25 protein-coding genes and 1 tRNA gene (2 of these 26 running past the window's edge) are annotated in these 57,671 nt (G+C 69.7%); 15 read left to right on the top strand and 11 right to left on the bottom strand.

Features of this window, described 5'->3' with window-relative positions; genetic code table 11:
* Positions 1–437 carry the 5' portion of an ABC transporter ATP-binding protein gene (locus D7X99_RS03370; protein WP_171805306.1) on the bottom strand. The gene continues 307 nt to the left of window position 1, outside the view, so only the first 437 of its 744 coding nucleotides appear in the window; its start codon is at positions 435–437; the stop codon falls past the left edge of the window.
* Between the two features lie 42 nt (positions 438–479).
* Here D7X99_RS03370 and D7X99_RS03365 point away from each other — a divergent pair, with 42 nt between their 5' ends.
* On the top strand, positions 480–1,673 hold the full coding sequence (locus tag D7X99_RS03365; RefSeq protein ID WP_120576008.1) for an aspartate kinase: 1,194 nt from the start codon (positions 480–482) through the stop codon (positions 1,671–1,673).
* Positions 1,674–1,838: 165 nt separating this feature from the next.
* Positions 1,839–4,424 carry a N,N-dimethylformamidase beta subunit family domain-containing protein gene (locus D7X99_RS03360; RefSeq protein WP_120576007.1) on the top strand — a complete coding sequence of 862 codons (2,586 nt, stop codon included), beginning with the start codon at positions 1,839–1,841 and terminating at the stop codon, positions 4,422–4,424.
* Here the strand turns inward: D7X99_RS03360 and D7X99_RS03355 are convergent, their stop codons facing one another.
* Together D7X99_RS03355 and D7X99_RS03350 are read right to left on the bottom strand one after the other, a co-directional pair.
* On the bottom strand, positions 4,425–5,366 hold the full coding sequence (locus D7X99_RS03355; RefSeq protein WP_121776454.1) for an ATP-binding protein: 942 nt from the start codon (positions 5,364–5,366) through the stop codon (positions 4,425–4,427). It abuts the gene before it with no gap.
* An 80-nt stretch (positions 5,367–5,446) separates the two neighbouring features.
* On the bottom strand, positions 5,447–6,100 hold the full coding sequence (locus tag D7X99_RS03350; protein WP_121776453.1) for a hypothetical protein: 654 nt from the start codon (positions 6,098–6,100) through the stop codon (positions 5,447–5,449).
* Between the two features lie 294 nt (positions 6,101–6,394).
* On the opposite strand from D7X99_RS03350, the gene D7X99_RS03345 reads away from it, so the two are divergent.
* The 12 genes from D7X99_RS03345 to D7X99_RS03295 all read left to right on the top strand — a co-directional run bounded on the left by D7X99_RS03345 (position 6,395) and on the right by D7X99_RS03295 (position 34,273).
* Positions 6,395–9,988: a tetratricopeptide repeat protein gene (locus D7X99_RS03345; protein WP_169824883.1), complete on the top strand. Its 3,594-nt coding sequence runs from the start codon at positions 6,395–6,397 to the stop codon at positions 9,986–9,988.
* Positions 9,988–11,424: an adventurous gliding motility TPR repeat lipoprotein GltE gene (gene gltE, locus D7X99_RS03340; protein ID WP_121776451.1), complete on the top strand. Its 1,437-nt coding sequence runs from the start codon at positions 9,988–9,990 to the stop codon at positions 11,422–11,424. The genes D7X99_RS03345 and gltE overlap by 1 nt, the downstream gene beginning before the upstream one ends.
* Before the next feature lie 142 nt (positions 11,425–11,566).
* Positions 11,567–11,833: an adventurous gliding motility protein CglF gene (cglF, locus tag D7X99_RS03335; protein ID WP_120576002.1), complete on the top strand. Its 267-nt coding sequence runs from the start codon at positions 11,567–11,569 to the stop codon at positions 11,831–11,833.
* An 85-nt stretch (positions 11,834–11,918) separates the two neighbouring features.
* Complete coding sequence (gene gltG / locus D7X99_RS03330; RefSeq protein ID WP_121776458.1) at positions 11,919–13,892, top strand: adventurous gliding motility protein GltG; 1,974 nt, start codon at positions 11,919–11,921, stop codon at positions 13,890–13,892.
* A gap of 115 nt (positions 13,893–14,007) precedes the next feature.
* A complete protein-coding gene (gene cglE / locus D7X99_RS03325) occupies positions 14,008–14,646 on the top strand; it encodes an adventurous gliding motility protein CglE (protein WP_120581664.1) in 639 nt (212 codons plus the stop codon).
* 25 nt (positions 14,647–14,671) lie between these two features.
* A complete protein-coding gene (locus D7X99_RS44395; RefSeq protein ID WP_249346533.1) occupies positions 14,672–14,878 on the top strand; it encodes a hypothetical protein in 207 nt (68 codons plus the stop codon).
* Complete coding sequence (locus D7X99_RS03320; protein WP_169848637.1) at positions 14,845–16,578, top strand: DEAD/DEAH box helicase; 1,734 nt, start codon at positions 14,845–14,847, stop codon at positions 16,576–16,578. The genes D7X99_RS44395 and D7X99_RS03320 overlap by 34 nt, the downstream gene beginning before the upstream one ends.
* Positions 16,579–16,684: 106 nt before the next feature.
* A complete protein-coding gene (locus D7X99_RS03315; RefSeq protein ID WP_121776449.1) occupies positions 16,685–28,960 on the top strand; it encodes a tetratricopeptide repeat protein in 12,276 nt (4,091 codons plus the stop codon).
* A 136-nt stretch (positions 28,961–29,096) separates the two neighbouring features.
* Positions 29,097–31,235 (top strand): adventurous gliding motility protein GltJ, encoded by a 2,139-nt coding sequence (gene gltJ, locus D7X99_RS03310; protein WP_121776448.1) that lies wholly within the window; start codon positions 29,097–29,099, stop codon positions 31,233–31,235.
* Between the two features lie 236 nt (positions 31,236–31,471).
* Positions 31,472–32,356, top strand: coding sequence for a hypothetical protein (locus D7X99_RS03305; protein ID WP_121776447.1), 885 nt, complete (start codon positions 31,472–31,474; stop codon positions 32,354–32,356).
* Positions 32,357–32,587: 231 nt separating this feature from the next.
* Positions 32,588–33,070 (top strand): toxin-antitoxin system YwqK family antitoxin, encoded by a 483-nt coding sequence (locus tag D7X99_RS03300; protein WP_121776446.1) that lies wholly within the window; start codon positions 32,588–32,590, stop codon positions 33,068–33,070.
* Positions 33,071–33,172: 102 nt separating this feature from the next.
* Complete coding sequence (locus tag D7X99_RS03295; protein WP_171805326.1) at positions 33,173–34,273, top strand: TIGR04552 family protein; 1,101 nt, start codon at positions 33,173–33,175, stop codon at positions 34,271–34,273.
* Positions 34,274–34,370: 97 nt separating this feature from the next.
* Here the strand turns inward: D7X99_RS03295 and D7X99_RS42215 are convergent, their stop codons facing one another.
* The 4 genes from D7X99_RS42215 to pabB all read right to left on the bottom strand — a co-directional run bounded on the left by D7X99_RS42215 (position 34,371) and on the right by pabB (position 40,683).
* Positions 34,371–34,985, bottom strand: coding sequence for a hypothetical protein (locus D7X99_RS42215; RefSeq protein WP_147476013.1), 615 nt, complete (start codon positions 34,983–34,985; stop codon positions 34,371–34,373).
* A gap of 279 nt (positions 34,986–35,264) precedes the next feature.
* Complete coding sequence (locus tag D7X99_RS03285) at positions 35,265–36,611, bottom strand: Ig-like domain-containing protein (RefSeq protein WP_121776444.1); 1,347 nt, start codon at positions 36,609–36,611, stop codon at positions 35,265–35,267.
* A gap of 175 nt (positions 36,612–36,786) precedes the next feature.
* Positions 36,787–38,433, bottom strand: coding sequence for a signal recognition particle protein (gene ffh / locus D7X99_RS03280; protein ID WP_121776443.1), 1,647 nt, complete (start codon positions 38,431–38,433; stop codon positions 36,787–36,789).
* Positions 38,434–38,556: 123 nt separating this feature from the next.
* Positions 38,557–40,683, bottom strand: a complete 2,127-nt coding sequence (gene pabB, locus D7X99_RS03275; RefSeq protein WP_233613065.1) for an aminodeoxychorismate synthase component I — start codon at positions 40,681–40,683, stop codon at positions 38,557–38,559.
* 143 nt (positions 40,684–40,826) lie between these two features.
* Here pabB and D7X99_RS03270 point away from each other — a divergent pair.
* A tRNA-Leu gene (locus D7X99_RS03270) sits at positions 40,827–40,912 on the top strand.
* A 29-nt stretch (positions 40,913–40,941) separates the two neighbouring features.
* Here the strand turns inward: D7X99_RS03270 and D7X99_RS03265 are convergent.
* The 4 genes from D7X99_RS03265 to D7X99_RS03250 all read right to left on the bottom strand — a co-directional run.
* On the bottom strand, positions 40,942–51,528 hold the full coding sequence (locus tag D7X99_RS03265) for a non-ribosomal peptide synthetase (protein WP_158626912.1): 10,587 nt from the start codon (positions 51,526–51,528) through the stop codon (positions 40,942–40,944).
* A gap of 23 nt (positions 51,529–51,551) precedes the next feature.
* Positions 51,552–52,262, bottom strand: a complete 711-nt coding sequence (locus tag D7X99_RS03260; protein ID WP_121776440.1) for a cupin domain-containing protein — start codon at positions 52,260–52,262, stop codon at positions 51,552–51,554.
* A gap of 74 nt (positions 52,263–52,336) precedes the next feature.
* Positions 52,337–53,998, bottom strand: coding sequence for a class I adenylate-forming enzyme family protein (locus D7X99_RS03255; protein ID WP_121776439.1), 1,662 nt, complete (start codon positions 53,996–53,998; stop codon positions 52,337–52,339).
* A 34-nt stretch (positions 53,999–54,032) separates the two neighbouring features.
* Positions 54,033–57,671: the final stretch of a non-ribosomal peptide synthetase gene (locus tag D7X99_RS03250; RefSeq protein WP_158626911.1), read on the bottom strand. Its footprint extends 8,001 nt past the window's final position; the window shows 3,639 of its 11,640 coding nt (coding positions 8,002–11,640); the start codon falls outside the window, past its right edge — the gene reads right to left on this strand; its stop codon occupies positions 54,033–54,035.

The following is a 57,671-nucleotide window of genomic DNA, read 5'->3' as shown; positions in this document are numbered from 1 at the left end:
TGCTGGTAGCCCTTGGACAGGTTCTGGAGCACGCGGCCCATCACGTCGTCGATGCCCGTGAGCCCCGCCACCCGCGCCACCTCCGCCTTCACCGCGCGGCCGGGCACCTGCTTGAGCGCCGCGACGAACGCCAGGTAGCCGTGCACCGTCAGCTCCGGGTACAGCGGCGGCGTCTCCGGCAGGTAGCCGATGCGCCGTTTGACCTCCATGGGGTGCGTGGACACGTCGAAGCCCGCCACCTTCGCGCTGCCCTCGGAGGGGGGCAGGAAGCCGGTGAGGATCTTCATCGTGGTGGACTTGCCCGCGCCGTTGGGGCCCAGGAAGCCCAGCAGCTCGCCCTCACCGACCGTGAAGGACAGGTCCTCGATGGCCACGCGATCGCGGTAGCGCCGGGTGAGGTTGCGCACCTCGATGATGGGCTTCTCGGTGATTGGCATGCGCGGGGGCGAACTCTACACTGCCCCGGAAGCGAGGCGTGGATGCCAATCGTGGTGCAGAAGTACGGCGGCTCATCGGTCGCTGACGCGGAGAAGCTCGGCAAGGTCGCGCGGCGCGTGAAGCAGAAGCGGGACGCGGGCTATCAGGTCGTCGTCGTCGTGAGCGCCATGGGCGACACCACGGATGACCTGCTGTCGCTGGCCAAGAGCGTGTCCCAGGACCCGCCCCGGCGCGAACTGGACATGCTCCTCACCTGCGGCGAGCGCATCTCCATGGCGCTGTTGTCCATGGCGCTCCAGGAGCAGGGCGTCCCGGCCATCAGCTTCACCGGCAGCCAGAGCGGCATCATCACCAACGACGCGCACGCCCAGGCGCGCATCGTGGAGGTGCGGCCCTACCGCATCCAGGACGAGCTGGCGCACGGCAAGGTCGTCATCGTCGCGGGCTACCAGGGCGTCTCCTACAAGAAGGAGGTGACGACGCTGGGACGCGGCGGCTCCGACACGACCGCGGTCGCGCTGGCGGCGGCGCTGGACGCGGAGGCGTGTGAAATCTATTCGGACGTGGACGGCGTCTTCAGCGCGGATCCGCGCGTGGTGCCGGACGCACGCAAGCTGGAGTCGCTGAGCTACGACGAGATGCAGGAGCTGGCGAGCGCCGGCGCCAAGGTGCTCAACGCGCAGGCCGTGGAGTGGGCGAAAGCGCGCGGCATCACCATCCTCGCGCGCACCGCGCACGGCCAGGGCACCGGCACCCGCGTGCAGGAGCTCGCCGTGCCCACCGACAGCCGCGTCAAGGGCGTGACGGCGGACGCGGAGATGGCCGTGCTCGTCGCGCACGCCAGCGTGCCCCTCCAGGAGTTGCTGGAGTTCCTGGACGCGCGCGCCGTCCGAGGCCGCACGCTCGCCCACGACGGGCTGCCGGGCGCGCCGGGACGCACGTACCTGGCGGTTCCACTCGCGGACATTCACGGCCCGGAGGCGCTCCAGCGTGAGCTGGCCACGCGCTTTGGCGCGGGCGTGGACTGGCAGGACGGCTGGGGCACGGTCACCTGTGTGGGCGTGGGCCTCAACGCGGACTGGGTGCCGCTGCGCAAGGCCCTCTCCGCCGCGGAAGCCCTGTCCGCGCGGGTCCATGCGGTGAGCACCTCGCCCTTGCAGGTGACCCTCCTGGTGGACAAGACGCATCTGAAGACCCTCACGGCCCGGCTGCACCGCGAACTGCTCGGTAGCTGACACGCATCGCGCCCGCGCAACCTCCGTTGATCCGAGGACTTGCGGGTTGTCCCTGGGGACGAGTCGACATCGTCTGTCGAACCTCCTTTCCCATTGGGGGCAGAGCGCTTCCCTCTGAGAAGTCGATGCCTACCCTCTTCCCCGAACACCTTGGAGGGTTGGGCCATGGCTCAGGGGCGTCGCTGGATGGGACTGGGGGTGGTGCTGGCGCTCCTGGTGACGGGGACCTCGGGCTGCAAGGACTCCGGTCCGGCACCCGGCACGCCTCCCCCTGGCGACCGCCATGATGATCCGCCGCTGAGCAACGACGACGCGGGCGTCATCGGTCCGGACGGCGGCATCGTCGTTCCCGAATACGACGCGGGCACTCCAGAAGAGGAGCCGGACGCGGGCACGCTGCCCGACGGCGGCAGCTCGCTGCCCGAGCGCGACCCGGACGCCGTCCACAAGGAGAATCAGAAGAAGGGCACCACGGGCTGGCGCATCGACAAGAACGCCAACAGCCGTGAGATTGAAGGCTACCCGCTCAAGGCCACCCTGACGCAGGGCGAGTCGCTGCGCGTGGCGGTGTCCCTGTCCGAGGAGCGCAAGTTCAGCTGGTTCGTCTACCGCCTGGGCTACTACGGCGGCGTGGGTGCCCGCGAGGTCGCGCGCGGCGGCCCGGTGCAGGGCACGCGGCAGGCGGACTGCCCCGCGGATCCGACGACGGGGATCATCGCCTGTTCCTGGTCCCCCACGCTGGAGATCCCCATCGGCGAGGACTGGGTGCGCGGCGTGTACGTGGTGAAGCTCGTGCGCGACGACCGGCCATCGCGCTACGTGCCCTTCTACGTGCGGGACGCCAACCCTCGCTCGGAGGTCGCGGTGCTCATCCCCACCGCGAACTGGGCGGCGTACAACACCTGGGGCGGCACCAGCCTCTACGATGATCAGAAGGGCGTGATGAAGGCGCACGGCGTTTCGCGTGCCTTCCAGTCCTCCTACGACCGGCCCTACTACCGGGGCCAGGGCTCCGGGCACCTGATGACGGACGACCTGAGCCTGGTCACGTGGCTGGAGTCGCAAGACCTGGACGTGGGCTACTTCACCGACGAGGACATGGACGAAAGCTACGACTTCCTTCGTGGAGCGAAGGTGTTCGTGATGTCCGGCCACGACGAGTACTGGTCCTCCAAGCAGCGCGACCACGCGGACCGCGCGCTGTCCGAAGAGCGGTCCATCATCAACCTGGGCGCGAACAACGCCTACTGGCAGGTGCGCTTCGAGCCCTCCGCCGACGGCCGCCCGCGCCGCGTCGTGACTTGCTACAAGGGCGCGCCCGAGGACCCGTACAAGGACCAGCGCAGGACGGTGAAGTTCCGCGACCTGCCCGCGCCCCGTCCGGAGAACGCGCTCTTGGGCGTGCAGTTCGCCGCGCGCTGGCACCAGTGGCCCTTCCCGACCGTCATCACCCATCCGGAGCACTGGGCCTTCAACGGCACGGGCCTGAAGGCCGGTGACACCCTGTGGATGGCGAACGGCTACGAAGTGGATCAGCTGGTGTCCAACGGCCGCCAGCCCTCCGGCGTGGAGGTGCTCGCGGAGTCGCCCTCGCTGTCGCTCCAGGGCGGCTTCGGCTTCGCGCACATGGTGGTGCGCAAGCAGGGGGAGGCGTACGTCTTCTCCTCGGGAGGCATCGACTTCGTGCAGAAGCTGGCCGGGGTGGGGGACCGCGTGGCGGATCCGCGCGCGGGCCGCATCGTGGCCAACGTGCTCTACAAGGCGCTGGGCCGGAAGCTGCCGGGCGACCTGGTGAAGTTCCAGCCCCCGGCGGCGCCCACTCCGATGGGGCCGTTCGCCGCGTCCGTGACGACGGTGGCGGGACAGCCCGGCAAGCGCTGCCACTCGGGCGCGAAGGTGGGGCCGGACGAACTGGGCGCGCCGCTCGCTGTCGCCGTGCTGCCGGATGGGGGCTGGGCAGTGGCGGACTCGCTGGGCAACACCGTGAAGCGCGTGTCGCCGGACGGGAAGATCCGCACGGTGCTCACCGGCCTCTACGGCCCCATGGGCATCGCCTCGGACGCGCTGGGCAACCTCTACGTGTCCGACACGGAGAACGCGCTCATCCGCCGCATCACCCCGGACGGAAAGGCGCAGGTCTTCGCGGGCACCTCGTTCGGCTACCAGGACGGTCCCGCGCTGTCGGCGGCCTTCAACCAGCCCGCGGGCCTGTCCTTCACGCCGGACGGCACGGCGCTGCTCGTGGCGGACCTCAACAACAGCGTCATCCGCCGCATCGACATGGTGACGCCCGGCAACCCGGTGACGACGCTTCAGGGCGACTGGCTCTACCGTCCCTCCGCGGTGGCCCAGACGGCGGACGGCACCACCTACGTCGTGGAGAGTGGCATGGCGCGCGTGGTGCGCGTGCGCGACGGCGTCACCACCGTGGTGGCGGGCTCCACGCCCGGCTTCCGCGACGGGGATCCGAAGGAGGGCCAGCTGCTGCCGTACCTGGGACTGGCGCTGCTGCCGGACGGCTCGCTCGCCATCTCCGACCCCGGCAACTACCGCGTGCGCCGGCTGACCTTCAACGCGTCGGGTGAACCGGAGAAGCTGACCACGCTCGCGGGCAGTGGCCGCTATGGCGCGGATGACGGCGCGGGCAGGGAGGCCCAGCTGGTGCTGCCCGCCGGGCTCGCGGTGGGGCCGGATGGCACCCTCTACGTGGCGGACGCGGGCAACTCGCTGGTGCGCGCCATCAAGCGCTGATCACCGGCCCGGGTTGCGCATGCCACCCATGGGCGGCGGCGCGTCCATCTCCTGCCGCGTGCGCCGCCGGTCCGGGGTGTCGCGCGGCAGCTCCACGAAGGTGCACATCTCGCAGAGGCGGCTGTAGATGCGCTCACCCACGCGCTCGCGCAGGAGCTCCGCGTCCTTCATGGCGGAGCGGGCGTCGTCCGTGGTGCGGTAGCCCGAAGGCGCGCTGCTCCGCGCGCCCTTGCGCTCCGGCTCCAGCGAGTAGTTCGTGGCGAAGAGCGTCGTGCGCCCCGCGTTGTAGCGCCGGGCGATCAGCTCATCGAGCGTCTCCATCTCGAAGGGACTGCCGCGCCCCTTGCCCAGCTCGTCGATGGCGAGCACCTCCACCTCCGACAGGGGCCCGATGATCTCTCCGCCGCTCTTGCCGTCCTGGAAGCCGCGCCGGATGGTCGCGTACAGGAGCGAGATTTCGACGTAGCGGGTCTTCACGCCCATCTCCAGCACCAGGTGCCCGAGCGTCGCCGCCATGAGGTGCGTCTTGCCCGTGCCCACCGGCCCGCTCAGCACGAAGCCCTTGCTGGTGGCGCCCTTCACGTACTGATTGGCGAAGTGCATCGCCACGCCGCGGCCGCGGTCCTGTGCCTCGTTGAAGGGCCGGTAGTTGTCGAACGACGCGTGCGCCATGACGCCCGGCATCTGCACGTCGTTGTAGAGCGCCACGCGCGTGCGCCGGAGCGTGCACACGCACGGCTCCAGGACTTCATACGTCCGGGGGCCCACCTTCGCGCTGAAGGTGCCTTCCTTCTGCACCAGCCTGTGCCCGCGTCCACCGCACATCGGGCAGTCCACCGAGCACGTACACACCCGAGCGGTCGCGAGCTCTCCGCGCCGCTCGATGACGTACGTCCGCCCGCCGCACAGCCCACACGCCTCGCCGTTCGCCTTGGCAGCCATCACGCCCAGCCATAACACCGTCCCCCTTGCCCGTCAGCATGCTGAACCTTCGTTCAGTCGCGTGAAAGGGGGACAACCCTTCAGGTTTCCTTCATGTCCAGCCGCCGTCTGACGGCCGCCTGGAGCCGGAAGCGCCGGGACACACGCCGCGCGCGGGCGGTCATCAGCTGTTGTTCACCGGTGCGCGCATCTCGCCACACCGTGCGTCGCTCCGTGAAGGGCAGGGCGCGCAGCAGCACCAGCAGCGCCCACGCCTCCTGCTGATCCATGGCCGCGGGCTCGCGAGGCACGCACGCGAGCACCGTGTCCAGCAGCCGGTGCACCCGCGGCGCCATCGCGGCTTCGCGCTCCGTCAGCGCCCGCAGCGCCGCGCACAACCGCGCGTGCCGCACCTCTTCCCACGAACGGGCAGGGCGCTTCTTCGAGGAGGCCTGAGGCGCCTCTTCTCCCTGGCCCGCGGACAGGTCGCGGTACTTGCGGATCTCCGTCTCCACCTGGCGCCGGCACGCGCGCAGCGAACGCAGCACCGGCTCTCCGGGCCGCGCGTCCCACAGCGCCTTCTCCGCCGAACGCGAGATACCGCGCGCCACGACCTCGAAGGGCACGCCCTCCCGAGCCCACGCAATGACGAGCTCCGTGTCCAGCGCGGACAACATCAGGCCCGCGCCGCGCACCGCGAGGAAGTAGTCCTGCACCAGCTCTTCGAAGCTGGCGCTCTCCGGCAGAAGACTCATGATCCGACAACCACTCCAGGCAGGGCGACCAGAGGAACAGCCGCCAGCCTCCCATACCCGTTGGGGCAGCCGGTGCAACCTTCCTGTCGCTGTCTGGAGCGGTGATGGCGCACAGCGAAATTGAAGTTTTCCCGCTTGCTATCCAACGGACCGGACGTCCCGTCGTCTGGGTTGACCCGCCTTGCGCAAACCGCGCATAGTACGAGTCCCCTCATGGAAATTCCCGAAGATTCCCGGACACTTGCCAAGCAAGCAGGCATCCGTGGACACCGGTCACCCGCTCCTAGGAAGACCATGCGCCGCTCGCTACTCGTTTGCCTCGTTCTCCTGACTTCCATGGCTTCGGCCCAGGAGAAGAAAGCACTGCGCGACGCTGACCTGGGCAAGAAGTCCACCACCACCGTGGACAAGTCCCTCGCAGGCGACATCACGCGCCCGAAGGAAGCCCAGCAGGCCGCTCCCGCGCTTCAATATGATCAGTTCCGCCTGGGCGTGGAAGTGCAGGTCGCCTCCAAGCGCCGCGAACAGATCGAATCGCTGAGGAAGATCATCTCGCTGTCTCCTGATCAGAAGGAGGCCCCCAGCCTGCTGTTCCGTCTGGGCGAACTCTACTGGGAGGAGTCGAAGTTCTTCTTCTTCGAAGCCAACCGGAAGGACGACGAGCTCATCGTCGCCATGAACCGCAACGACGCCGCGGCCCAGCAGAAGGCCAAGGCGGAGAAGGCGGAGTTGATGGCGAAGGTGAAGGAGAACGGCAAGTACGCCGTCGAGCAGTACACGAAGATCGTCCAGGAGTACCCGAAGTTCGAGCGCACGGACGAGGTGCTCTTCTTCCTCGGCCAGTACCTGATGGAGGACGGCCAGGACAAGAAGGCGCTCGTCGCGTTCAAGCGCCTGATTGAGAAGCACCCCACGTCCAAGTACATCCCGGACGCGTACTTCGCCTTCGGCGAGTACTACTTCAACAACTCCAAGGGCAAGCGCCCGGAGCTGGAGAAGGCGCTCGCCGCGTACAAGAAGGCCGCCGAGTTCCCGGAGAACCAGGTCTACGCCTTCGCCCTCTACAAGCAGGGCTGGTGCTACTTCAACATGGGCGAGTACGAGTCCGCGAAGGACAAGTACAAGACCGTGGTCCTCTACGGTGAGCTGGCTGGCGCCGCCGCCGTGGAGAAGGACGGCAAGTCCAAGGCCAAGGGCTCGCTGGTGCGTGAAGCGCGCGCCGACTACGTGCGCGCCTTCGCCCGCGAGGGTGACGTGACGCAGGCCCGCGCGGACTTCGGCAAGGTCGCCACCAATCCGGAAGACCGCTTCGCGATGATGAAGCAGCTCGCGAACCTGTACTACGGCGACGGCAAGGACCGCGAAGCGGCCATCACCTACAACTCCCTGATCAAGGAGAAGCCGCTGTCGCCGGAGGCCCCTGGCTTCCAGGGCAAGATCGTCGACTGCATCCTGCGCATGGGCAACAAGGAGCGCACCGTGGCCCAGGTGCGCCGGCTCGTGAAGATCATGAAGGACGTCGAGTCCTCTGGCGTCATCAAGGACGACAAGGACAAGAAGGCGCTCGCGGAGGCGAAGGAGCTGTCCGAGCGCACGCTCTCCAACCTCGCAGTCACCTGGCACAACGAGGGCAAGAAGACGCGCAGCGAGGAGACCTTCAAGTACGCGGACGCCGTGTACAGCGACTACCTCACGCTCTTCCCGGAGAACCCCAAGGCGTACGACCTGCGCTTCTTCTGGGCGGAGCTCCTCAACGACAACCTCCAGAACTTCGACAAGGCCGCCGCCAACTACACGCTCGTCGTCCTCCAGGACGCCAAGGTGCTGGAGGCCAAGGACGACAAGGGCAAGCCCAAGCCGGGCAAGCCGGGCAAGTGGCTGACCAACGCCTCCTACAACGCCGTGCTCGCCTACGACGAAGTCGTGAAGGCCGCTGAAGCGCGTGGCGAGGCCAAGTCCGAGTCCGCCGGCACGGACATCCAGAAGAAGATCGCCATCCCCACGCTGAAGAAGTCGCTGCTGGACGCGTGCGAGCGCTACCTCAAGTACGTCCCCAAGGGCGACAAGCGCGTGGAGATCGCCTTCAAGGCGGCGAACATCTACTACCGCCACAACCACTTCGACGAAGCGGTGCTGCGCTTCTCCGAAATCGCGCTCGGCTACCCCGAGTACAAGTTCGAGGACGGGCAGCGCGCCGCTGAGATCGCCGCCAACCTCATCCTCGACTCGTACAACCTGCTGGGCGACTTCGCGAAGGTCAACGAGTGGGCCCGCCGCTTCTACTCCAACGACAAGCTGGCCACCGGCAAGTTCCGCGACGACCTGGCGAAGCTCATCGAGCAGTCGTCGTTCAAGCTGGTCAGCCAGCTGGAGGAGAAGAAGGAGTTCTCCAAGGCGGCCGAGGCGTACCTGAACTTCGTCCACGACTTCCCTCAGACGGAGATCGCGGACCTGGCGCTCTACAACGCGTCCGTCGACTACTACAAGGCGAAGAGCCTGGATAAGGCCATCGAGGTCCGCAAGCGCCTGTTCGCGGAGTACCCCCGGTCCAAGTACGTGCCGGACTCCATCTACGCGAACGCGGAGGCGCTGGAGGCCATCGGTGACTTCGAGGAGGCCGCGGGCACCTACGAACTCTACGTGCGCGGCTATGAGCGCAACCTGAATGAGAAGGGCGGCGCGCCGGCCGCGAAGGCCAAGGCGAAGAGCAAGGCCAAGGGCCGCGCGAAGCAGGCCTCCAACGACGACGGCCCCGCGAAGCCCGCGGTGGTGCAGAAGTGGGACGAGTCCAAGGCGCAGATCGCCCTGTTCAACGCGGCCACCTACCGCGAGGGCTTGGGCCAGCTGAAGGCCGCGCTCAAGAACCGCGAGCACTACATCGAGCTGTGGCCCAAGTCGAAGGACGCCGAAAGCGTGTTCCTCTCCGTCGTGGACCTGCACGTGAAGCAGGGCGCGTACATGAAGGCCATCAAGCTCCTGGAGGAGTACGAGCGCGACAACATGCGCAGCCAGAGCAAGTTCCTCATGGCCGAGGGCCGCATCACCGACATCTACGCGAAGATGCGGAAGACGAACGACGTGCGCCGCATGAACAAGCGCATCTTCGAGTACTTCGATCAGCTGCCCCGCCGTCAGCAGACCTCGCTGGAGAAGCCCGCGCTGGCCGCCGCCGCGCAGGCGAACCTGCTGGCCATCGAGCCGGACTGGAACGAGTTCAAGCGCCTGAAGCTGTACTGGGGTGTGCCGCCGTCGCCGGAGCGCTTCAAGGGCTCGCTGGCCGACAAGGGCCGCGCGCTGGAGGTCGTGCAGAAGAAGTACGTGCAGACCGTGTCCCTGGGCGCCCCGGAGCCGGCCATCTGCGCGCTGCAGCGCATTGGCCTCGCGTATGACCACATGGCGGACCTCGTCGTGAACGCGCCCATGCCGCGCGGCCTGGACGAGGAGTCGCAGCAGGCCCTGCGCGACGAGTTCAGCAACCAGGCGCAGCCGCTCAAGGACAAGGCCACGGAGGCCTTCTCCGGCGCGGTCGCCAAGAGCCGCGAGCTGGGCGTGTTCAACGACTGCGCCGCGGCGAGCCTGAAGATCCTCCGCACCACCTACGCGCCGGACCGCTACCCGGAGGTGCTGGAGGAGAAGCTCGCGCTGAAGAACAAGGAGCTGGTGCTGGGTGGCGACCTGCTGGCCGCCGTGCAGGACATCCCGCCCCCGGTCTCCAAGTCCGAGCCGGAGAAGATGGCCAAGAGCGAGGCGCTCAACGAGGACCTGTCCGCCCTGACGAACGCGCTTCGCCAGCAGACCGAGTCCGAGGTCGCCAAGCCCGCCGCCGCGTCCAAGGACGGCGCCCCCAAGAAGACCGTTGATGATCAGGAGCCGGAGGACTTCCTCTAATGAATCGCCGCATGCACCCCTTCCGCCCCCTCCTGCTGGCCACGCTGGCGCTGACCGCCGTCGGTTGTTCCACCACGCAGACCAACACCCCGCCGCCCGTCGCCAAGCCCGTCGCCCCCACGGGCCCGGTGTCCATCTCCAACCGCGCCATGCTGCTGTTCGATGACGCGGTGAAGTCCTTTGACGCGCAGAAGAAGGCGAAGGCGTTCGACTACCCGTCGCTGGAGCGCAAGTTCAAGGCCGCCCTGGAGGCGGACCAGAACCTGGCGGAGGCCGAGTACAACCTGGGCGTCATCGCCGAGCGCATGGGCAAGGGCGACGAAGCCAAGGCCCGCTACGCGGCCGCGCTCACCAAGAAGCCGTCCCTGCGCCAGGCGTCCGACAACCTGGCCATCATGAAGCAGAACGGCGGCGACGTGGCCGGCGCCGTGGCGCTCTACCAGGACGTGCTCACTCGCTACCCGGATGACGCGGGCTCGCGCGCCCGGCTCGCGGAGATCTACCGGCAGAACAACGACCACGACAAGGCGATGGAGCTGTCTCGCGCCGCGCTCATGCGCGACCCGATGAACACCAACGCCCTCAAGGTGATGATCCGCAGCTACCTGGACCGCAAGCAGCTGGCCATGGCGAAGCTCGTCGCGCTGCGCGCGGTGAAGCTGGACGGCACGGATCCGGAGCTGCACCAGGCCGTGGGCCTCATCCTCCTGAAGGAGAGCGACACCGAGGGCGCGCGCCTGCAGTTCAAGAGCGCCCTGGAGGCGAAGGCGGACTACGTGCCGGCGCACGTGGAGCTGGCCCAGCTGGCGCTCAACGCGGAGGACTTCCCCGGCGCGGAGGAGCACCTGCGCCGCATCCTGCAGTCGGACGGCAAGAACGCCGCCGCGCACGTGGACCTGGGCATCGCGCTCAAGGGACAGGGCCAGTACGACAAGGCCATGCAGGAGTACGACGAGGCGGAGAAGCTCAACCCCGACCTGGGCGCCACGTACCTCAACCGCGGCATCATCCTGCACAAGGTGAAGGACGCCCCCGAGCGCGCGGTGGAGCTCTACAAGAAGTATGTCGCGCTCGCCGGCGGCGAGGTCGCGATCAACGCGGAGGCGCCTGTCTTCGGCCTCATGCGCGAGGCGGAGAGCATCGTGCAGGCCAAGCGCGAGGCGTCCGCCGCGGAGGCCCAGGCCAAGCAACTGGAGGCGCTCCAGGCCCAGCAGCAGGCCGCGATGAAGGCCGAAGAGGCGAAGCAGAAGGGCCAGCCGCCTCCGGGTGGAGCGACGCCCGCGTCCGGCACCGGTACCGCCCCGCAGGCCACGCCGGTTTCCGGCACGGGCGCGCAGCAACCGGCCGCCACTCCGGCGGGTGGCACGCAGACGGCCCCTGCCCAGAAGAATGCAGCACCGGCGGACTCCGACGAGCCCACCGACGACCTGCTGTGATGTGGGAGACGCCCGCCAGTGGCTTCACGCTGGCGGCGCGGCTCGGGAAGATGCGAACCTTGTGAGCCCCTCGCTTTTCAAGGCGGGGGCCCACCATGCGGAAACACCAGTGGGCCTTGGGAAGGCCCCACGTGGAGGCAGGATGCGGAAGTGGCTGATGCTGTTGGTGACGCTGTCGGTGGCCCCGGCCTTCGCCCAGGACGAGGGCGGCAAGGCGGCGGGTGAGGGTGGCGGCGCCAGGATGCAGAAGACGACCAGCGTCGACTTCGAGGACGACACCATTGAAGGTGACCTCACGAAGCCGGATGGCGAGTACGTCGAGGCGCGCAAGACCGTGAAGCACTCGAACCTCATCCGCATCCGCGAAGACTTCGAGGACAAGGTGATGCAGTCCGTGGGCGAGCTGTAATCCCCCCACCACGGATTGAATCGACGGCGGGAACCTTCCGCCGGCACCGTTGTCCAAGAGCGCCAAAGCCTACCGGGAGCCCTCCATGGCCGTACCCCTGACACTCAAGGTCTTCAAGGGCGACACGTTGGTCGCCTCCAAGGACTACGAGCGCGACATCATCAAGATTGGTCGTCTTTCCTCCGCGCACCTGTGCCTGGAGGACGACAAGGTCAGCCGCATCCACTCCGTCATCGAAGTTGCCGCCGACGGCTCCATGTCCATCATCGACATGGGCAGCGTCGAAGGCACCTACGTCAACGGCAAGCGCGTCAACAAGGGGCAGGTCTCCTTCGGTGACGAGGTCCGCGTGGGTGGCACCACCATCCGCCTGGAGAACCCGGCCGCTGTCGCCGCGGTGAACCTGGCCGCCGCCGTTGCCCAGGCGGATGCGCCCACGGACAAGAACCCCACTGTCGCGCCGGTGGCCCCCGCCGCAGCCATCGCGCAGGCCGTTGCCGCGCCCGCTCCGGTGGCCGCGACGCCCGCGCTCGCCGCGGCTCCGGCTCCCGTCGCCGCGCTGGATTCATCCGTCGCGCCCACGCAGAAGAACGCCGTGGCGCCCGCGCGGGCTCCCAAGGCCCCCAAGGCTCCGGAGGCGGACGACGCGCACGAGGAGCAGGAAGCCGCGCCGCGCGTGCGCACCGTGCGCAAGACGAAGTCCAACGGCCCGCAGGGCGTGTCGCTGCGCCTGCTCTGGGGTGACCAGCGCGTGGGCGAGTTCTTCGTGCCCCCCGGCGCGAAGAAGGCCTTCACGGTCGGCAGCGCCAAGGGCGTGGACTTCGTGATGGGCGACGCCAAGCTGGGCGCCCCCACCTTCGAGGTGCTGCGCACCGACGGCCAGTCCTTCACCGTGCGCTTCGCGCGCAAGATGAAGGGCGAGCTCACCCGCAAGGGCGAGACGCTGGACCTGGAAGCGGTGATGGAGTCCGGCAAGGCCTCCCAGGACGGTGACGCCTATGGCCTCACGCTGGAAGCGGACGACTTCGTCTGGGTGGACCTGGGCGGCCTCACGCTGGAGGCGCAGTTCCAGCCGGTGCCCAAGCGCGTCGCCGTGCCGGTGGGCGAGAACATCGACTACACGGCGCTCAACATCTTCCTGGTGATGTTCTTCATCGGCACCGCGTTCGTCATCCACTCCATGAACCAGAGTGGGGAAGGGGACGAGTACGCGGATGAGCTCGCGGGCAACGACGCGCGCATCGCGAAGCTGATCATCAAGGCTCCGGAGACCCAGAAGAACAAGTTCCTGGAGAAGCTGAACCAGCAGAAGGAGAAGAAGTCGGGCGAGATGGCCCAGAAGCAGCGCAACGACGAAGGTCAGATGGGCAAGAAGGACGCGCCCAAGACCAACAACCGCGCCGCGCCCAAGGGCGACCCGAACAAGAAGGACGAGGCGCGCGCCCTCACCGCGAAGATCTTCGGCGGTGGCAAGGGCGGCATCTCCACCATCTTCGGCAAGTCGGGCCTGGGCGGTGAGCTCAAGAGCGCCATGGGCAACATGTTCGGCGCCAAGGCGGGCGACGCGGGCGGCTTCGGCGGCATGGGCCTGCGCGGCAGCGGCGGCGGTGGCGGCGGCACCGGTGACAGCATCGGCATCGGCGGCATCGGCACCAAGGGCCGTGGCGGCGGCAGCGGCAGCTACGGCACCGGCGTGGGCACGCTCGGCGGCAAGCAGAGCGTGGACGTGGGCATCACCTCGTCGGATCCGGAAGTGATGGGCTCGCTGGACAAGGAGCTCATCCGCCAGGTCATCCAGCGCAACCGCGGGCAGATCCGCTACTGCTACGAGAGCCTGCTCAACCGCTTCCCCAAGCTGGGCGGCAAGGTCTCCGTGAAGTTCGTCATCAGCGCCAACGGCTCGGTGGCCACGTCCAACGTCGCGCAGTCCACGGCGGGCAACTCGGACCTGGAGACCTGCGTGGCCGGCCGCGTGCGCACCTGGAAGTTCCCGGAGCCCAAGGGTGGAGGCTCCGTGATCGTCACCTACCCGTTCATCTTCAAGCAGGCCGGTGACTGACGTAGAATCAACACATCCGTTTCCCGCGCGGGCGGTCCTGTTCTCAGGGCTGCCCGCTTCTTCACTTCAACCTCCCGCCCCCGCGGGAGGACTGCCCCCCACCAGGCCGCCCTCCATGCAGAAAGTCCTTGCTCCTCTTGCCCTGAGCGCCGCGCTCCTCATCCCCGCGATGGCGGGCGCCCAGGACACCCCCAGCGCCGGTTCCGCGATGCAGGACCGGCCCGCGGTGACCTTCAACGAGGTCGAGCGCGGTGTGTACTTCGGCGTGTACGGCGGTCCGTCGTGGATCACGAACCCGCCCGCGGACTCCGGCCCGCGGCCCTTCTCCTCTGGCCAGATGGCCCAGGTGGAGCTGGGCGTGGACCTGGGTGAGCGCCTGTCCCTGGGCGTCTTCTTCATGGGCTCCGCCAACCGCGCGGGCGCCGAATACGTCGGCTACTCGCAGGGCGCCGCGTCCGGTGACTTCACCATGCTGGTTCCTGGCGCCGTGCTGCGCGCCCGCCTGGTGGGCTTCGCCGACAGCCAGGAGGTCAAGCGCACCTGGATTTACGCCCGTGCCGGCGTGGGCTACGCGATGTTCTCTCCCAAGAAGCTCCTCCCCGATTCCGACATTCTTGTGTTTGCCGGGCCCGGAGTGGAGTACTACACGCGGCTGCGCCACTTCTCGGTGGGGCTGGAGGTCGTGGGGAACTACCTCGCCTCCAAGGGCGCCTTCGGGTTCGCGGTGGCGCCCAACATTCGCTACGCGTTCTAGCGGGAGATTCACGTGGCTCAGGAGAATGGAAGCGGTGGATCGCGTCCGGGTGGACGCGGTCCGAACGGGGGCGCGCCGGGCCAGGGGCCCCGTCGTGACGGACCGGGAGGCTTCGGAGGTCGTGGCGGTCCTGGCGGTGGCCGGGGTGAAGGGCGCGGCCGGGGTGAAGGCCGTGGCCGTGATCGCGACGCGGGCCCGGTGGGGCCTGGACAGCGCGTCATCGCCGAGCTGAGCGTCCTGGAGAAGGCTCTCTCCAAGAACGACTTCACGGCGGAGAAGGGTCCGCTGGAGGCCATTGTCCGCTCGCTGCGGACCATGAACCTCAAGTCGTTGGAGGACCTGGACCTCAACACGCGTGGCCGCCTCATCACCACGCTCCTGCGCGTGCAGCGCCAGTCCAAGCCGGCCCTGCCGGAAGCGGGCGCGGAAGCCGCGGCACCGGAAGCGGGCGCCACCACCGAAGCAGCGCCCACGGAGGCTCCGGCCGCCGAGGCTGCTGCTCCGGCCGAGGGTGCCGAGTCGACCGAAGGTGCCGAGTCGGCCGAAGGGAGCGCGCCCGCCGAGGCCGCCCCGTCGAAGCCGGCCGTGGACCCCGCGAAGGAGAAGTTCGACGGCTGGGTGGACGTGATGTCGCTGGTGGGCCGTGTCTGGCGCGCCGCGGGCGACGCGGACCGTTCCCAGGCGGCCTTCACGCTCAGTGGCCGTGAGCCGACGGCGGAGGCCTCGGCCCCGGCCCGTGAGGAGCGCGCCGAGCGTCCTCCTCGCGGTGACCGTCCGGAGCGCGGCGAGCGCCGGGACCGGGGTGAGCGCGGTGAGCGTCCTCCCCGCGGCGAGCGTCCGGAGCGCGGCGCGGCCGGTGAGCGGCGCGAGCGTCCTCCCCGGGCCGAGCGCCCCGAGCGTGGCGAGCGTCCTCCGCGCGGTGAGCGCCCCGAGCGCGCGCCGATGCCGGAGCTGACGGGCGACTGGAAGGAGCAGGCGACCCAACTGGAAGGCATGGGCCGCACGCGCGACGCGGCGCGCCTGTACGAGCGCAACAACGGCTTCGCGGATGCCACCCGGCTGTTCGAGGCGGGCGGTGACCTGAAGAGCGCGCTGCGTACGGCGCTGTCCGGCCAGGACAACGACGCTGCCCGCCGCCTCGTGAGCACGCTGCCCGCGGATCAGATCGGCCCCACGCTGGAGAAGGCCGGCGCGTACGAGCTGCTCATGGAGCACTACGTCGCCAAGGCCGACTTCGAGAACGTCGCACGCCTCTACGAGCGCGCGCGGCAGTTCGACCAGGCGGGCCTGGCGTACGAGCGCGCGAACAAGCTGACCCTGGCGCGCAAGGCGTACGAGCGCGCCCGGGACCTGGTTGGCGCCAACCGCATCCGGGGCCTGGAGGTGAAGGCCCTGGTGGATCGCGGCGACCGTCTGGGCGCGGCGACCCTGCTGGTGGCCGTGGGCCAGCGGCGCGAGGCGGTGGAGGTGCTGAGCCCCCTGCCTCCTCCGAAGGCGTTCCACTTCATGCAGCGGCTCACCCTGGAGGATGAGGCCAAGGAGCTCGCGAAGCGCGAGCTGGCCCGCGCCGAACAGGAGCAGAAGCCCGCCGGCCGCGCCCGGTGGCTAGAGCTGCTGGGTGACATCGCCGCCGCCGCGGAGACGTGGACGCAGGCGGGCCGCAAGGACAAGGCGCTGCCCCTCTACGAGAAGCTCGGTGGGGAGCACCTGCCCCGCGCCGCGCAGCTCGCGGAGGAGCTGCAGCAGCGTGACAAGGCCATCGCCCTGTACACGCAGCTCAACGACAGCGCCGGCGTGGAGCGCGCGAAGGCCCTCCCCGAGGCCCCCGTGACGCCTCCCGCAGGCAGCCAGCCGGAAGCCGGTGACGACGCTGATTCCGCGGAGTCGCCGACGGAAAATGCTTCCTCGGCTGGCGAGCAAGAAGGCCAATAATTCCCGCCGGTTGACGGGTTTTGCATGATTGCCCGGGGGCGCCCGCGGCCGGTACACTCCGGTCGCTGGCGCCCTCGTTTCATTCCCCCTTTGGCCAACGAGCATCATGGAACAGCCTTCCACCCCTGCGCGTCCCACGCTGCGTGTGACCGATGACCGCTCCTTCGTTGAGACCGAAGCGGCCCTGGAGAAGACGGGCCGGGTCGAGGAGCTGATCCGCCTGTACGAGGGGCGCTCGCGGGACGTTCCGACGGAGGAGGCGGCGCGCCTCTTGTGCCGCGCGGCGGAGCTGGCACACGAGCGTCAGCGCAACGCTCCGCGCGCGGAGGATCTGCTCAAGCGTGCGTTGCTGGTCGCGAAGGACCCGATGCCCGCGCTGCGCGGTCTCAAGCGACTGCATGAGATCCGCCAGGACTCGTCGTCATTGGTGGACGTGCTGGAGCGGCTGGGCGCCGCGACGCAGGGCGAGGAGAGCGCGGGCCACTACCTGAAGGCCGCGGACCTCTACGAGCAGAAGCTCTTCCGGCGAGACCGCGCGGTGCTGTGCCTGCAGCGCGCGGCGCGAGTGAAGCCGGACCGCGCGACGTTCCGGCGCGTGCGCCAGCTGCTGCTGTCCGAGGAGCGCTTCCAGCCGGCGTTCGAAGCGCTGCAGCGTGAGCGCGCGGCGCTGGGCGACGCGGGCATGGCGGAGGAGTACGCCGCGCTCGCGGAGCGGCTGGTGGACGACCCCACCGAGCACGCGCTGGCGCAGCAGGTGTTGGACGTGGCGCGTGAGCTGGATCCGCAGAACGCGCGCGCGGAGAAGGCCGCTCGCGCGATGCAGCGCTTCGAGCAGGTGTGGCGCGACAAGGTCCGCATGCTGCGCGGCATGTCGCTGGAGGAGCGCGACCGCAAGAGCGCCGCGCGCCTGTCGCTGCTCGTGGCGAAGCTGTTCGCCTGGTACGACCCGGGCTCCGCCGCCAAGGTGAAGGAGGCGTTGGATCGCTGCTTCCTGCTGTGGCCGGGCATGCCGGAAGCGCTGACGCTCATCGAGCGGATGGCGGGGCGCGCGGGCGATTACGGACCGGCGCTCGCGCAGCTGGAGGCGATGGCGGGCGAGGCGCGCGACCGCACGGCGCAGGTGGACCTGTGGCTGCGCGTGGGCACGGTGAAGCTGGGCCGGATGAACGACGCGGCCGGTGCGCTGGCCGCCTTCGAGAAGGCCGTGGCGGCGGATGCGTCGCGCGCGGACGCGGCCAGCCTGGCGGCGGAGCTGATGCTGGGCCAGGAGCGCTACGCGGACGCGGTGGCCACGCTGGAGCGCTACCTGGGCACGGTGAAGGACCGCTCGCAGCAGGCCAGCCTGCGCCTGCGCCTGGCGGACCTGTGCATGCAGCAGCTGCAGGACGCGGACGCGTCGCGCGCGCACCTGGAGGCGGCGCTCAAGCTGGAGCCCACCAACGCGCTCGCGGCCTTCCAACTGTCGCGCCTGCTGGCGGAGGACGAGAAGCTGGACGACGTTCTGCCGCTCCTGGAGCTGGCCATGCTCGCCCCGCGTCCGCGCGCCGAGCGCGTGGCGTTCTGCGAAGCGCTGGCGCTGATGTTCGAAGAGCAGGAGAACGAGCGAGGCGCTTTCGAGGTGCTGGCGCGCGCGCTGGAGCTGGAGCCGGGGCGGCCGCTGCTGCTCAACACGGTGGTGGAGCACGCGGAGAAGGCCAACGCGCAGCCGGCGCTGGCGCACGCGCTCTTGCGCGCGGCGCAGGGGGCGACGCCTCCGGCCGTGGCGGTGGCGCTGTGGCGGCACCTGGCGCAGCTGCTCCAGGGCCCGTTGGCGGACCCCGTGCGGGCGGAAGCGGCGTGGCGCGAGGTGCTCTCGCGCGTGCCGGGAGACACCGCGGCGAGCGAGGCGGTGAAGTCGCTGCAGGCGGCGGCGGCGCTGGCGGATGATCCGAAGACGCGGTTGGAGACGGACATCGCCCGGCGCGAGGCGGCTGGTGCCTCGCCCGTGGAGCTGGAGCCGTTCGTGCGTCAGTGGGTGCAACTGGCGCCCGAGGACACGCAGCCGGTGCAGCGGCTCCAGACGTTGTGCGTGGCGCTGTCGAAGTTCGAGGAGGCGGCGGCGCTGGCGGGGAAGCTGGCGACGCTCTCCGAGTCGCAGCTGGAGCGCAACGAGTGGACCGCGCGGCAGGCGAAGCTGTACGCGGAGCGGCTGAACCGCCAGGAGGACGCGGCGGACCTGTTCCTCGCGCTGCTGGCGGAGAACGTGTCCACGGGCGTGGTGGTGGGCGGCCTGGAGCGGCTGGCGGCCGGAGGCGTGCGCACGGTCGCGCTGACCGAGGCCCTGGCGAACCACTACGGACGCACGGGCGACCACCAGCGGCAGGTGGCGGCGCTCCAGCAGCAGCTGGAAGCCACGACGGATGCGCCCACGCGCAAGCGGTTGCTGACGGTGCTGGCCGGCATCCACGAGAAGCAGCTCGCGGACAGCCGCGCGGCGTTCGACACGCGGCTGCGCATGGTGCGCGAGGAGCCGAAGGACGAGTCGGGACGCGCTGAGACGGCGCGCCTGGCGCGCGACCTGTCCGCGCACGCGGAGCTGGGCCGCGTGCTGCGCACGCTCGCCACCGAGTCCGAGGACCCCGTCCTCGCCGTGCAGCTGCTCTCCGAGGCGTCGGTGCTGGCGGAAGAGGGCGGTATGGCGGCGGAGGCCATCACCGCGCTGGAGGCCGCGCTGGCGCGCTCGCCCGAGTCGCCGCAGGTGCTCCAGCGCCTCGTGCGGCTGTACGGGCGCGCGGGTCGCTCCGCGGACGCGGAGACGCTGCTGCGCAAGCGCATCCACGCCACGCGTGGGCCGGAGCGTTTGGACCTGCTCCTGCGGCTCGTGGACCTGAACGTGGAGCTGGGCCGTCCGCAGCAGGCCGCCGAAGCGCTCCAGTCCGCCATCACGCATGGCGGCGAGGAGGGCCGGCACCTGCCGCGCCTGGCGGAGCTCTACGAGAAGGCCGGCATGCAGCGCGAGCTGGGGGACACCCTGGCGCGGATGATCGGCCTGGCGGAGACGGCCGGTGACGCGGACCACGTGTCGCGGCTGAAGCTGCGCCGCGCGCAGTTGCTGCAGGGCTCACAGGACGGCGGCGCGGAGGCGGTGCAGAGCTACGCGGACCTGCTGCGGCAGCGTCCGTCGGATCCGGACGCGCTCTCGGCGCTGGAGGCGATGCTGGCCTCGGGCTCTTCGCGTGAGGCGGCGGCGCGCGCGCTGATTCCTGCGTACGAGCGCACGAAGGAGCACCGCAAGCTGGTGGCGACGCTGGACGTGCTCTCGGAGGTGGCTCGCGACGACACCGGTCGGGTGCAGGCGCTGCGTCACGCGGCCCAGGTGCACCTGGCGCACCTGCGGCAGCCGGAGCTGGCGTTCGCGGCGCTCGCGCGGGCGCTGCGTCTGGCGCCGTCGGACGCGGGCCTCCGGGCCGCCGCGCGTCAGGCCGCGGAGGACGCGGACTCGCTCGACAGCTTCGCGGAGATCCTCTCCGAGCTGACGGAGGAGGGCGACGTGGGCCCCGCGCGCGCGGCGCTGCTGCGCGAGCTGGCCGAAGTGCAGGAGAAGAAGCTCGACGACCGGCCCGGCGCGGTGAAGGCGCTGCGCGCGCTGTTGGAGCTGGAGCCGGGCAACCTCGACAGCCTGCGGGCGTTGCAGCGGTTGCACCGCGCGGGCGAGGAGTGGGCGGCGCTGGCGGAGGTGCTGGAGAAGCTGGCGGCGGCCATCCAGGAGCCCGCGGATCAGCTCGTGTGTCTGCGCGAGGCCGCGCTGCTGCACGAGGCGAAGCTCACCGACAAGGAGAGCGCGGCGTCCGCGTGGCGCGCCATCGCGGAGCGCGACCCGGCGCAGCGCGAGGCCGCCACGGCGCTGGACCGCCTCTACACGGACCTCAACCGTCCCAAGGACCTGGCGTGGACGCTCACGCTGCGGCGCAACCAGGAGGGCCAGAGCCCGCAGGGGCGTGAGGTGTCCTTCCGCCTGGCGGAGCTGCTGCGCACGGTGCTGGACGACGCCAACGCGGCGCTCGGCCTCTACAAGCGCATCCTCACCGAGGACCCCGGCCACCCGGGCGCGAGGGCCGCGCTGGAGGCCTGGGTGAAGGCGGCCGTGCCCATGAGCGGCGCGGCGCTGGAGGTGCTGGACAAGGTGCTCGCGCAGGTGGGCGACCATGCCCGCCGCGTGGCGCTGCGCGAGACGCGGATGGAGTCCGCGCTCACGGTGGAGAAGATCATCCTCGCCGGAGAGGTCCGCCGCATCTACGAGCGCGACATGCAGCAGCCGTCGCTCGCGTTCATGGCGTCGGTGAAGGCGTTCGCCAACGACCTGGACCGTGAAGGCGTGCGTCCGGACCTGGAGCGCCTGGCCCGCGATACGGGCAGCCACGAGGTGCTGGCGGAGATCTACGAGACCACCGCGGTGGAGCTCACCGCGGGAGACCCGGCGATGCTGGACCTGCTGCGCCGCGCGGCGGAGCTGCGTGAGAGCCTGGATCAGCCCGAGGAGGCCACGCGCCTCTGGAAGAACTTGCTGGCGGACGCGCCGCAGGACCGTCAGGCGCTGGAGGCGCTGTCCCGGCTCTACGAGAAGGGCCAGAACGCCAAGAGCCTGTCGGAGGTCTACGCCCGTCAGGCGCAGCTCTCCACCGACCCGGAGGCGCGGCTGGGCCTGCTGCTCAAGGCCGGCGAGGCCTACGCGAGCGCGGGTGAAGACGCGAAGGCCATCGAGGTCCTGCGCTCCGCGCTGGCGAACCGCAAGGTGCCCGAGGGGCTGCTGGCGCTCGACAAGCTGTACGCGAAGACGCGCCACTTCGTGGAGCAGGCGGACGTGTTGGATCAGCTCGCGGAGCTCGCGCCGGACGAGCCCGGGCGCCGCGCGTACCTGCTGCGCCGCGCGCAGTTGCTGGAGAAGGAAGTCGGTCCCACCGAAGCGCTGCCGGTGTACCGCCGGCTGCTGGAGCTGTCGCCGGGCGACGGCCAGGTGGTGGCGGGCCTGGAGCGCCTGCTCGCGCACGACGGGCCCCGCCTGGAGGCGGCGCGTTTGCTGGAGCCTGTCTACCGCGGGCTCAACGACACGCGGAAGCTGGTGGACGTGCTGGAGGTGCTCCTGCCGGGCGTTCCGCCGGAGAAGCGCCTGGAGCGGCTGCAGGAGATCGCCGTCCTTCGCGAGGGCCTGGGACAGACGTCGCTGGCCTTCGTCGCGCGTCTGCGCGCGTTCAACGAGCAGCCCGCGGAAGCCGGCGTGCGCGACGAGCTGGAGCGGCTCGCGGCGGACTCGGGCTCCTTCGAGGAGGTGGCGGCGGCCTACGAGGATCAGCTGGAGCGAGACCCCGCGGAGCCCCTGGCGGGCGACCTGTGGCGGCGGCTGGCGGCCATCTACGACAACCGCCTGAAGCGCTACGACCTGGCGGTGCGCGCCCTGGAGCAGGTGAGCCGGCGCGACCCGATGAACAAGCCGGTGCTGGAGGCCATCGCCCGAGTGCACCGCCGCACGGGGGCGCACCGGGAGCTGGCGCTCGTCATGCGCCGGCAGGTGTCCGCGGAGGTGAGTCCGGCCTCGCAGATCAACCTGCTCTTCGAGCTGGCGCACCTGGCCGAGGAGACGCTGGCGGACAAGTCGCTGGCGGCGCAGGCGTACCGCGAAGTCCTGGAGCGCCGTCCGGAGAACGCCAACGCACTGAAGCTCCTGGGCCGCGTGCTCGCGGACATGGAGCGCTGGGCGGAGCTCGCGCAGCACGTCGAGCGTGAAATCCAGATGGCGGACGCACGCGACGCGCAGGAAGAGGCGTCCGACCTGCGCGTGCGCCTGGGCCGGTTGAAGGTTTCGCGCCTGGATGATCCGCGAGGCGCGCTGGAGCTGTACCAGGCGGTGCTCGCGCGGCGTGCGGGACACCCGGGCGCGGTGGGCGCGTTGGAGGAGCTGGCGCGTTCGGAGAGCCCGCTGCGTGGCGCGGCGGCGAGTGCCCTGGAGCCCATCTTCGCTTCGGTGGGCAACCACCTGAAGCAGGTGGAGATGCTGGAGTCGCGCGCCTCCGCGGAGCCCGTGCCGCAGGAGCGGGCCGCGCTGCTGCGCCGCATCGCGGAGATCTACGCCAACGCGCTGGAGAACGCGGAGATGGGGTTCCTCTCCGCCACGCGCGCGCTGCGCGAGCTGCCGGAGGATCCGCGTTCGCTGGAGCTGTGCATCCAGCTGGTGGACAAGGCGGAGGCGCCCGAGGAGCTGTGCGCGGTGCTGACCGAGGTGGCCCCCAAGGCCAGCGACGCGGCCCGCGCGGAGCTGTACCGCGCGCTCGCCCGCATGCAGGTGGACCTGGGTGAGCCGGCGGAGGCGCTCCAGTCGTGGAAGCGCGTGCTGGAGCTCAAGCCCACGGACACCGAGGCGCTGGACGGCACCGCGCGGCTGGTGGCCTCGACGGGCCGTCCCTCGGAGCTGCTGGAGGTGCTGCGCCGTCAGCTCGCGCTGTCGGAGGAGCCGGCGCGTCGCGCGGCGGTGCTCCACCAGATTGGCGCGTTGCAGGAGGAGCAGCTCAAGGATCCGCTGGGCGCGCTGGCCACGTTCCGGCGCCTCCTGGAGCTGCAGCCGGACGACGCGGTGGCGCTCGCGCGCATGGACAGCCTCTGCCAGAAGCAGGAGCGCTGGCCGGAGCTCGCGGACGTCCTCGCGCGGCGCATCGCGCTGATGCCGCCGGAGGAGGGCCTGGAGCTGAAGTTCCGTCTGGCGACGGTGCGCGAGTCCAAGCTGCTCGACAAGGCGGGTGCGCTGTCGCTGTACGGCGAGGTGCTGTCCATGCAGCCCAACCACCCGGGCGCGGTGGGCCGCATGGAAGCCATCGTGGCGCGCGAGCCGCAGAACCTGCTCGCGGTGGAGACGCTGCTGCGCGCCTTCCGCGCGAGCGGTGACGTCATGCGGCTGGCGCAGCTGATTGAAACGCGCGTGGGCGTGTCGCCGGATGCCATCGAGCGCAAGCAACTGCTCGGCGAGCTGGCCACGCTGCGCGAGACGCAGGGCGAGAGCGAGCTGGCCTTCCTCGCGCTCTACCGCGGCTTCAAGGAAGACCCGAACGACAGCGAGGTCCGCCGCCGCCTGGAGAACGCCACCGACGTCGCGGGCAGCTACGACGAACTGGTGGTGCTCTACGAGGAGGCCCTGCCGCGCATCGCCGAGGCCGCCGACGCGGCCCAGGTGTGCCTCAAGCTGGGCCAGGTGCTGGAGACGCGCCTGCGCGACCCGGACCGCGCGGTGTCCTACTTCGAGCGTGCGCGCACGCTGCACACGTCGGTGCAGCAGAGCTCGCTCGTCGCGCTGGACCGCCTCTATCTGCACCTGGAGGCGTGGCCGGAGCTGGCCGGCGTGCTGGAGGCGCTGGCTTCCGGCGCGACCCAGGCCGCGGACAAGATCGGCTTCCTCTTCCGCCTGGGGCAGCTCTACCAGGAGCGGATGGACAGCCCGGACCGCGCCGCGGGGGCCTACGAGGCCATCCTCGCGTTGGATCCGTCGCACCTCGCCTCGGCGCGACTGCTGGAGGGCATCTACGAGGGCGCGGGCGCGTCCGAGAAGCTCTACGCCATCCTGAAGCTGCAGTCGGAGAAGGTCTCCGGCAGCGAGCGGGACCGCGTCCTGGGCAAGATGGCGCAGGTGTCGGCAGAGGGGCTGTCGGACCTGGGCCGCTCCATCGACCTGTACCGCGAGCTGCTGGCGAAGAACCCGCGCAACGAGCAGGTGTTCACCGCGCTGGAGTCGCTGTACGAGCGCGCGGGCCGTCCGCAGGACCTGAGGGAGATGCTCGAGGGCCGCCTGGCCATCACGCTGGATCCGCGTGAGGTGGTGCGCCTCAACGAGCGGCTGGGCCGCGTGGTGTACCGCCTGCTCAAGCAGCCGGACGCGGCGGTGCCGTTCTTCAAGGCGGCGCTGGACCGCGACGCGCGCCACCGTGGCGTGCTGGACACGCTGCGCGAGCTGTACGACGAGACGGGCCAGCGCGAGGAGCTGGTGGGGATCCTGCGCCGCCTCATCCCGCTGCAGGACAGCAGCGACGGCGTGAAGGCGCTCCGCCTGCGGATGGCGGAGGTGCTCGCGGGGATGGGCCGGCGAGAGGAGTCGCTGGACGCGGCCCGCCGCGCGCTGGAGGTGGAGCCGCACACCGTCTCCGACCTGGAGCGCGTGTACGCGCTGTCCGTGTCGCTGCGCGCGTGGAACGACGCCGTGCGCGCCCTGGAGCTCAAGGTCCAGGTGCACCTGGCGACCGAAGAGCGCGACCCGGCCATCGCCGCGTACTTCACGGTCGCGGACCTGTGGGAAGGGCAGGGCGGCAAGCCGGAGCTGTCCGCTGGCGCGCTGGAGAAGGTGCTGGAGCTCGACCCCGCCAACCGCACCGCCTACGAGCGCGTGTGCACGCTGTACCGCGCGAACAACGACTGGCGCGCGTACGCCACGGTGATGGACCGCTACATGCCCAACCTCGTCACGGACGAGGAGAAGATGGCGGTGCTGCGGGAGATCGCCCGGGTGCAGGAGGAGCGCCTGGGCCAGAAGGACGTGGCCTTCCTGGCGCTCTGCCGTGCGCTGCAGCTGGACGCGGCCGAGGACGCGCTGCGCGAAGAGGTGGAGCGCCTGGCGGACGAGACGGGCAGCCACGAGGAACTGGCGGCGGTCTACGAGGAGGTCGCGGACGAACTGCCCCGTGGCCCGCTCGCGGAGCGCATCTACGCCACGCTCGCGCGCATCCACGACTCGCGGCTGGATGATCCGCAGGCGGCGGAGGCCGCGTTCCGCAAGATCCTGGAGTTCGACCCCACCAACGCCACCGCGCTGGACGGGCTGGCGGCGGTGTTCCAGCGGCGCGGCCGCGACCGCGAGTACGTCGTCGCGCTGGAGCAGAAGCTGGAGGCGGCGGGCTCCATCGAGGCGCGCAAGGGCATCCTCAAGGAGATCGCCCGCGTCTGGGACGAGACGCTGGACGACCCCACGGAGGCGGCCAGCGCCCTGTTGCGCGCGCTGGAGCTGGAGCCGGACCTGGAGACGCTCGGCGTCCTCACGAAGCTCTACCGGCGTGGAAATGCGTTCCGCGACGTGGCCACCACGCTGCTCCGGGCCCGCGACCTCGCGGCGTCCAACGAGGAGCGTGCGCGCATCCAGGTGGAGGTGGCGACCGTCTACGAGCGCGACCTCAAGGACGACGAGTCCGCGGTCTCCGCGTTCCGCATGGCGCTGGAGTTCGACCCCTACAACCGCGAGGCGCTGGAGTCGCTGGAGCGGCTGCACACGCGGTTGGACCAGCCGGCGGACCTGCTCGCCATCTACGAGCGGATGCTGGAGCTGTCCCAGGACTACCGCGAGAAGGTCCGCGTGCTCTTCCGCAGCGCGACCATCTGGGAGGACACGTACCAGAACCCGGCCAACGCCGACGCGTGCGTGGAGGGCGTGCTCTCCATCGACCCGCAGAACGTGCCGGCCATCAAGTCCCTCATCCGGCTGCGCCGCGCGCAGTCCCGCTGGGAGGACCTCCTCCTCGCGTACGAGCGGCAGCTCTCGCTCACCACCAGCCCGCAGGAGCAGGCGGAGCTGTACGTGGAGATGGGCAACGTCCAGTACCAGAACCTCAAGGCCGTGGACCGCGCGGTGAACAGCTACCACGCGGCGCTCGCCACGGACCCCGACTCCCGTCAGGCGCTGCACGCCCTGGGCAACCTCTACGAGCGCAGCGGCAACTGGCCCTTCGCGTTGGAGATGCTCCAGAAGGAAGCGCAGGTCGTGGGCAGCGACCCGGTGGCGGTGGAGCTGTGGCACCGCCTGGGGAAGATCAACGAAGACATGCTCTCGGACATGTCGAGCGCGCGGAACGCGTACCAGCAGGCGCTCGCCATCGACCCGGGCCACCTGCCCACCATCCGCGCCCTCAAGGGCATCCAGGAGCAGGAGCAGGACTGGAGCGGCTACGAGCAGACGCTGCTGCAGGAAGCGCAGCAGACGGATGATCCATCCGCCAAGGGCAAGGCCCTGTTGGACGTCGCGCGCTACCACGCGGAGACGCGCGAGGACCGCGACACGGCCACGCCCTACTGGGAGGAGACGCTCAAGCACGTCCCGGACAGCCTGGATGCGGCGCGCCCGCTGGCGGACGTCTACATCGCGCGAGAGGACTGGTCGTCCGCGGAGCGGATGCTGGACATCGTCACGCGCAAGATGGCGGAGAAGGCCATGGCGGAGAAGGACCCCGCCATCGCGCAGGACCTCTGCCGCCAGCTCTACCGGCTGGGCTACGTGACGGAGAAGCTGGGCCGCCGCGACAAGGCCCTGTCCTCGTACGAGAAGGCCTACGGCCTGGACGCCACGTACCTGCCCTCGCTCGAGGGCTACGGCAACCTGCTGGTGCAGGCGAAGCGGTACGAGGACGCGCTCAAGGTCTTCCAGACCATCCTCATCCACCACCGCGAGGAGCTGACGGACCTGGAGGTCGTGGAGGTCTACTGGCAGCTGGGTGACGTGCACGCCGCGCTCGGCCAGACGGACCGCGCGCAGAACCACTTCGAGAAGGCGCTCACCATCGACCCGCAGCACGAGCAGACGCTGCGTGCGCTGGTGACGTTGATGGACAAGGCGGGCAACTTCGACAAGTCCGCGGAGCTGCGTCAGGAGCTCGTCAACGGCCTGGAGGGCGAGGCCAAGGTCAAGGTCTACCTGGAGCTGGGCCGCATCGCGCGCGACGAGCTGCACGACCCGTACATGGCCATCGACGCGTTCACCGGCGCTCTCAAGACGCAGCCGGACTCGCCGGAGGTGATGGACGCGCTCTACCGGCTGCTGCGCGAGACGCGTCAGGGCCAGAAGGCCGCGGACGTGCTGGGCCGCATGCTGGCGCTGCCCGCGCTCGCCCTGGAGCCGCACAAGGCCAAGCGAGTGTGGTTCGCACTCGGCGAGATCCGCCGCGACGAGCTGAAGGACGTGGAGGGCGCGACACAGGCCTTCAACGCCGCGCTCGACCTGGACCACCGCTTCGTGGAGGCCTTCAGCGCGCTGGAGGCGATGCTCGGCGGCGCCCGCCAGTGGAAGGTGCTGGAGGAGAACTACACCCGCATGCTCGCGCGTCTGCCCAAGACGCCGGACACGCACCCGGCGCGCATGACGCTGTGGCGCGCGCTGGGCGACCTGTACCTCCAGGTGCTCAAGCATCCGGAAGGCGCGGTGGCCGCCTACGGCGTCGCGGCGAAGGGCCTGCCGGACGACGCCTCCATCCAGGAGACGTTCGCGGAGGTCGCGGGCCAGATGCCGGGCCGCGAGGAAGAGGCCATCGTGGCGCTGCGCCGCGCGCTGCCAAACACGCAGAATCCGCGCAAGGTGGTGGGCCACCTGGTGCGGCTGTCCGCGGTGCGCAAGGACTACGACACCGCATGGCTCGCCGCGCAGGCGGTGTCGGGCCTCCTGGGCGAGGCGGGCGAGGACGAGCAGGAGATCCTCACCAAGCTGGGGCCCTACGCGAAGAAGAAGGAACTGGCGCAGCGTCCGCTGACGGACCGGCTGTGGCAGACCGCGCTCTTCCACCCGAAGGTGCGCGGCCCGCTGTCGGAGCTGCTGGGCCTGCTCTTCGAGAAGGCGGGACACCTGTACGCGGTGCCCTTCCCGCAGTACCAACTGGTGCCCAAGCGCCACCGCATCGACGTGGCGACGGCGCAGGAGTACCACGTCAACCACTACCGCTACGTCGCGCGGCTCTTCGGCATGGAGGCGGTGGAGCTGTACTCGCCCTTCCTCGTGGCCACGCGCGAGCGGCTGGCGAAGCGCTCCAACGAACCGGCCCCCGAGCCGCTCGTGAACGTGGATCTGCTCCAGACGCATCCCGCGTGTGTGCGTGTGGGCGGCAAGTACTTCGCGGAGCAGGGGCAGAAGGAGGTGTACTACCTCCTGGGTCGTACCCTGGCCCTGGCCCGCGCGGAGCTGGCGTTCAGCCAGCGCGTCGCGCCCGAGCGGCTGGAGGCCGTGGTACAGGCCGCGCTCAGCCTGGTGGTGGGCAACGTGCGCTACACGGTGGATCCGCGACTGGTGGATGTGGAGCGGCAGCTGCTCCAGAAGAGCCTGAGCGAGCCGGACCGGGCCGCCCTGGCGAAGGTGGCGAGGGCCTACCTGCCCACGGCGACGCCGCAGGATGTGCGCACGTGGCTGGAGGGCGCGGAACTCACCGCGTCGCGCGCGGGCCTCTTCGCCGCGGGCGAGCTGGAGCCCGTTCGCCGCATGGTGCAGGGCGAGACGGGGTCTTCCTTCCGCGTCGCCCCGCGCACCAAGCTGCGGGAGTTGCTGGTGTTCGCCACCTCCGAGGACCTGCACGAGCTGCGTGTGGCCGTTGGCACACACGTCGAGGTCCAGGTGCGAAAGTAGGGCCCTCAGACCTCAACGAGGGTTCATGCGTTGAAAGCAGGCGGGCGTTCAAGGCAGGTGTCCTTGATCTCCGCCGGTGGCCACTTCTACGATTCAGACGGGATTTCGCCCGTCATTTCTGAGGCTTACGGGAACGATGCGTTTCGTCTGCGACAGCTGCCGCGCGCAGTACATGATCAGCGACGACAAGATTGGCCCCAAGGGGGTCAAGCTGCGTTGCAAGAAGTGCGGTCACACCATTCTGGTGAGGCCCGCCGGTGCATCGGCGGCGAAGGAGGGCGGAGCGGAGGCCTCCGCGTCCACCGAGACCAAGAGCAGCGCGGATGCGAACGCGCCACGCATCGTGGAGTCGTCCGGTACGGGGCTGCCCGCCTCGCTGGGCACGCCGCCGGAAGGCGGCCTCTTCACGGACGTGGAAGAGGATGAAATCGGCGCGGTCTTCGACCAGGTCCTGAGCACGGGCTCGCAGAAGCTCAAGGCCGCGGAAGCGGAAGCGGAGGCCAAGGCCGCGAAGGCGGAGGCCGTGCGCAAGCTCGCCGAGGCCGAATCCGCCGAGCCGACCGCGGAGGAGAGGGCCGCCGCCGCGTCGCACGAGTGGTACGTCGCCATCGACGAGAAGCAGGTGGGCCCCTGGACGGTGGAGAAGGTGAAGGACGCCTGGGACCGTGGCGAGGTGGGCCCGGACAACCTCTGCTGGCGCTCGGGCTTCAGCGACTGGATTCCCCTGTCGGAGACGGCGGAGCTGGCGTCGGTGCTGGCGCCGCGTCCGGCCAAGCCGGTCATCGTCGCGCCCGCGCCGGTGTCCACGTCGTCGCCCACGCTTCCCGCCGGCCCGGTGGAGTCCGCCTTCAGCGCGGGCGCCTCGCGTCCGGGTGCGGGTGGCAACTCGGCCGTCGCCGAGGAGCCGGTGGGCTGGAAGCCTTCGGCCGCGAGCGTGCTGGCCTCGCTGGTGAAGGAGGAGAACGACGCCCTCAGCAAGCCGCCGCCGCGTCCGGCGCCGTCGCTGGAGCGCGAGCCGTTGTCACAGTCGCGCCTCCTGGATGTGCCCATGCCGCCGCCGGAGCCGGTGTCCTCTCCGTCGATGCCCGGGGCCATGATGGCCGCCGCGCCGGGAATGGCCGCGCCCCAGGCCTACGCGCCGCCGCAGCCGCAGGGCTACGCGCCGCAGCAGCCGGTGCAGCAGCAGTACGCGCCGCAGCCGCAGGGCTACGCGCCGCAGCAGCCTCAGATGCCGTACGGGCAGCAGCCGCAGGGCTATCCGCCTCCCGGCTATCCGGCGGCCTATCCGCCGCCCGCGGCGGCACCGGCGGGCGGCAAGGGCCGCACGGGGATGATGGTCGCGGTGACGGCGGGCGTGCTGGTGATGGCGGGCGCCGCGGTCGTCTTCGTCGCGCGCGGCAATTCGTCCGAGCGTCCCACGGAGCAGCCGGTCCAGGTCGCGGCCGCGCCGACTCCCAAGGCGGAGATGCCGCCCATGCCGCCGCCTCCCGCGGCGGTGCAGACGCCTCCTCCGGCTGCCGTGCAGCCCGCGGCGACGCCGACCCCGCCTGCTGAAGGCACCGCGGCGACCGCTGCCGCGGGGACACCTGCTGCCGCTGGCACTCCGCCCGCGGCGGTGGCACCGCCGCCCGCCGCCGTGGCCACGGTTCCGGCCGCCACGCCGACGCCTCCTCCCGCGGCGGAGGTGAAGCCTGCCTCCGCGACGCCCAACATGGGGACGGCGGTGGCGCGCGTGGATTCGCGCAACCATCGCAAGTCGGGCTCCAACGGAAGCCGAGGCTCCTCGCGGGATGACAACGACGACGACGGCGATGCGATCACCGTGTCGAAGCCTTCCGCGGCGTCTTCGTCTTCGTCTTCGTCGTCGAACTCCGGTGGCGGGGATGACGACTTCGACGAGCTGTTCGGCACGAAGAAGACGACGACCGCGAAGCCCGCGAGCAAGCCGACGGCGACGGCGTACATCCCTCCCGAGCCGGGAGGCGGCACGCTGGATCGCCTGCAGCAGTCGGACATCATGCAGGTGGTGCTGAACAACAAGCCGGCCATCGTGAAGTGCGTGAACGAGCAGAAGCAGAAGGACCCTTCGCTCAGCGGCAAGCTGGTGATGCGCTGGACGGTCCAGACGAGCGGCAAGACGACCGCGGTGTCGTGCCGCACGGACGAGTTCCGCACGAGCTACATGGCCACGTGCATCACGGGCCTCATCAAGAGCTGGTCGTTCCCGAAGCACCAGAAGCAGGGCGAGCCCATCGACTTCCCGTTCACGTTCTGAAATCCAGCAGCGACATCGCCGTCACGTATGACGGCGATGTCGCTGTGACGTGCGTCTGGACTGTGCGCTTTCGTGAACAGTGAATTTCCCAGGGTGGAAGGCGTAGGAAGGTCGGTCGACACTCGTTGACACGTCTGGAGCGAGAGGACTAAAGCCCGCTCGACTTCAAGCCCGGTGTCTGGAGTCAGGTGGCCGGAGACGCCGGGCGACGTAACCCATCCAGGAGGATGTTCCGAATGCAGCTGCGCAAGATGATGGTGATGCTCGCCGCTTTGAGCTCGATGAGCCTGGCCCTGACGGCCTGTGGCGATGACGCGACGACGGTCGAGTCCTGTACGTCGGACACCGACTGCTCCTCCAATTTCTGCAACACGGCCGCCGGCGTGTGCATGGACACCTGCGAGAGCGGCTCGGACTGCGCCGACTCCGAGAAGAACTGCGCCGTGCTGGCCGGTTCGTCGAACACGCAGAAGGTCTGCCAGTGCCAGACCAACCAGCTGTGCAACTCGGGCGACACCACGGACCTGGTCTGCGGCACCGTGTCCAAGCGCTGCGAGGAGCCCGGCTCCACCCCCGAGGGCTGCACCAAGGACGCTGACTGCGGCGCCGGCAACACCTGCAACACCACCACGGGCGTGTGCAGCCCTGCCGCGACGACCTGCACCGGTGAGGGCAAGGCGACCTGCGCGTACGGCTCGGCCTGCTACAGCGGCACCTGCTCGGCGCCCCCGGCCCCGACCTGCGAGAACTACCAGAGCTTCGGCAACAAGGCCGCGCTGGGCACCACGGGCCCGATCATCTTCAAGGTCGCGACCGGCACCGCCACCACGGACACTGCCTTCTGCGGCAACACCTCGACCAAGCGCGTGAAGATCACCATCTCCGCGTACTCCGACACGGCCTGGCCCGCGACGTCCGCCGGCCTGAACGGGTTCCTCTACGTCCTCGTGAACGGGAACACCCAGGCTCCGTCCATCAGCTCCTCCACGGGCAACTACACGGTTTCTGGGAACCGCGCGGACATCGTCGCCAACATCTGCGTGCTGCCGTCGTCCAACACGACGTCCCTGGGCTACTACTTCACGGGTGGCAACTTCGCCTGCCACCAGGCCAACTACTAAGGCCTGCTGGATGACGGGCCCCTGACGTATCCAGGGGCCGCAATCCACCGAAGTCATTGGAGCCTCGCCCAGGAATCACGGGGCGGGGCTCTTCGTTTGTTCCGCGGTCAGGACATCCAGGGGTTGGATGGGGGCTTCAAGGCGCGAGGATGTCCCATGAATTTCAGTCGGTTTTTCTCCGTCCTGTCTGGTGCGCGCTGGGGCGTTCCGGCGACTTCAAAAGGAGACTCCATGCAGTCCAAGAAGCTGATGCGGATGTTCACCCTGGGCCTGGCTCTCGCAGCTCCCGTGGCTTTCGCGGGAGACACCACGACGCAGCTGGCGTGTCCGGGAGGAACCAAGCAGGCCGGCTCCAAGGCGGACGGGTTGTTCTGCCGTAAGCCTGAACTGGCCGGTGGAAACCTGGTTGCGCACGGCCCCTACCGCTCGTTCCACACGAATGGAAAGAAGGCGGCGGTGGGCCAGTACTTGAACGGCCACAAGACGGGGACCTGGTTCTTCTTCGACGAGGCTGGCAACGAGTACGACAAGATTGAGTTCGTCGAGAGCAACTACCACGGCACCCGGACGCTCTCCTTCGCGAGCGGCAAGCCCCACTTCATCGAGCATTACCAGCACGGCCTGAAGGACGGCGTGGTGCAGGAACTGAGCGAGGACGGCAAGGTCGTCCGCGAGAGCCACTTCGTGAAGGGCAAGGAAGTCGCCGCCAAGTAGCCAGGCGGACGTGGTCAGGAGGGCCCCAGCCTGCTTTCCAGGCCGGGGCCCTTCGCATTGCGGGGCTTTCCCTTGGGGCTCCAGCCAGATAGGAACAACGCTGTGAAGGCCCCCTCTCTCGTTCCAGTCCTCTCCGCTGTCCCTGTCCGCGCGGTGTCGCAGATGGGACTGCGTGAACTTGAGCGCATCCGGCTCATCCTGAGGGGTGGCTCGGTCATCGACTGGCGGCGCATGCACTTCCAGACGCGGGATGAGGTGGACCGGTTCCTGCGCCTCTGCCAACTGGACGTGTCACGGCCCTATGACGATGCCTGGGGCCGGACGGTGCTCGCCGATGCCGTGGAGTACCTGCGCAAGACCTTCGACTACCGGGTCGCGGACGCGGTGGCCCAGCCGGAAGAGCTCCATGACCTCTTCCTCTTTGCCTCGGGGGCGAAGGGCCTTGCTCGCTACCGGCGGATCGCCTGCATCGTTCTGAAGGTGATGCACGTCATCCAGCACATCGAAGGGCGTGACCTTCTCTTCCGGCTGGCCGCCTCCGAGGCTGAACTGGGGGAGATGGTCACGGAGAAGGTGCTGGGCGTTGCTCGTGAGATGAAGGAGATGGGCTTGCCCATCGTGGAGTTCGCCCACTCCATCAAGACGCGGGACTCGCTGGTCACGAAGCTGATCGCGAAGAAGGAGACCGTTGCGGCGCAGGTCTATGACCGCACGCGGTTTCGCGTCATCACCCGCAAGCGGGAGGACCTGTTGCCGGTCCTCTACTTCCTGACGCAGCGTCTGTTCCCCTTCAACTTCGTCGTCCCGGGGCAGACGGAGAACTCGCTTCTGCCGTTCAAGGGGCTCCTGGAGGAGAACCCTCACTTCGAGCAGTTCATCCCGCAGCTCCACCTGGACCGGGACTTCGAGGACCGCGAGGACCGGACGGGGAACACCTTCTCTGGGGATTCCTACCGGGTCCTCAACTTCGTCGTGGACCTTCCCCTTCGGATGGACCCCTACCTGCCTCCGCCCGAAAGTGACACGCGCCCCCGAAAGGGGCGGGTCACCTTCGCGCTCGTCGAGTTTCAAATGGCGGATGAGGAGACGGCACGTCGCAATGAGCTCGGTGACAACGCTCATGAGAGCTACAAGCGCCGGCAGAAGCGCCGTGTGCTCAACCGCCTGAGCCGCGGACTGGTTGTGCCCAAGCGTCAAGGCTGACGTGTGGCAGGTGAAGGCTTCGGCCGCAAGCTTGCAGCGCATTGCTGAACCCGTCACCTGCGAAGCGTTGGTTTATCCGTCCCGCTTCACTCACCCTTCATGAAGCAGTGACGCAAATCTCGCTACCCCCAGTGAAGAAGTATCCAGCGGTATAACTCGTCGTCCCGCTGGGGAGGCAAAGGTTCACGTCAAATGTGATGTTTCTATTGTTGTTGGTTGTGGTGATGTTCTGGATGGCCGTCGCGTTGATCGCGGTTCCCGATGAATTGACGCAATAGAAACGATTGTAGAATCCGGCGATTGTGGTCGGAAGGTCAGCCGCTGGCGCATACGCCTTGAGTCGGAAGACTGCCCGAATCGGTGCAGTGGTACCGCAGAATGTGAAGTCAGGCTCGAATTTCAACGCCACCGCCTCATGAATTACCGGCCCAGTCGACGTGCTGGCGTCCCAGTTGCTTCCGTGGATTATGAAGTTGTTGCAAGTCGGGACTGGGGCCGCTGCGCAGTAGCCGGAATCAGTCTGACAGTAGTCGCCATAGGTGCATCCTCCTGGCTGGTAGGCGTTCTTGTGACACAGCCTCTCAAGCGCCGCTGTCTGAGAGCCTTCGTCTGTTTTGCTTGTTGTCTCGTCTGTGTAGGGATCGGGGCTGCAGGCGGAGAGTGCAAGGGCTACTGCGAAGACGCTTGTCGGAGTCATTCGTTTGTTGGTCATTGGGCTTCCGGAACTTGTGATTGCTTCCAGGGTGATGTCAGGTGGGGCCAACATGGGGGCATAGCTAAAGGAGACAGCACGTTGCGCTGAATTCGGTGACAACGCGCATGAGAGCTACAATCGCCGGCAGAACCGCCGTGTGCTCAACCGCCTGAGCTGCGGATTGGCCGTGCCCAAGCGTCAGGGATGAGTACCAACACGGGCCCCTGGCGGCGCATCGCTGGCGAGTGCCCCGCGTCCGATGGGCGCTGTTGCGACATTTTGAGCCTGCGGCTCCAGTTACGGATATTCGTAGGTAACCCATAGTGTTGCCAGAGTTGGGTTGTCTATTGAGTCTGAGTAGACCTGATCCTTGACCTGGTCTGAATTGTTGGGTGCTTCGAACCGCAGCCGGTACTGGGTCCTCTTGTTGCGAAGGTTGCGGTTTCCCCAATCCTGGGCGGTCCATGATGTGACGTCGAACTCACCTCTCAGTGGCTTATCGGATAGGGAGACGGCGACCGCAGAAGAGAGCGCGGGCGCTTGGTAGTCAGCCACCGTCTCTGGATTCGCGGGGGTGACCGACAGTTCGATGCTGTCTCCAACATCGACTGGTTCGAGCAGAAGAGCACCAAACTTCGAGAAGGGATCCCCGATGATCATGCTGACGGGCCACTTCAGTCGGGAGGAAACCAGCCGGGTCAGATTCTCGGGAAGACTGTTGAGTTGGAACCCGAGGAAGAGCCTCTCGATATTGGCTCCGCTGTCGTCTCCCACCCATGCGACGTTGTAGAAGAACGTTTGCCGGAAGTAGCTTGGAGCGCCCAGTGAACCGCTGGTTTCGGGGTCGCAATCGATGATGGCTGTGTAGATGCGAATTGTCCTGAAGTTCTTTGTTGCCTCTGCGAGAAGCGTGTTGCCTGCTGCGTCCTGCGCTGAATTGGCGATGCGCCATGCGACGCTGGTGCCATGGGCAAACTCGCCGGTGGAGGTGAAGCTCACTTCCGTACTGGAGGCGTTCCAGGAAAACCCTCCTGGCGTGAAGCCGGCAGGGGTTGTGAAGGAAATGGCAGCCTCGGTTGATGCCCTGTTCATGGGCTCCGAGAAGGTCACCTTGATGGTGGGTTTTCGCTCAAGCCCGATGGCACCACTGGCTGGAGTTGTCGAAAGAACCGATGGTGCGACTGTGTCCGGCTGGGAGCCTGCGGTAGTGAAGTCGAAGGCGTTGGCACCATCAAGTGCATTCCCGGCCTGATCCGTTCCCTGAACTGTCACCGTGTACTTCGTGTCCCCAGAGAAAGGGGACTGCATCTGGAATGTGACCTGCGTATGGTTTTCTGCCCAGGCCATGGTTCCCGGTGTTGCAGGCGGAGAAAAGGAAACCTGCAACGAAGTTGGCTGCATCGACTTGGAGAAGGTGAGCCCGAGCGTTGAATCAATGGGAACCCGGGTACTCCCATTTGCTGGCATGGTGGTCAGTAGCCGGGGGGCTTGCTGATGGGTAGTTCCCCCATCCTGGAGCGTCCCTGCATCCGAGTTCGTGTTCGGTATGGGGTCCTCAAGGGGGGGAATCTCCATGCAGGCCGAGAGAAGCGCGAGGAGGAGCAGCAGCAGATTGCGAGGGTGAGGTACTCGGGGATTGGGCATGGGGGCGCGTTCTGCAAGGTCAGGACCGGTCGGTCCCGAGCGAGAACACTGCCATGCCCGTCCGGGGAACAGGACAGGCGTCCGGAGTCGGAGGCGCCGGAAACACGCCTGCCCGCCGCCCCCGGTTTTCGGTGGGGGACGCGCGGGCAGGGGAGGGACTCCAGAAGGCCGCGGACTACTTCTTCTTGCGGTTCTTCTTCTTGTTCTCCTTCTCCTTCTTGCGCCGCTCCTTGATGGCGTCGCGGTCGTCCGGCTTGCTCGCGGCCGGGGGCGCGTAGCCCATCAGGCGGGCCTTGGCCATCGCGGCCTGTCCCATGGGCGGCGTGTAGCCCGGGGCGATCTGCGGCAACTGCATGGGCATGCCACCCATGCCTCCGCCCATCGCCGACATGGCCTTCTCCAGCGCCTTCGGGTCCTTCCCGAACATGCTGCCCAGGTCCATGTTCTTCATCTGGCCCAGCTGCCCCAGCTGCTTGAAGCCGGGGATGCGGCCCAGGAGGCCCGGGTTCTGGCCGATGGTTCCCATCACCTGCTGCATCATCCCGAACTTCTGCAGCAGCTCACGCACCTCCTCCGGCTTGCGGCCACTGCCCTTGGAGATGCGGTTGATGCGGCTGCCGTTGATGATGTCCGGACGCAGGCGCTCCTTCTGCGTCATCGAGTCGTACATCGCCTCGATCTTCGTGAGCTCCTTCTCGTCCGGGTTCAGGTGCTCGGTGAGGTCGCCGAAGAGGGGGAACTTCTCCAGCAGGTCCTTCAGCGGGCCCATCTTGCGGACCATGCGGATCTGCTCGACGAAGTCCTTCATCGAGAACTGGCCGGAGAGCAGCTTGCGCGCGTCGTCCTCGGCCTTCTTCTCGTCGACGACCTTCTCGAAGTCCTTCATCAGGCCGACGATGTCGCCGAAGCCCAGGATGCGGCCCGCGAGGCCCTCCGGACGGAACTCCTCCAGCTTGTCCATCGACTCGCCCATGCCGAGGAACTTGATGGGCTTGCCCGTTACTTCCTTGATGGACAGCGCCGCGCCGCCGCGCGCGTCACCGTCCAGCTTCGTCAGGATGAAGCCGTCCAGCGTCAGGCGCCGGTCGAACTCGGCCGCCGTGCGCACCGCGTCCTGGCCAATCATCGCGTCGCACACCAGCAGGATGGTGTCCGGCTGCACGTTGGACTTGATGGACTCCAGCTCCGTCATCAGCGTCTCGTCGATGGCGAGCCGGCCCGCCGTGTCGATGAGCACCACGTCGCACTTCTGCTCGCGCGCGGCCGCGTAGCCCCGCTTCGCCAGCTCGGGCGGCTGCACGCCGGGCTCGTGGTAGACGGGGACCTTCAGCCGCTCGCCCAGGACCTTGAGCTGATCCACGGCGGCCGGGCGGTAGATGTCCGCGGCGACCAGCAGGGGCTTGCGCCCCTCCGCGAGCAGCCGGCTGGCGAGCTTGCCCGTGGTCGTCGTCTTACCGGAGCCCTGGAGGCCCACCATCATGATGCCGGACAGCTGGCCCTTGGGCTTCAGGTGGAGGCTCGTGTCCACCGGGCCCATCAGGGCCTCCAGCTCGTCGTGGCAGATCTTGATGAAGTGGTCCATCGCGCTGACCTTGCGCTTCTGGCCCCCCGCATCCGTGACGGACGTCTGCACCACCTCGCCCACGGCCTTCTCGCGGACGCGGGCGACGAACTTCTTCACCACGTCGAAGGCGACGTCGGCCTCCAGCAGGGAGACGCGGATGTCTCGCAGCGACTCGTCCACCAGCTCGGGGGTGAGTTCGCTCTTGCCGGCGAGGCGGTTCTTGGCGGCCCGGAAGCCCTTGGTGACGGTCTCAAGCATGGGGGGCGCTTTATAACAGCGTCCCGCCGGATGCGACGGTCACGGAAGCCCCGGCCGTCCAGCAGTGGAGGAATCGAGGGGCTTTCCCCACCATCCTGGGAGGCCTCCCACCCCCCTCCGGGCTCAATCCGCCGCCGTCCAGGCCCCGGAGGCGGCTTGTGGATCCCCATCGGGCTCGGGCAGTCCGTCCGGGCGCCCGAGCGCCGTGCACAGCGCCTTCAGCACCACGCGCGACTTGAGGAGCATCTCCTCCAGTTCGGCCGCCGGGTCCGAGAGGGCCACGATGGCGCCGCCCGCGCCGATGCTCACCTCGCCGGGGCGGACCACCGCCGTGCGGATGACGATGTTCAGGTCCGCCGCGCCGGTGGGGGAGAGGTACCCGATGGCGCCCGAGTACACCCCCCGGGCCTCCCCCTCCAGGCGGTCGATGAGCTCCATCGTGCGCTCCTTGGGGGCCCCTGTCATGGAGCCTCCCGGGAAGGCCGCGCGCACCGCGTCCACGGCGGTGAGCCCCGGGCGCAGGTGGCCCCGGATGGTGCTCACCAGTTGGTGCACCGTGGCATACGACTCCACGTGCATGAGCCGGGGGACGTGGACCGAGCCCACCTCGCACACGCGCCCCAGGTCGTTGCGCACGAGGTCCACGATCATCAGGTTCTCCGCCCGGTCCTTCTCCTGGGAGCCCAGCTGTTGGCGCAGCCGTTCGTCCTCGTCCGGAGTGGAGCCGCGGCGCAGGGTGCCCTTGATGGGCTTCGACTCGACCCAGCGGTCGGCGCCCACTCGCAGGAAGCGTTCGGGGGAGGAGCAGGCGATGCCCAGTGCTCCCATGCGGAGGTACGCGGCGTAGGGGGCGGGGTTCAGCCGGCGCAGGCTCCGGTAAAGGTCCAGGGGCTCGACGTGCGTCCGGGCGAGGAGCTTGTTGGTGAGGCAGACCTCGTAGGTCTCGCCTTCGTGGAGCTGTTCCAGGCAGTGCTGGATGTCGGCCAGGTAGGTCTCGCGGTCCCTGGCGAGGCGGACTGGGAAGGGGGCTCCGGAACGGGGCTCGAGGGGCGCCAGAGGGGGCAGGGCGCGCAGGCTGGATTCCGTGACGTCGAACCAGGCCTGGACCTCGGCCGCCTCGTGTTCGGGGGCGAGCGCGACGAGGTACACCGTGCGTTCGAGGTGGTCCCAGGCCAGCAGCCGGTCCGCCAGGATGAGGCTGGCGTCTGGATCCGGTGAGGCATGCGGGGTGCTCGCGCCGCGGTCGTGCTTCAGCTCGTAGCCGAGGGAGCCCACGAAACCGCCCTGGAAGTCGAAGGGCAGCCCGGACGGGGCCACTCGCAGCCGCGTCAGCTCCTGCTGGAGGAAGTCGAACAGCTCGGCGGCGTGCTCCTCTGTTCCCTGGCTCCGGCGCACGGTGAGTCGGCGTGGGTCCACCTGGTAGTGGATGACGGCGCTGTGTGGGCCGGTCGCGTCCCCCATGAAGGAGAAGCGTGACAGGCCGGCTTCGACGCGGCTGCTGTCCAACCAGAAGGCGGGGTTCTTGCCTCCGAAGAGCGTGACGAAGGCCTGCTCCGGGTCGGCATCGAGCCGCAGCTTCCGGTGATGGACCCGGAAGGTTTCCGGCGGAGGGAGCGGTGGGCTCTCCTGGGGCGCTTCGGGGCGGCGACTGGGACGGGGGGCGCGGTGTTCGTGGCTCAGGCGGACGAAGTTGGCGAGGAGCTGGCGGCCGTGGGAGGTGGCGATGGACTCCGGATGGAACTGGACGCCCCAGCGGGGGAGGGCGGCGTGGCGCAGGGCCATGAGGACGCCGTCGGGGGCCCAGGCGGTCTCCACCAGGTCCTCGGGCAGTGGCCGGGCGAGGCAGAGCGAGTGGTAGCGCACCACCTGGAAGTCCTGCGGAAGGCCCTGGAAGAGGTCCGTCCCCGTGTGGCGCACCGGGCTCAGCCGTCCGTGCATGACCTCCGGTGCGTGCTGGATCCGTGCACCATGGGCGTGGCCCAGGCCCTGATGACCCAGGCATACGCCGAGGATGGGGACGTCCGCTTCGAGGAGCGCATCCCGGCAGACGCCGAAGTCCGCCGGGTGGTCGGGACGCCCGGGGCCCGGGGAGATGACGATGTTGTCGAACACGAGCTCGCGCAGCTCCCGCCACGGCCGTTCGTCGTTGCGCACGACGATGGGCTCCGTCCCTCCGACCTCCGCCAGCAATTGGAAGAGGTTGAACGTGAACGAGTCATGGTTGTCGATGATGAGCGTCCGCTGCCGCACGGCGCGCACCTTACCGTGGGCGGCGCGACGCGGAGCCGGTTCGAGCATGGCTGCCGGGCGGCCGTACTTGGCGGCCCAAGGATGATGGTGGCCTGCGCAGGCGCCTCGCTTGAGCGGCGGGGTCTGCTATCTTTCCTTCCATCGCACGAGTGGCGGAACTGGCAGACGCAGCGGACTTAAAATCCGCTGACTCGCAAGGGTCGTCCGGGTTCGATCCCCGGCTCGTGCACTTCCAACCGGCCATGGTCTGGAGGCTGTCTATCGCGAGGCCTTCAGCGCCTCGCGGAGCCACCCCGCCAGTTCGCGCACCGCCGGAGCCCGCAGCAGGCTGTAATGGTCGCCGGCCAGCGGGTGCCGTTCGAGGGTGTCACCCACCAGGTCCGTCCAGCCGCCGTCCTCGGGCAACCCCTCCGCGCTGTCCGTGGCCTTGAAGAGCACCGTCCGGCCTTCGCTGGTTGGCGCCGTGTAGCGCCTCGATGCGCGCAGGTTGCCCTCGAAGACCCGGAATAGCGCCCTCACGTGCTCGGAGCTCCTCCCTGGAGGCAGGATGCCGGCGCCCGCCGCCAGCTCCAGCAGCCGCTCCAGCATCGCCTCCGGCTCCAGGCCTGCCAGCGGCGTCAGGTCCACGCTCAGCTCAGCCAGGGACGTCCCCAGCAGGTCCCTCGCGAACATCGCCGCCAACCGCGCCCGGTCCGGCTCTGGCTCCTTCGCCACCGTTGCCGTCGGGACGTAGGCGTCGATGAGTGCCAGCAGGGCCACCTGCTCGCCGCGCTCGCGCAGCTGTCGAGCCATCTCGTAGGCGATGACGCCACCCATGGACCAGCCCCCAAGGGAGTAGGGCCCGGACGGCTGCACCGCACGGATGGCCTCCACATAATCGGAGGCCATCTCTTCGATGGTGTCCAATGGCTGGCTGCTGTCATCCATGCCTCGCGCCTGCAGCCCGTAGAAGGGCTGTCGCGGCCCCAGCAGCCGGGCCAGCTCGGCGTAGCACAGCACGTTGCCTCCCACCGGGTGCACGCAGAAGAAGGGCCTGTCGTCACCGGTGGCTGGCTCCCCGAAGGGCACCAGGGGCGAGAAGGCCCCCGGATCCTCCCGGTGCAGCAGCGCGGCGAACTGCTCCACCGTGGGCGCCTGGAAGAGCGCGGCCAGCGGCAGGTCGCGGCCCGTCGCTTCCCGCACCGCGGCCATCAGCCGCACGGCCAGCAGCGAGTGGCCTCCCAGCTCGAAGAAGTTGCCGCGCACGCCCACCGGCTGCACGCCCAGCACCGACTCCCACAGCCGCACCAGCTGCAGCTCCCGTGCGTTTCGGGGCGCCAGCAGGGCCGCGGCCGGCACTTCAGCCCGCTGCGGTGCGGGCAGGGCCTTGCGGTCCACCTTGCCGTTGGGCGTCAGCGGCAGGCCGGGGAGCACGGCGATGGCCGCGGGCACCATGTGCCCGGGCAGTCGCTGCTTGAGGGTCTGGCTCAGCGCGGCCACGTCCAGCGTGTCGCCCTCTCCGGCCACCACATAGGCCACCAGTCGCTTGTCCCCGGGCGCGTCCTCGCGCACGGTGGCCACGGCCTCGCGCACCGATGGGTGCTGGAGGAGCGCGGACTCGACCTCGCCCAACTCAATCCGGAAGCCGCGCAGCTTCACCTGCGCATCCAGGCGGCCGAGGTACTCAATCGTGCCGTCCGCCAGCCACCGCGCCCGGTCCCCGGTGCGGTAGAGGCGGGCGCCGGGCTCGGAGCTGAACGGGTCGGGAGCGAACCGCTCCGCCGTCAGCTCCGGCTGGCCCAGGTATCCCCGGGCCACGCCCACGCCGCCCACGCACAGCTCGCCAGGGACTCCGGGAGGCACCGGCCGCAGCGCCGTGTCCAACACATACGCTCGCACGTTGGCCCACGGCCGGCCGATGGTGAGCCGCTCCCCGGGCCGCAGCGGCTCCGAGACGGTGGCGCACACGGTGACCTCCGTGGGGCCGTAGGCGTTGAGCATCCGCACTCGGGGGCCCCAGCGCGCCACCAGCTCCGGCGTGCAGGCCTCGCCCGCGGAGACAAGCGTCTCCAGGGCGGGGAAGTCCTCCGGCGTCAGCTGTGCCAGCACCGAGGGCGTCAGGGTGACGGCGGTGAGGGCCTCTTCCCGCAGCAGCTCTTGCAGGGGCGCACCGGGCATGAGCCGCTCGCGCGGCGCGAGCACCAGCGTGGCTCCGGCCAGCAGCGCGCCGAAGATTTCGAACACCGACGCATCGAAGCCGAAGGCGGCGTACTGGAGGACGCGGTTGCCGGAGTGCAAGCCTTGCGCGCGCACGGCGTTGAGCGCCGTGTTGCACAGCCCCCGGTGCTGCAACAGCGTGCCCTTGGGCCGGCCCGTGCTGCCCGACGTGTAGATGACGTAGGCCAGGTTGCTGGCGTGGGTGAGGTTCTTGGGCGCCGTGCCCGGCCGTGCATCGATGAGGGGCGCATCCACGTCCAGCAGCACGAGTTGCTCGCCGCCGGAGGGCAGCTCATCCGCGAGGGCCTCGGTGGTGACGAGCACCGGGGCGGCGCAGTCGCGCAGCATGTACGTCAGCCGCTCCACGGGGTAGCTCGCGTCCAGGGGCACCCAGGCGCCGCCGGCCTTGAGGATGCCGAGGATGGCCACCACCGTCTCCAGCGAGCGCTCCACGCAGAGCGCCACGGGGACGTCGGGCCGCACGCCCAGCGCGCGGAGGTGGTGCGCAATCTGGTTGGCACGGGTGTCGAGCTGCGCGTAGGTGAGCGCCGTGCCCTCGAAGCGCACGGCGGTGGCGTGCGGGGTGCGAGCCACCTGGGCCTCGAAGAGCTGGTGCGCGCAGGTCTCACGCGGGAAGTCGCGCGAGGTGGCGTTCCAGTCGACCAGCACCTGGCGCTGCTCAGCCTCGTCCATGAGGTGCAGCTCGGAGAGCGCGGCCCCGGGCGAAGCCACCGCGGCCTGGAGCACCGTGCCCAGGTGCCGCACCAGCCGGTCGATGGTGGCCGCCTCGAAGAGGTCTGTCCGGTACTCGCAGCCACACTCCAGGCCCCGCGCCGTCTCCGAAATGCTCAGGGTGAGGTCCAGGCGGGAGGTGCCCGAGTCCATGGACTCACCGCGCAGGGTGAGGCCGGGCACCGTCAGCTCGGTGGCGGGCTGGTTCTGCAGCACCAGCTTCACCTGGAACAGCGGGGCTCCTGCCTGGTCGCGCTTGGGGTTGAGCGCCTTGACCAGCTCCTCGAACGGAAGGTCCTGGTGCGCGTACGCGCCGAGCGTGGCCTCCCGGACGCGGCCCAGCAGCTCTCGGAAGGACGGGTTGCCGCCCACCCGCGCGCGCAGGGCGAGCTGGTTGATGAAGAAGCCGATGAGGCCCTCGGTCTCCGCCCGGTTGCGGTTGGCGATGTCGGTGCCGACGACGAAGTCCTCCTGGCCCGAGTAGCGCGACAGCACCACCTGGAAGCCCGCCAGCAGGGCCATGAACAGGGTGGTGCCCTCGCGGCGGCACAGCGCCTGGAGTGCCCCGGCAAGCTCGCGCGGCAGCACGCGCCGGTGGATGGCGCCCCGCAGGCTCGCCACCGCGGGCCGTGGGAAGTCGGTGGGCAGCTCCAGCATGGGCGCCGCGCCGGTGAGGTGCTCGCGCCACCAGGACAGCTGCGCCTCCAGCGCCTCGTCGCGCAGCCAGCCGCGCTGCCACACCGCGTAGTCCGCGTACTGCACGGGCAGCTCGGGCAGCGGGGACGGTGTGCCCTCCTGGAAGGCCGCGTAGAGCGCCGCCAGCTCGCGCACGAGCACGCCCATGGACCAGCCATCCGAGGCGATGTGGTGCAGGTTGAGGAGCAGCAGGTGCCGCGACTCGGAGAGCCGCGGCAGCATGGCGCGCAGCAGCGGGCCCCGCTCCAGGTCGAAGGGACGCCGGGCCTCCTCGTGGGCCAGACGCCGGGCCTCGGCCTCGCGCGTGTCCCCGGGGAGCGCGGACAGGTCCACCCACGGCAGGTGGAACGGCGCGGGAGGATGGATGACCTGGACGGGACCGCTGGCCTCCGTCTGGAAGGTGGTGCGCAGCACCTCGTGGCGGCGCACCAGCTCCGTCAGCGCGTGCTCCAGCGCGCCCACGTCCAGGGTGCCCTCCAGCCAGAGCGCGGTGGGCATGTTGTAGAAGGGGCTCCCCGGCTCCAGCCGGTCGAGGAACCACAGGCGCTGCTGCGCGAAGGACAGCGGCAGCGGACCCTCCCGGCGCGCCCGCACCAGCGCGGGCAGGCGGGTGCCAGCGCGGGTGTCCTGGAGGCGCTCCGCGAGGGCGGCCACGGTGGGCGCCTCGAAGAGGGTGCGCACGCTGAGCTCCACGTCGAAGGCGGCACGGATGCGCGCCACCAGTTGCATGGCCAGCAGCGAGTGGCCTCCCAGCTCGAAGAAGTCGCCCCGCCGTCCCACGGTGCGCACGCGCAGGACGTCACACCACAGCTCCGCCAGCCGCTGCTCCACGGGATTGGCCGGTGGCTCCTCCTCTCGGGTGGGAGCAGCGGGCCGCGCGGCATCCGGTACGGGCAGGGCCTTGCGGTCCACCTTGCCGGTGGGCGTCAGCGGCAGCGCGGGCAGCACGACGAAGGCCCCCGGGACCATGTACTCGGGCAGGCGCTGCCGCAGGTGAGCCCGCAGCGCGGCGGTGTCCGCCATGGAGGTGCCGGACACCACGTAGGCGACCAGGCGCTTGTCACCGGGCATGTCCTCGCGCACCACCACCCGCACGTCCTTCACGGACGCGTGCGCACGCAGCGAGGCCTCGACTTCGGTCAGCTCGATACGGAAGCCGCGCACCTTCACCTGGGCGTCGGCGCGGCCGAGGAACTCCATCACGCCGTCCCCGCGCCAGCGGGCCAGGTCTCCCGTGCGGTACATGCGCGCGCCCGGAGCGGCGCTGAAGGGGTCGGGAATGAATCGCTCGGCGGTGAGGGCGGGCTGCTCCACGTAGCCACGGGCCACGCCATCGCCACCGATGAACAGCTCTCCGGTGACACCGGCGGGCACGGGCTGGACAGCGGCGTCCAGCACGTACACCTGGGTATTGCCGATGGGCCGGCCAATGGGGACGGAAGCGCCTGCGTGGGCCACGTCCGTCATGCGGTGGCAGGAGGCGAAGAGGGTGGTCTCGGTGGGGCCGTAGCAGGCGGTGACGGGGATGCGCAGCTCCTCCAGCACCCGCTTGACGTGCGGAGCGGAGACGACGTCGCCGCCGGTGAGCAGTTGGCGCACTCCGCGAAGGGCCCCGAGGTGATTGTCCACCACCTGGGTGAAGAGGCCCGCCGTCAAGTGCAGCGTCGTCACCCCGTGCTTCATCAGCACCGACTCCAGCTCCTGCACGTCGGAGGGCGGGTGTGGCGGGAAGACGACGAGCCGGCCGCCATGCAGCAGCGGACCCCAGAGCTCCAGGGTGGAGGCGTCGAAGGAGATGGGGGCGATGAGGAGGAACGTCTCGTCGGGCCCCAGGTGCGCGTAGTCGACACCGAAGAGGGTGCGAAGCACGGAGGCCTGCGGGGTGCCCACGCCCTTGGGGCGGCCCGTGCTGCCCGAGGTGAAGTCGATGTACGCGAGGCTCTGGGGCAGGGCCGCCAGGGGGGGCGCGTGCACCGGCTCACCCAGGAGGGAGACCTCGTCCACGAGCACGGTGTCCAGGCCCTCGGCGGGGAGGTGCTCCAGCAGCGCGCGGGTGGTGATGAGCACGCGCGGGCGCGAGTCCTCCACCATGGCCGCCAGCCGCTCACGCGGGTAGGCGGTATCCAGCGGCACGTAGGCGCCGCCGGCCTTGAGGATGGCCAGCAGCGAGACGATGAGCTCCACCGAGCGCTCCAGCGCCATGGCCACGCGCGAGTCCGTGGACACACCCAGGCCGCGCAGGTGATGCGCGAGCTGGTTGGCGCGCGCGTCGAGCTGCCGGTAGGTGAGCTTCACGTCACCGAACTCCACGGCCACCCTGTCCGCGTGGAGTGCCACCACCTGGGAGAAGACCTCGGGGAGGGTGGAGGCGCGCGGGTACCCGGTGGCGGTGGCGTTCCACTCCACCAAGAGCCGCTGGCGTTCCCGCGCGGGCAGCACCTCCACCTGGCTGACCGGCGTTTCCGGGCGGGCCTCCAGCAATTCCACCAGGCTCTGGATGGCCATCCGCATGGACTCACAGAGGCTCTGGGGCAGCACCGCCCCTGCCGCCACCTGCGCGGTCAGGCCGAAGTCTTCGCCGAGGTCATCGACCACCAGGGTCAACGGATAGTTGCTGCGCTCCTCGGTTCCCAGCACCTGGACCTGAAGCCCGCCTTCTCCAGACGGGCCCGCGGCGTCCTGGACCCCGTTGTGCCGGTAGTTCATGAGCGACGTGAACAAGGGCGTCCTCGCCGGCAGTGCGCTGCACCGCTGTGCCAGCGCCAGCGAGGCGTGCTCATGCTCCAGCAACCGGGTGAGACCGCGGTGCGCGAGCAGGAGGCTCTCGCGCACGCCTTCGCTGCCCAGCCTGATGCGGATCGGCAACGTGTTGATGAAAGGGCCAAGGGCCTGCCCGGTGCCCGCGCCGCCCTGCATGCGTCCGAACAGCACCGTGCCGAACACCACGTCGGCGCTTCGCCCCGAGCCGCGCGCCAGCACCTGGGCCCAGGCCAGGTGCATCAGGCTGGCGGCGCTGACGCTTGCAAGCCGGGCCTGCCGCCGCACGCGCCGCGCCAGGCTCGGCTCCAGCATCAGCCGCGCTTCGGCGATGCCGACACCCTCGCCTTGCGTGTCGATGAGCCCGAAAGGCGCCGTGGGCTCTTCCACATCCCCCAGCATGGCCTTGAAGAACGCCTCGTGTTCGGCCTGCGGCACACGCCGCGCAAGGGCCACGTAGTTGCGAAAGGGCACCGGCTCCGCCAGCCGCTCGCGCTGGCCCGCCAGGATGAGCTGGACCTGCGCCACCATCAGCCGCAGCGAGGTGGCGTCGTCGATCAAGTGGTGGAACAGCACCTGTAGCAGCCAGCGCCCGTTCGCCGCATCGTGGGCGACCGCGCAGCGCAGAAGCGGCGCCTGCCGGATGTCGAGCCGGTAGTGCCGCGGATCGTGCCGCGCACGCAATTGTCCGGCGATGTCGCCCGCGGCGCCCGACAGCTCCAACGCGTCCACGACGAGGCGCGCGCGCCGCCACACCACCTGCACCGGTTCGCGCAAGCCTTCCCACACCATGGCCGTGCGCAGGATGTCCTGCCGGTCCACGACCTCCTGGAGCGCGGCAAGAAAGCGGTCCAGTTCCTCGCGCTTCGCGGAGGCCAGCATGGCCTGCTGCAGATAGGCATCCCCCTGCCGCGCCATCAGGTGATGGAACAGGAAGCCTTCCTGCAGCGGCGCCAGCGGATAGATGTCCTGCACGTTGGCCGCCCCGCCCGGCACGCGCGCCACGATGGCGTCGATCTCGTCTTGTGACAGGGACACCAGCGGCAGCATCCGCGGCGTGATGACCTCGCTGCCCGGCGTGATGCGGTTCGGCGGAACGTCGTCGCCGCTGCCTTCCGCGTTCGCCCTCGCGGCCAGTTGCGCGAGCGTGGCCGAGGCGAAGATGCCGTGCACGTCCACCGCCAGCCCGTCGCGGCGTAGCGCGTCGATCATGCGCACCGCCAGCAGGGAATGGCCGCCCAGCGCGAAGAAGTTGTCCTCGCGGCCGATGCGCTCCATGCCCAGCAACCGGGCCCAGACGGCGGCGATCTTCTCCTCCACCCCACCGCGCGGTGCCTCGTAGGCACGGTGCGACACCGCGCCAGTATCGGGCGCCGGCAGGGCCTTGCGGTCCACCTTGCCGTTCGGGCTCAGGGGCAGGGCCTCCAGCAGCATGTAATGCGCCGGCACCATGTACTCCGGCAGGCGGCGCGCCAGCGCGTCACGCAACTCCGCCGGCGCTGGACGCGCTCCCGGCTGCGCCAGCACGTAGGCGACCAGGCGCTGGTCGCCGGGGGTGTCCTCGCGCGCCAGCACCACCGCGTCACGCACGCCCGGCCAGGTGGCCAGCGCGGCCTCGATCTCGCCCAGCTCGATGCGAAAGCCGCGCACCTTCACCTGGTGGTCGATGCGTCCCAGGTAGTCAATGTTGCCGTCGGGCAGGTACCGCGCCAGGTCCCCGGTGCGGTACATGCGGCTGCCGGGCGCGCTGAAGGGGTTGGGGATGAAGCGCTCGCTGGTCAGCTCCGGTCGGTTGACGTAGCCGCGCGCCAGGCCGATGCCGGCGATGTGGAGCTCGCCCGCCACACCCGGAGGCACCGGGTTCAGGTGCCGGTCCAGCACGTGCAGCTGCGTGTTGGCGATGGGCCAGCCGATGGGCACGCGGGCCTGCGGCGCTCCAGGCCGGCAGGCCCAGGAGGTCACGTCCACCGAGGCCTCGGTGGGGCCGTAGAGGTTGTGCAACTCCACACCCGGCATCATCTGGAAGAAGCGCTCCTGAAGCTCCCGGGGCAGGGCCTGGCCGCTGCAGACCACGCGGCGCAGGCTGGCGCATGGCGCGGCGTGGGCCTGGCCCAGGAACACTTCCAGCATCGGCGGCACGAAATGCAGGGTGGTGATCGCCTCGTTCGCGATCACCTCGCGCAGATAGGCCGCATCCTGGTGGCCGCCGGGCCGCGCCATCACCAGCCGCGCGCCGTACATCAGCGGCCAGAAGAACTCCCACACGGACACGTCGAAGCTGAACGGCGTTTTCTGCAGCACGCGGTCGTCGGCGCCGAGCCCGTAGGCCTCCTGCATCCATTGCAGGCGGTTGACGATGCCTGCGTGCGGGATGCCCACGCCCTTGGGCCGGCCCGTGGAGCCGGAGGTGTAGATGACATAGGCCAGGTGCAGCGGGTCGGCGCCGGACGCTACCGGCGTGGCCGGTTCTTCCTCGATGCGCGGCCAGTCGGCATCCAGCAGGAGCCTGGGGATGGCTGTCCCTGGCAATGCGTCGCGCAGGCTCGCCTGCGTCAGCAACAGCCGCGCACCGCAATCCGCCAGCATGAAAGCCAGCCGCTCCGCCGGGTAGCCAGGGTCCAGCGGCACATAGGCGCCTCCGGCCTTGAGGATGCCGAGCAGTCCCACCACCATCTCGATGCCGCGTTCCACGCACAGCGCGACCCGACTGTCCGGACCGACGCCGCGCGCGCGCAGCACGCGGGCCAGTTGGTTGGCGCGCGCATCGAGCTGGGCATACGTCAGGTGGCTGTTTTCGAAGACGAGCGCCACGCGCTCGGGCGTGCGCCTCACCTGGTCCTCGAAAAGCCGCGCCAGCGTGCCGCCTCGCGGAGGGTCGCGCGCGGTGGCATTCCAATCGAACAGGATGCGGCGCCGCTGCGCCTCGCTCAGCAGCGGGATGTCCGCCAGCGGCCGGTCCGGCTCGGCCGCCGCCGCTTCGAGCAGGGCGCGATAGTGGCCGGCGAACTGATCGATGGTGCCGGCCTCGAACAGGTCGCTGGCGTACTCGATCACGGCATCGAGGACTCCCGCGCTTTCCATCAGGAACAGCGACAGGTCCAGCTTGGAGGCACGGGACGCGACAGCGCCGCCCTCCAGCCGGCCCAATTGCAAACCCGGCAGCCGCAAGCCCTCCTCGGGATAGTTCTGCAGCGCGAACTGCACCTGGAAGAGGGGAGGGCGGGAGAGGTCGCGCACGGGGTTGAGCTGCTCGACCAGCTTCTCGAAGGGCAGGTCCTGGTGCGCGTAGGCCTGAAGGGCGGTCTCCCTGGCGCGAGCCAGCAGCTGGCGCAAGGTCGGGTCTCCGGACACGTCGGTGCGCAGCACCAGCATGTTGACGAAGAAGCCGATGAGGCCTTCGGTGCGCCGGTCCGTGCGGCCGGCCACGGGCGTGCCGAGGACGATGTCCTCCTGTCCACTCCAGCGCGAAAGAAGATGCTGGAAGCCGGCCAGCAGCAGCATGAACAGCGTGGCGCCTTCCGCGCGCGCCAGCGCCTGCAGTTGCCCGGTCAGCACCCTGGGCAGGGTGAACGACACGCTCGCACCCCGGAAGCTCTGCACCGGTGGGCGCGGATGGTCCAGGGGCAGCTCCAACGCGGCGGGAGCGCCCGCGAGCCGCTGCTTCCAGTAGGTGACCTGCTTTTCCAGCGCTTCGCCTCGCAGCCAATCGCGCTGCCACAAGGCGTAGTCGGCGTACTGCACCGGCAGCTCCGGCAGCGGCGACTCCTGGCCATGGGCATACGCGGTGTACAGCGCGCCCAATTCTCGGACCAACACCCCCACCGACCAGCCGTCGCTGACGATGTGGTGCATCACCACCACGACGATGTGCTCCTCCGGCGCCAGCCGCAGCAGAAGCGCGCGGAACAGGGGCCCTTGCGCCAGGTCGAAGCGCTGGCTCACGAAGGCGCCCGCACGTGCCAGGACCGCCGGCCCTCGTTCCGCCTCCTCCAGTGAGGACAGGTCCTGCCGTTGCGACACGAAACCGCCGGGGGCATCGATCACCTGCGCGACCGTGTCCTGCCCGGCCGCGAAGCGCGTGCGCAGGGCCTCGTGCCGGCGCACGATTTCCGCGAGCGCCCGCTCGAAGGCGCGGTCGTCGAAGTGGCCCGTCAGACGCAGTCCGCTGGCGATGTGGTAGGCCGTGCCCAGGTTCTCGAGGCGATCCAGCAGCCACAGGCGCTCCTGCGCGTACGACAGCGGCAGGTGTTCGGGCCTCGGCCTCGCGGCCACCAGCGGGGCCGCCTGCGCACCCGCCGCCTGCCGCAGGAAGTCCACCAGCTCCGCCTTCCGCGCGCGCAGCTGCGCGAGGCGTTCCTGTGTCATCGCGCCCCTGGGCGCCTGGTAGCGCAGCTCGCCACCTTCCAGCCACAGCCGCACGCCGTCCTGCCGCAGCGCGGCCAGCAACGATTGAACCGCGCTCATGTCCGCCCCAGGGACCGCGTGTGTCATTTGGTCCGGATCTCGTCAATCAGACGGGCTGACAGGCCATTGACCATGGTGCGGTTGATCATCGGGTGCGCTTCGTGCGTGGGGCCGAAGTCGCTGTCCGGATGGTAGGCGACCACGGACATTTCGGAGTCCGTGGTGCGGAAGGAGTGCGGGCCTTCGGCGCGAATGACGAACACCCGGCCCGGAATGAGCGGGATGATCTCCGTGGGCGTGACGCATTCGCCGTGCCCGCGAATCACCATGCCCACGCGCATCGACGGATGCGTGTGCTGCGTCTGATCGATGCCAGGTGGGAAGTAGAGCAGGTTGAAGCAGGCGTCGCCCATCATCACCGGCGGAATCAGCAGCGAGTCGGTGCAGCCGTCGATGTACTTGAGGCGCCCGCGCGCCTCCACCGGACCGCCAAGCTGGAAGAAGCCGTCATAGCCCAGCCGGGAGATGGCAATGCCCCGGCCGTTGCCGTGCACCACGGCCTCGCCGGGCGCGGAGAAATACATTCCGCCGCGCAGTTTGAACTCGCCGGCGGCATGCTCCAGCGTCACCGTGCCGTCGTAGACGTAGCCGATGTGCGTGGCGCCGGCCGGCAGCTTCAGCCGGTCTTGTGTCCAGGCCCACAGCTGGGTGGAGAACGTGTCGTCCTTCATGTCCGCCAGCAGGCCGTGCGCGAGCGGAAAGGGAATGAAACTGTCTTGGCGAACGGAGTGCATGAGGTGTTGCTCCGGTTGAGGCAAGGGGACGGTGCTTCGGACCGCGCTGGAATCAGGAGGGATGGCCTGGGGTGTCAGGGGCCCACGACGGGCTCGCTGCCAAAGTTGCGCTTTGCGTAGGACTGGAACCGCTGCGCCAGCACTGCGCGCTTGACCTTGCCGGTCGGCGTCGCCGGGATGGGGTCGGCGCCGAACAGGACCACGCGCGGCCGGTAGCGGACGGAGCAGGCCTTCACCGCGTCCAGCACCCTTCTTTCGTTGTCAGGCGTGCGGGGCACCACGAGGTACAGGCCGATCTCCTCGCCCGCCGCCTCGTTGGGAAAACCCGTCACGGCGAAGCGGCCGACGGCGCGCAGCGCCTCCAGTTCGGCCTCGATGGCCAGCGGCGAGAGGTTCTCGCCGTAGCGGATGACGATCTCCTTCTTGCGGCCGGTGACGAAGATGTAGCGCTCGCCGCCGACCAGGGCGAAGAAGCCCAGGTCTCCGGTGCGCAGCGCGCCCTCGCCCAGGGCCGCTCCGGTCGCGTCCTCCGCATCCCAGTAGCCGCGCATCAGGGTGTGGCCTGTCACCACGATCTCACCCTCCTCCTCGGCGCCGGCGGGCGAGCCGTCCGCGCGGCGGATATCGATGTCGCAGCCGAACAGGGCCGGGCCGATGCTCGGCACCGCCCAGTGGCCCATGGAGCGCTCCAGGTCGGCGTCCGAGGCATCCCAGGGAATGGTGGCGGCGAAGTTCACGCATTCGCTCAGGCCGTAGCCCTGGTGGATGGGGATGCCCGTCCTGTCGACGAACTCGCGCGCCACCGTCTTGGGCAGCGGCGCGGCGGCCGAGGTCACGTACTTGAGGTCGGGCAGCGTGTCGCGCGGCACCGGCATGCGCGAGAGCACGCGGATGATCTCCGGCACGAGTGAGATGACGTCCACTCGCTCCGTTCGAAGGATGTCCCACACCGCCGCGCCCGGCAGGCCGGCGCTGAGCACGACATGGCTGCCCGCGTAGAGCGAGGCCACCATGGAGAAGCCGAACGCGTTGGCGTGGAACAGCGGCAGCACGCACATGTGCACCCGGCGCCGCGCCAGTTCATGGACCCGCGCCAGGCCCTCCGCGTTGACCAGCAGGTTGTAGTGGCTCAGGCACACGCCCTTGGGCGCGGAGGTGGTGCCGGAGGTGAAGAGGATGACCGCCGGGTCGTCGGGCATCACGTCGCGGGCCGGCCACTCGAAGCCCGCGTCGCCGTCGGCCGCGAGCGGCAGGGCCGGCAGCGCCACCATGCCGCCCGGCCTGGCCGCGAGCAGCTCCGCCGGCACCTCGCGGCCGGTGACCACGAGCCGAGGGGTGACCTTGTCGGCGATGAGCTGCAGCACGCGCGGCGATTCGGTGTTGCTCACCGGCACGGTCACCGCGCCCAGTGACATCAGCGCCAGGTGCGTGGCGAAGGCCTCCGGGCTGTTGGCGGACAGCACGATGACGCGGTCGCCGCGCGTGATGCCGTGCCCACGCGCGAACCAGTGAGCGAGCGCGCGGACCTGGCGCAGCAGCTCGGCGGCGTCGAAGTGCAGCACGCGCCGTTCCGCCTCGTACCAGGTGAGCGACGGTCCTCCGTGTGCCGGTGCGCCCGCCAGCACCTGGGGCAGCGTGGTCCTTTCGATCAACCGCTCTTCCGGACCGCGGCCGCGGTAGTCGCGCGCGGCGGCGTGGCGCGACAGCGGCGGGATGGCAGATGCGATATCGCTCATGGGTTTCCTCCCGGCATTGCGTTGCTCCACGGGGTCATATGATGCCTTCCTCCTCGCCGTTCGCGTCCTGCTCGGCGGCGCCCGGCGGCGCCCCCTGCACGGACCAGCGCACGTTGGCGACGTACTCGGCCAGCGCCGCGAGCGTGCGGAGCTCGAACAGGGTGCGCAATGGCAGGTCGACGCCGAACGCCTCACGCAGCCGCGCCACCATCAGCGTGGCCAGCAGCGAATGGCCGCCCAGGTCGAAGAAGTTGTCCTGCGCGCCCACTCGCTCCACGCCCAGCACCTCGGCCCAGATCGCGGCCAGGCTCTCCTCCTCGGGCGTGCGCGGCGCCACGTACTTCGCGCCGCCGCCCGGCGCTGGCAGGGCCTTCCAGTCCACGGTGCCGCGCGGCGTGCGCGGCAGCGCGTTCATCACCACCACCGCGGACGGCAGCATGTGCCGCGGCAACCGCTGCGCGAGCGAGGCGCGCCATTCGGCGTCCGCCGCATCGGCGGGCATGGCGGCATCCGCCACCACATAGGCGATCAGTCGTGGCTGGCCCTGCGCGTCCGCGTGTGCGGCCACCACCGCATGCGCGACACGCGGATGCATCCGCAGCGCCGCTTCGATCTCGCGGAGCTCCACCCAGCTACCGGCGATGCGCAGCCGTCGCGGCGGCTCCAGGAACTCCAGAGCGCCGTCGGCGCGCCGGCGCGCCAGCTCACCCGTGCGGTAGAGCCGCTCGCCCTCCACGAAGGGCGATGGCAGGAAGTCTCGTGCCGTGGGGGCCGGCTGTGCCGCGTAGCCGCGCGCCCATTCGGCACCGCTCACGTACAGCTCGCCATACACGCCCGGCGGTAGCGGCATCAGCCGCCGGTCCAGGACGTAGGCGCGCAGCCCCGGCGCGGGCAAGCCGATCCGCGCGCCCTGCGCGTCCGCCGGCAGCCTGGCCATGCCGTACAGGCTCACGTCCTCGGGCGCGGCTGCCTCCGCAGGTTCCTCCCGCGGCGCGAGCAGCAGCCTTGCGCAGGAGGCGAGCGGCTGCAGCAGGCTCTGCACGGACGGCTCGAAGCCCAAGGCCACTGGGTGTGGCGCGCCCGCGGCGCCGTGGTGCCGCGCCATCATGGCCACCTGGTTCGCCAGCCCGCGGTGCGTGAGCATCAGCAGGCTTGCCACGGCGGACGCATCCCAGGCGACGGCCAGGCACGCGAGCTGGCCAGGGTGCGCCACCCTGTCCACGGGCGTGTCCGGCGAGGCCGCGATGCGCTCCGCCAGCCCGGTCAGGTCCAGCGCGGGGCAGGCGTCTCGCGCCAGCGCATCGGCGTAGCCGTCCGTGCCGAGCACGAGCGCCGCCGCGCCTTGGGCAAGCAGTTCGCCCAGTCGCTCGGGCGGATGGGCAGGGTCCAGCGGCAGGCAGGCCAGGCCCGCCTTCAGGATGCCCAGGCAGGCCGCGAGCGTGGCCGGCGACCGCTGCATCACCAGGCCCACCACGCTTTCGGGTGCGAGGCCCAGCGCGCCCAGGTACCGGGCCATCCGGTTCGACCACGCATCCAGCGCGCCGTAGCCCATGGATTCGTCATCCCAGGCCAGAGCGATGGCATCCGGGGCATGCCGTGCCTGTCGCGCCACCTGCCGGTGGAGACAGTCGGCTTCCGGCCCGGACGCGGTGGCGTTCCAATCGACCAGCAGTTGGTGCCGCTCCGCATCGCCCAACAGCGAGAAGCCGGACAACGTCTGGTCTGGCTCGGCCACCGCCGCCGCGAGCAGCGCGACGTAGTGCGTGCCGAATCGCTCGATGGTCGTGCGGTCGAAGAGGTCCGTGGCGTATTCGAACTGGCAGACGACCTCGTCGTCATGCCCATGCAGTCGCAGCATCAGCTCGAACCGCGCGCTCACCTCGTCACTGTCCAGGACCTCCGTGCGCAGGCCCGGCAGGCTCAGGGAGCCCGGCGGATCCTCGGTGAGGAAGGAGTTGATCATCACCTGGAAGAGGGGAGGGCGGGAGAGGTCGCGCACGGGGTTGAGCTGCTCGACCAGCTTCTCGAAGGGCAGGTCCTGGTGCGCGTAGGCTTGCAGGGCGGTCTCCCTGGCGCGAGCCAGCAGCTGGCGCAACGTGGGGTTTCCGGACACGTCGGTGCGCAGCACCAGCATGTTGACGAAGAAGCCGATGAGGCCTTCGGTGCGCCGGTCCGTGCGGCCGGCCACGGGCGTGCCGAGGACGATGTCTTCCTGTCCACTCCAGCGGGAAAGCAGATGCTGGAAGCCGGCCAGCAGCACCATGAACAGCGTGGCGCCCTGGGCGCGTGCCATCGCCTGCAGCTGCCCGGTCAGCGCCCTGGGCAGGGCGAACGACACGCTCGCACCCCGGAAGCTCTGCACGGGCGGGCGTGGATGGTCCAGGGGCAGCTCCAGCGCGGCTGGCGCGCCCGCAAGCCGCTGCTTCCAGTAGGCGACCTGCTTTTCCAGCGCCTCGTCCCGCAGCCAGTCGCGCTGCCACAAGGCGTAGTCGGCGTACTGCACCGGCAGCTCCGGCAGCGGCGACTCCAGGCCCCGGGCATATGCGGTGTACAGCGCGCCCAACTCGCGGATCAGCACCCCCAGCGACCAGCCGTCGCTGACGATGTGGTGCATCACCACCACGACGATGTGCTCCTCCGGCGCCAGCCGCAGCAGCACGGCATGGAAGAGCGCCCCCCTGGCGAGGTCGAAGCGCCTGCCCGTCGCCGCGTGAATGGCGCGCCGAGCCTCTTCCTTGCGCGCCGCCGCCGGCAACGCGGACAGGTCGATGCGCTCCAGCTCGAAGCGACCGGGCGGATCGACGAGCTGCTCGATGGTCTCGTCGTCGGCCGCGAAGCGCGTGCGTAATGCCTCGTGGCGCCGCACGATCTCCGCCAGTGCATGCTCGAAGGCCTGGCCGTCCAGCGCGCCGACGAAGCGCACCGCGCCCGTGATGTTGTAGGCGGCGCCCAGCGACTCGATCTGCTCCAGCAGCCACAGTCGCTCCTGCGCATAGGACAACGGCAGGCGGGCGGGACGGCGCTGCACGGCGAGCGGTGGCACGTTCAGCCCCTGGCCCTCGCGCCGGGCCGCGTCCAGGGCCGCGCCGAGCGCACCCAGGTGCGGCGTCTCGAACAGCGTGCGCAGCGGCAGCTCGACGCCGAAGGTGTCGCGCAGCCGCACCACCACCTGCGTCGCCAGCAGCGAATGGCCACCCAGCTCGAAGAAGTTGTCCTGTGCGCCCACGCGCGCGACCTGGAGCACGTCCGACCAGATGGCGGCCACGGCCTCCTCGGTGGGCGTGCGCGGCGCGACGTAGACGCGCTCCTCACCCCCGAGGTCGGGCGCCGGCAGCGCCTTGCGGTCGATCTTCCCGTTGGGCGTGAGCGGCAGGCGCTCCAGCAGCACGATGTGTGAGGGGAGCATGTAGTGCGGAAGCGTCCCCTGCAGCGCCACGCGCAGCTGCGCCGCGTCGCGGGCCTCGGGCTCGCAGACCGCGTAGGCGACCAGCCGCTTGTCGCCGGGGCGGTCCTCACGTGCCATCACCAGCGCCTGCCGCACGCCGGGCACCGAGGAGAGTGCCGCTTCAATCTCTCCCAGCTCGATGCGGTAGCCGCGCACCTTCACCTGCTCGTCCAGCCGCCCCAGGTACTCCAGGCTCCCGTCCTCCAGCCTCCGCGCCGCATCTCCGGT

Origin of the sequence: Corallococcus sp. AB032C, assembly GCF_003668935.1 — a bacterium.
Classification (GTDB): Bacteria; Myxococcota; Myxococcia; order Myxococcales; family Myxococcaceae; genus Corallococcus; species Corallococcus exiguus.
The sequence above is the reverse complement of the archived record's forward strand: the minus strand, read 5'-3'. Positions and strand labels throughout refer to the sequence as shown.

Excerpts from the sequence above, each read along its gene's own strand:
- gltE (WP_121776451.1), top strand. The coding sequence starts at position 9,988 with ATGAATCGCCGCATGCACCCCTTCCGCCCCCTCCTGCTGGCCACGCTG.
- D7X99_RS03360 (WP_120576007.1), top strand. The coding sequence starts at position 1,839 with ATGGCTCAGGGGCGTCGCTGGATGGGACTGGGGGTGGTGCTGGCGCTC.
- D7X99_RS03285 (WP_121776444.1), bottom strand. The coding sequence starts at position 36,611 with ATGCCCAATCCCCGAGTACCTCACCCTCGCAATCTGCTGCTGCTCCTC.
- cglF (WP_120576002.1), top strand. The coding sequence starts at position 11,567 with ATGCGGAAGTGGCTGATGCTGTTGGTGACGCTGTCGGTGGCCCCGGCC.
- D7X99_RS03355 (WP_121776454.1), bottom strand. The coding sequence starts at position 5,366 with ATGGCTGCCAAGGCGAACGGCGAGGCGTGTGGGCTGTGCGGCGGGCGG.
- gltJ (WP_121776448.1), top strand. The coding sequence starts at position 29,097 with ATGCGTTTCGTCTGCGACAGCTGCCGCGCGCAGTACATGATCAGCGAC.
- D7X99_RS03315 (WP_121776449.1), top strand. The coding sequence starts at position 16,685 with ATGGAACAGCCTTCCACCCCTGCGCGTCCCACGCTGCGTGTGACCGAT.
- cglE (WP_120581664.1), top strand. The coding sequence starts at position 14,008 with ATGCAGAAAGTCCTTGCTCCTCTTGCCCTGAGCGCCGCGCTCCTCATC.
- D7X99_RS03345 (WP_169824883.1), top strand. The coding sequence starts at position 6,395 with ATGCGCCGCTCGCTACTCGTTTGCCTCGTTCTCCTGACTTCCATGGCT.
- D7X99_RS03305 (WP_121776447.1), top strand. The coding sequence starts at position 31,472 with ATGCAGCTGCGCAAGATGATGGTGATGCTCGCCGCTTTGAGCTCGATG.
- D7X99_RS03255 (WP_121776439.1), bottom strand. The coding sequence starts at position 53,998 with ATGAGCGATATCGCATCTGCCATCCCGCCGCTGTCGCGCCACGCCGCC.
- D7X99_RS03265 (WP_158626912.1), bottom strand. The coding sequence starts at position 51,528 with ATGAGCGCGGTTCAATCGTTGCTGGCCGCGCTGCGGCAGGACGGCGTG.
- D7X99_RS42215 (WP_147476013.1), bottom strand. The coding sequence starts at position 34,985 with ATGACCAACAAACGAATGACTCCGACAAGCGTCTTCGCAGTAGCCCTT.
- gltG (WP_121776458.1), top strand. The coding sequence starts at position 11,919 with ATGGCCGTACCCCTGACACTCAAGGTCTTCAAGGGCGACACGTTGGTC.
- D7X99_RS03350 (WP_121776453.1), bottom strand. The coding sequence starts at position 6,100 with ATGAGTCTTCTGCCGGAGAGCGCCAGCTTCGAAGAGCTGGTGCAGGAC.
- D7X99_RS03300 (WP_121776446.1), top strand. The coding sequence starts at position 32,588 with ATGCAGTCCAAGAAGCTGATGCGGATGTTCACCCTGGGCCTGGCTCTC.
- D7X99_RS03260 (WP_121776440.1), bottom strand. The coding sequence starts at position 52,262 with ATGCACTCCGTTCGCCAAGACAGTTTCATTCCCTTTCCGCTCGCGCAC.
- D7X99_RS03365 (WP_120576008.1), top strand. The coding sequence starts at position 480 with ATGCCAATCGTGGTGCAGAAGTACGGCGGCTCATCGGTCGCTGACGCG.
- ffh (WP_121776443.1), bottom strand. The coding sequence starts at position 38,433 with ATGCTTGAGACCGTCACCAAGGGCTTCCGGGCCGCCAAGAACCGCCTC.
- D7X99_RS44395 (WP_249346533.1), top strand. The coding sequence starts at position 14,672 with ATGGAAGCGGTGGATCGCGTCCGGGTGGACGCGGTCCGAACGGGGGCG.